This window comes from Methanobrevibacter sp., assembly GCF_045586545.1.
In the GTDB taxonomy this organism is placed as follows: Archaea; Methanobacteriota; Methanobacteria; order Methanobacteriales; family Methanobacteriaceae; genus Methanocatella.
In genome coordinates, this window is the sequence record NZ_JAZNAN010000002.1 from 1 (window position 1) to 40,685 (window position 40,685).

General features: G+C 32.8%; 44 protein-coding genes. 12 read left to right on the forward strand and 32 right to left on the reverse strand.

Translation table 11 applies throughout. The features are described 5' to 3' along the window. The first annotated feature begins 372 nt into the window (after positions 1 to 372). From ACKI3D_RS00095 to ACKI3D_RS00105, 3 genes are all read left to right on the forward strand, one after another. Positions 373 to 912, forward strand: coding sequence for a hypothetical protein (locus ACKI3D_RS00095; protein ID WP_407391152.1), 540 nt, complete (start codon positions 373 to 375; stop codon positions 910 to 912). Between the two features lie 206 nt (positions 913 to 1,118). Continuing rightward, a complete protein-coding gene (locus ACKI3D_RS00100) occupies positions 1,119 to 2,135 on the forward strand; it encodes a phosphorylating glyceraldehyde-3-phosphate dehydrogenase (protein ID WP_407391154.1) in 1,017 nt (338 codons plus the stop codon). Between the two features lie 35 nt (positions 2,136 to 2,170). Beyond that, the gene (locus ACKI3D_RS00105) at positions 2,171 to 3,007 is read left to right on the forward strand and encodes a TIM barrel protein (RefSeq protein WP_407391156.1); all 837 of its coding nucleotides are present in this window, start codon (positions 2,171 to 2,173) and stop codon (positions 3,005 to 3,007) included. Here ACKI3D_RS00105 and ACKI3D_RS00110 read toward each other — a convergent pair. From ACKI3D_RS00110 to ACKI3D_RS00120, 3 genes are all read right to left on the reverse strand, one after another. Beyond that, entirely contained in the window at positions 3,004 to 3,537 is a 534-nt protein-coding gene (locus ACKI3D_RS00110) for a zinc-ribbon domain-containing protein (protein WP_407391158.1), read from the reverse strand. The two genes, ACKI3D_RS00105 and ACKI3D_RS00110, sit on opposite strands and share 4 nt — an antisense overlap. Positions 3,538 to 3,926: 389 nt before the next feature. Further along, a complete protein-coding gene (locus tag ACKI3D_RS00115) occupies positions 3,927 to 4,193 on the reverse strand; it encodes a hypothetical protein (RefSeq protein WP_407391160.1) in 267 nt (88 codons plus the stop codon). 4 nt (positions 4,194 to 4,197) lie between these two features. After that, positions 4,198 to 5,115, reverse strand: coding sequence for a metallophosphoesterase (locus tag ACKI3D_RS00120; protein WP_407391162.1), 918 nt, complete (start codon positions 5,113 to 5,115; stop codon positions 4,198 to 4,200). A 247-nt stretch (positions 5,116 to 5,362) separates the two neighbouring features. On the opposite strand from ACKI3D_RS00120, the gene ACKI3D_RS00125 reads away from it, so the two are divergent. Beyond that, positions 5,363 to 6,487 carry an AAA family ATPase gene (locus ACKI3D_RS00125; RefSeq protein ID WP_407391164.1) on the forward strand — a complete coding sequence of 375 codons (1,125 nt, stop codon included), beginning with the start codon at positions 5,363 to 5,365 and terminating at the stop codon, positions 6,485 to 6,487. A 6-nt stretch (positions 6,488 to 6,493) separates the two neighbouring features. Here the strand turns inward: ACKI3D_RS00125 and hemA are convergent, their stop codons facing one another. The 3 genes from hemA to ACKI3D_RS00140 are packed head-to-tail and all read right to left on the reverse strand — an operon-like array spanning position 6,494 to position 8,794. Then, complete coding sequence (gene hemA, locus ACKI3D_RS00130; protein ID WP_407391166.1) at positions 6,494 to 7,693, reverse strand: glutamyl-tRNA reductase; 1,200 nt, start codon at positions 7,691 to 7,693, stop codon at positions 6,494 to 6,496. Continuing rightward, a complete protein-coding gene (locus tag ACKI3D_RS00135) occupies positions 7,690 to 8,310 on the reverse strand; it encodes a bifunctional precorrin-2 dehydrogenase/sirohydrochlorin ferrochelatase (protein WP_407391168.1) in 621 nt (206 codons plus the stop codon). The genes hemA and ACKI3D_RS00135 overlap by 4 nt, the downstream gene beginning before the upstream one ends. Before the next feature lies 1 nt (position 8,311). Then, on the reverse strand, positions 8,312 to 8,794 hold the full coding sequence (locus ACKI3D_RS00140) for a methanogenesis marker 9 domain-containing protein (RefSeq protein ID WP_407391170.1): 483 nt from the start codon (positions 8,792 to 8,794) through the stop codon (positions 8,312 to 8,314). A 158-nt stretch (positions 8,795 to 8,952) separates the two neighbouring features. Here ACKI3D_RS00140 and ACKI3D_RS00145 point away from each other — a divergent pair, with 158 nt between their 5' ends. Then, positions 8,953 to 9,642 (forward strand): M48 family metallopeptidase, encoded by a 690-nt coding sequence (locus ACKI3D_RS00145; protein ID WP_407391172.1) that lies wholly within the window; start codon positions 8,953 to 8,955, stop codon positions 9,640 to 9,642. Between the two features lie 6 nt (positions 9,643 to 9,648). Here ACKI3D_RS00145 and atwA read toward each other — a convergent pair whose 3' ends face one another. The 11 genes from atwA to ACKI3D_RS00200 all read right to left on the reverse strand — a co-directional run bounded on the left by atwA (position 9,649) and on the right by ACKI3D_RS00200 (position 18,922). Continuing rightward, a complete protein-coding gene (atwA, locus tag ACKI3D_RS00150; RefSeq protein WP_407391174.1) occupies positions 9,649 to 11,247 on the reverse strand; it encodes a methyl coenzyme M reductase system, component A2 in 1,599 nt (532 codons plus the stop codon). A 74-nt stretch (positions 11,248 to 11,321) separates the two neighbouring features. Next, on the reverse strand, positions 11,322 to 12,032 hold the full coding sequence (locus tag ACKI3D_RS00155) for an MJ0144 family RNA dihydrouridine synthase-like protein (protein WP_407391229.1): 711 nt from the start codon (positions 12,030 to 12,032) through the stop codon (positions 11,322 to 11,324). Between the two features lie 29 nt (positions 12,033 to 12,061). Continuing rightward, complete coding sequence (locus ACKI3D_RS00160) at positions 12,062 to 12,823, reverse strand: GTP cyclohydrolase III (protein WP_407391176.1); 762 nt, start codon at positions 12,821 to 12,823, stop codon at positions 12,062 to 12,064. Between the two features lie 21 nt (positions 12,824 to 12,844). Next, positions 12,845 to 13,750, reverse strand: a complete 906-nt coding sequence (gene cofD, locus ACKI3D_RS00165) for a 2-phospho-L-lactate transferase (protein WP_407391178.1) — start codon at positions 13,748 to 13,750, stop codon at positions 12,845 to 12,847. 8 nt (positions 13,751 to 13,758) lie between these two features. Beyond that, positions 13,759 to 14,523, reverse strand: a complete 765-nt coding sequence (locus ACKI3D_RS00170; protein ID WP_407391180.1) for a coenzyme F420-0:L-glutamate ligase — start codon at positions 14,521 to 14,523, stop codon at positions 13,759 to 13,761. 33 nt (positions 14,524 to 14,556) lie between these two features. After that, positions 14,557 to 15,183, reverse strand: coding sequence for an IMP cyclohydrolase (locus ACKI3D_RS00175; RefSeq protein ID WP_407391182.1), 627 nt, complete (start codon positions 15,181 to 15,183; stop codon positions 14,557 to 14,559). A 14-nt stretch (positions 15,184 to 15,197) separates the two neighbouring features. Further along, the gene (locus tag ACKI3D_RS00180; protein WP_407391184.1) at positions 15,198 to 15,611 is read right to left on the reverse strand and encodes an ExbD/TolR family protein; all 414 of its coding nucleotides are present in this window, start codon (positions 15,609 to 15,611) and stop codon (positions 15,198 to 15,200) included. 8 nt (positions 15,612 to 15,619) lie between these two features. Then, the gene (locus ACKI3D_RS00185; RefSeq protein ID WP_407391186.1) at positions 15,620 to 16,459 is read right to left on the reverse strand and encodes a MotA/TolQ/ExbB proton channel family protein; all 840 of its coding nucleotides are present in this window, start codon (positions 16,457 to 16,459) and stop codon (positions 15,620 to 15,622) included. Positions 16,460 to 16,546: 87 nt separating this feature from the next. Continuing rightward, positions 16,547 to 17,161, reverse strand: coding sequence for a ribonuclease HII (gene rnhB, locus ACKI3D_RS00190; RefSeq protein ID WP_407391188.1), 615 nt, complete (start codon positions 17,159 to 17,161; stop codon positions 16,547 to 16,549). 46 nt (positions 17,162 to 17,207) lie between these two features. Further along, positions 17,208 to 18,281, reverse strand: coding sequence for a rod shape-determining protein (locus ACKI3D_RS00195; protein WP_407391190.1), 1,074 nt, complete (start codon positions 18,279 to 18,281; stop codon positions 17,208 to 17,210). Positions 18,282 to 18,283: 2 nt separating this feature from the next. After that, positions 18,284 to 18,922, reverse strand: coding sequence for a hypothetical protein (locus ACKI3D_RS00200; RefSeq protein WP_407391192.1), 639 nt, complete (start codon positions 18,920 to 18,922; stop codon positions 18,284 to 18,286). A 417-nt stretch (positions 18,923 to 19,339) separates the two neighbouring features. On the opposite strand from ACKI3D_RS00200, the gene ACKI3D_RS00205 reads away from it, so the two are divergent. From ACKI3D_RS00205 to ACKI3D_RS00220, 4 genes are all read left to right on the forward strand, one after another. Then, positions 19,340 to 20,032, forward strand: coding sequence for an archaetidylserine synthase (locus tag ACKI3D_RS00205; protein WP_407391194.1), 693 nt, complete (start codon positions 19,340 to 19,342; stop codon positions 20,030 to 20,032). A 65-nt stretch (positions 20,033 to 20,097) separates the two neighbouring features. Next, a complete protein-coding gene (locus ACKI3D_RS00210; protein WP_407391196.1) occupies positions 20,098 to 21,261 on the forward strand; it encodes a DUF515 domain-containing protein in 1,164 nt (387 codons plus the stop codon). A 36-nt stretch (positions 21,262 to 21,297) separates the two neighbouring features. Further along, the gene (locus tag ACKI3D_RS00215) at positions 21,298 to 22,017 is read left to right on the forward strand and encodes a sortase (protein ID WP_407391198.1); all 720 of its coding nucleotides are present in this window, start codon (positions 21,298 to 21,300) and stop codon (positions 22,015 to 22,017) included. Then, entirely contained in the window at positions 22,018 to 22,389 is a 372-nt protein-coding gene (locus tag ACKI3D_RS00220) for a dihydroneopterin aldolase family protein (RefSeq protein WP_407391200.1), read from the forward strand. 3 nt (positions 22,390 to 22,392) lie between these two features. On the opposite strand, the gene mfnA is transcribed toward ACKI3D_RS00220, so the two are convergent. The 3 genes from mfnA to rplJ all read right to left on the reverse strand — a co-directional run bounded on the left by mfnA (position 22,393) and on the right by rplJ (position 26,553). Then, a complete protein-coding gene (gene mfnA, locus ACKI3D_RS00225) occupies positions 22,393 to 23,550 on the reverse strand; it encodes a tyrosine decarboxylase MfnA (RefSeq protein WP_407391201.1) in 1,158 nt (385 codons plus the stop codon). Between the two features lie 59 nt (positions 23,551 to 23,609). After that, positions 23,610 to 25,886: a phosphoenolpyruvate synthase gene (gene ppsA / locus ACKI3D_RS00230; protein ID WP_407391203.1), complete on the reverse strand. Its 2,277-nt coding sequence runs from the start codon at positions 25,884 to 25,886 to the stop codon at positions 23,610 to 23,612. A gap of 184 nt (positions 25,887 to 26,070) precedes the next feature. Further along, entirely contained in the window at positions 26,071 to 26,553 is a 483-nt protein-coding gene (rplJ, locus tag ACKI3D_RS00235; protein ID WP_405269846.1) for a 50S ribosomal protein L16, read from the reverse strand. Between the two features lie 242 nt (positions 26,554 to 26,795). Between rplJ and ACKI3D_RS00240 the strand changes: the two genes are divergently transcribed. Together ACKI3D_RS00240 and ACKI3D_RS00245 are read left to right on the forward strand one after the other, a co-directional pair. Continuing rightward, positions 26,796 to 27,032 carry a KEOPS complex subunit Pcc1 gene (locus ACKI3D_RS00240; RefSeq protein ID WP_407391231.1) on the forward strand — a complete coding sequence of 79 codons (237 nt, stop codon included), beginning with the start codon at positions 26,796 to 26,798 and terminating at the stop codon, positions 27,030 to 27,032. A gap of 75 nt (positions 27,033 to 27,107) precedes the next feature. Beyond that, positions 27,108 to 28,097 carry an ATPase gene (locus ACKI3D_RS00245; protein WP_407391206.1) on the forward strand — a complete coding sequence of 330 codons (990 nt, stop codon included), beginning with the start codon at positions 27,108 to 27,110 and terminating at the stop codon, positions 28,095 to 28,097. On the opposite strand, the gene ACKI3D_RS00250 is transcribed toward ACKI3D_RS00245, so the two are convergent. Next, positions 28,075 to 29,175 carry a nucleotidyltransferase family protein gene (locus ACKI3D_RS00250; RefSeq protein ID WP_407391208.1) on the reverse strand — a complete coding sequence of 367 codons (1,101 nt, stop codon included), beginning with the start codon at positions 29,173 to 29,175 and terminating at the stop codon, positions 28,075 to 28,077. The two genes, ACKI3D_RS00245 and ACKI3D_RS00250, sit on opposite strands and share 23 nt — an antisense overlap. A gap of 90 nt (positions 29,176 to 29,265) precedes the next feature. On the opposite strand from ACKI3D_RS00250, the gene ACKI3D_RS00255 reads away from it, so the two are divergent. Next, positions 29,266 to 30,522 (forward strand): dihydroorotase, encoded by a 1,257-nt coding sequence (locus tag ACKI3D_RS00255; protein ID WP_407391210.1) that lies wholly within the window; start codon positions 29,266 to 29,268, stop codon positions 30,520 to 30,522. A 43-nt stretch (positions 30,523 to 30,565) separates the two neighbouring features. Here ACKI3D_RS00255 and ACKI3D_RS00260 read toward each other — a convergent pair whose 3' ends face one another. From ACKI3D_RS00260 to mtrG, 11 genes are all read right to left on the reverse strand, one after another. Further along, positions 30,566 to 31,801, reverse strand: coding sequence for a 4Fe-4S binding protein (locus ACKI3D_RS00260; protein WP_407391212.1), 1,236 nt, complete (start codon positions 31,799 to 31,801; stop codon positions 30,566 to 30,568). Positions 31,802 to 31,820: 19 nt separating this feature from the next. Continuing rightward, a complete protein-coding gene (locus tag ACKI3D_RS00265; protein WP_407391214.1) occupies positions 31,821 to 33,248 on the reverse strand; it encodes a Ni/Fe hydrogenase subunit alpha in 1,428 nt (475 codons plus the stop codon). Between the two features lies 1 nt (position 33,249). After that, positions 33,250 to 34,176 carry a F420-nonreducing hydrogenase gene (locus ACKI3D_RS00270; protein ID WP_407391216.1) on the reverse strand — a complete coding sequence of 309 codons (927 nt, stop codon included), beginning with the start codon at positions 34,174 to 34,176 and terminating at the stop codon, positions 33,250 to 33,252. A 15-nt stretch (positions 34,177 to 34,191) separates the two neighbouring features. After that, a complete protein-coding gene (locus ACKI3D_RS00275) occupies positions 34,192 to 34,617 on the reverse strand; it encodes a hydrogenase iron-sulfur subunit (protein WP_407391217.1) in 426 nt (141 codons plus the stop codon). Positions 34,618 to 34,933: 316 nt separating this feature from the next. Next, positions 34,934 to 36,184 (reverse strand): SufB/SufD family protein, encoded by a 1,251-nt coding sequence (locus tag ACKI3D_RS00280; protein WP_407391219.1) that lies wholly within the window; start codon positions 36,182 to 36,184, stop codon positions 34,934 to 34,936. Next, complete coding sequence (locus ACKI3D_RS00285) at positions 36,153 to 36,908, reverse strand: ABC transporter ATP-binding protein (RefSeq protein ID WP_407391221.1); 756 nt, start codon at positions 36,906 to 36,908, stop codon at positions 36,153 to 36,155. The genes ACKI3D_RS00280 and ACKI3D_RS00285 overlap by 32 nt, the downstream gene beginning before the upstream one ends. Positions 36,909 to 37,034: 126 nt before the next feature. Further along, positions 37,035 to 37,301, reverse strand: coding sequence for a PRC-barrel domain-containing protein (locus ACKI3D_RS00290; protein WP_292606090.1), 267 nt, complete (start codon positions 37,299 to 37,301; stop codon positions 37,035 to 37,037). Between the two features lie 55 nt (positions 37,302 to 37,356). Further along, positions 37,357 to 37,965 carry an NTP transferase domain-containing protein gene (locus tag ACKI3D_RS00295; protein WP_407391223.1) on the reverse strand — a complete coding sequence of 203 codons (609 nt, stop codon included), beginning with the start codon at positions 37,963 to 37,965 and terminating at the stop codon, positions 37,357 to 37,359. Positions 37,966 to 37,983: 18 nt separating this feature from the next. Continuing rightward, on the reverse strand, positions 37,984 to 39,453 hold the full coding sequence (locus ACKI3D_RS00300; protein WP_407391225.1) for a methanogenesis marker 14 protein: 1,470 nt from the start codon (positions 39,451 to 39,453) through the stop codon (positions 37,984 to 37,986). A 160-nt stretch (positions 39,454 to 39,613) separates the two neighbouring features. Further along, positions 39,614 to 40,546, reverse strand: a complete 933-nt coding sequence (mtrH, locus tag ACKI3D_RS00305; RefSeq protein WP_407391227.1) for a tetrahydromethanopterin S-methyltransferase subunit H — start codon at positions 40,544 to 40,546, stop codon at positions 39,614 to 39,616. Positions 40,547 to 40,559: 13 nt separating this feature from the next. Continuing rightward, positions 40,560 to 40,685 (reverse strand): tetrahydromethanopterin S-methyltransferase subunit G (gene mtrG / locus ACKI3D_RS00310; RefSeq protein WP_407391233.1); only part of this gene is annotated, 126 nt, incomplete at its 5' end.

Sequence of the window (40,685 nt, forward strand, 5' to 3'; positions counted from 1 at the left end):
AGATATTTCAATTTAAGAATGCCAATTATTTTTTTGAATAAGGTTCAATTTTAAAAAAAAATTCTAAATGAACCTAATTTATTAATTCTAATAATGATTATATAATAAAATAAAAAACATCTGAAAAATGAAATTTTTTTAGTAAAATATATAAATTGAAAGTAATAAATAAAAAATTATGTGTTTGTGAGGTTTTGTTACTGAACAAAAAATTTTTTAGTAAGAATAACACTAATAACGACTTTTTTCATAAAAATGTTTAATGTGTTAAAAATCCTTATAGGAATATGAAACCCCTACAAATACGCCTTAATGAAACACATTATCTAAATTAAATTTTTAATTTAAATATGATGGAAAAACGGTGATTCAATGAACTATAAAAAAATATTGGCAATAACTCTACTACTTATAGCTGTATTAAGTTGTTTAAATGTAGCTAGTGCTGGACTTTTTGATGACTTATTTGGTGGAAGTGAAGTAACTAATGCAACATACGAATTTGACGGTTTCACTTTAGATTTACCAAGTAATGCAAATATTACAAACAATACCACTAAAGAAGATGGTTATACAATTAAGTCTTCTGAAATAGAATGGCAAAATGGCGATGATGAGGACAATGTAACCTACATTTCAGTTGGGGTAATGAAAGGAAGTAGAGTTGTAGATTCCGTAGAAGAATATGTAGCCAACTGGCTTGATGATGGTGCTAAATCTGAAGGAACTCACGGTAAATGGGCAATTATTGATATTAATGGTGTTCCAATTGATTTCTTCAAAGATTATGACATCAACGTTACCTACTCTGGATACATTTTAGCTCATCACGACGGAAAAAGACTTATTTCAATTCAAGGAGATAACTTAACTGAATTAGAAAACGTTGTTGATACATACAAAAAAATATAAGAACTATGAAGACTGTTAATTACTTTTAACAGTCTATTTTTTTAATTTTGTTTAATTCTTAATAATCTTAATTTTAACCTAATCCCCAAAACTAATTTTTTTAATTTAACTTAATACACCTAAAAGCCAACCATCAAATTTTAAATAACTTAACTAACAAATCTTAAAGTATATAATAAATCAATTATTATAAAAAAGGGATTAAAATGAAAACTGTTGCAATTAATGGTTATGGAACCATCGGTAAAAGAGTGGCTGATGCTGTAGCCGCTCAAGATGATATGAAAGTAATTGGTGTAAGTAAAACTAGACCAAACTACGAAGCAAGAACTGCAGTTGAAGAAAAAGGTTATCCTTTATACATTGGAATTCCAGAAAGAGAACAATTATTCAAAGATGCTGGAATCGAAATAGCCGGTACTGTTGAAGACATGATACAAGAAGCAGACGTTGTTGTTGACTGTACTCCTGGAAGTATTGGACCTCAAAACCTTGAAATGTATAAAAAAGCTGGCGTAAAAGCAATTTACCAAGGTGGAGAAGACCACGAGCTAACAGGTCTTTCTTTTAACTCATTTGGTAATTATGATGACTCCTATGGTGCAGACTACACTAGAGTAGTGTCCTGTAACACCACTGGATTAACCCGTACCTTATCAACAATTGATCCAATTGCAGACATCAAAAAGGTGAGGGCAGTTATGGTTAGAAGAGGATCAGACCCATCTGAAATCAAAAAAGGACCAATTAATGCTATTGTTCCAAATCCTCCAAAAGTACCATCTCACCATGGTCCTGATGTAAAAACTGTAATGAAGGGCATTGATGTTACCACTATGGCATTGCTTGTACCTACTACCTTGATGCACCAACACAACATTATGGTTGAAATCAATAATGATGTAGAAACCGAAGAAATAATTGAAGCCCTAGAAAAACGTTCTAGAGTAATTATTGTATCCGCTGAAGAAGGTTTAGGCTCAACTGCTGAGTTAATGGAATATGCAAAAGAACTTGGAAGAAACAGAAATGACTTATACGAAATTCCAGTTTGGAAAGAATCCATTAACGTTGTAGATAATGAATTATTCTACATGCAAGCAGTGCATCAAGAATCTGATGTAATACCTGAAAACATTGATGCAATTCGTGCACTTTTAGAAATGGAAAGTGACAGCGAAAAATCAATTGCAAAAACTAACAAAGCTATGGGAATATTCTAAATTCCCTCTTTTTTTACTATTTTTTTATGATTTAAATGAAAAACAGAGTACTTTTTGGACCAGCGGGAAGTCCAGTAAACTATAAAGGTGCGGCCTATAAAGCTCCTAAATATATTTCCGAAGAAGGATTGGACTCATATGAATATCAATCCCCTTATGGAGTTAGAATTGGAGAATCCTCTGCTGCAACATTAAAAAAAGAATCTGAAAAGCACGATATTCTAATATCCATGCATGGCCCGTATTATATCAATTTATGTGCAAAAGAGGAAGATAAAATTGAAAAAAGTCTTGGACATTTAATTTCTATGGCACGTGCAGGAGAATGGATGGGCGCTTATAGACTGGTATTCCACCCAGGAGCTTATTTGAATAGAAAACCCGATAAAGCAATGGAAATTTCAAAAACAACCGTCAATAAGTTATTTGAAGAACTTGAAGCGGAAGGAATTGAAAATTTTACATTTGCCCCTGAAACTACTGGTAAAAGAACACAGCAAGGAAATATTTCAGAAATTGTTGAGTTATGCTCTTCATTTGATCATTTTGAACCAACAGTAGATTTTGCACATATTCATGCAAGAGGAAGAGGATTTTTAACAAAAAAAGATGACTATAACTGCATTTTCTCAACACTTGAAGATAAATTAGACATTGACATTCTACATTGCCATTTCACAACCATCGAATATGCCAATCATGGTGAAGTAAAACATCATACATTAGATGAAAGTGATGAATACGGACCAAATATTAAAGATTTGCTGGTTAATCTAATTGATAACGGCTGGAAGGCAAATATAATTTGTGAAACTCCGCTTCGTGATGTGGATTCACTTAAAATGAAAGAATTATATGAAGAAATGATTTAGTAATCTTTAACTGAATGGATTAAATCATCCATGTCATTAAATAGATTATTTATATCTTCCTCATCTTTTTTATTTGAGCTTAACTGAATGACCAACTCATTAATCAAATCATCCATTTTGTCAACAAATGTTTGTAAAGTATTAATTTTAGATTCAATCTCCTGTTTTATCACAGGACTGTCATCATTATCCAACTCGACCATTTTTCTTGCTATCAGCAATTGGTTGTGAAACAACTCATTGGATTTTTCAATTGAAGATGAAAACTTATTATATGCCATATGATTTGGATCAAAAAGCTTATTGACTAAAGTTGTGGCCCGAGATTGTTTCAAATCGTATTCCCGATTTATCCTATCAATTTCACTGCTATATTTTGATACGGGAACATTAATTGGCTTTTCTTCATGAACCACAGGTTTTTCTTCATGAACAACAGCCTTTCCACATTGTGAACAAAAATTTTGACCTTCTCCTAATTTTGCTCCACAATAAATGCAAAAATGATTATGAGTTTCTTCTATAGTCATACAATTATTATTTAAGTATTTATGTTTTATAAACTTTAATTCACGTACAAATGATTGATGAAATGTAATGAATTTATTAAAGTTTATCGACAAATTATTTTTCGCATCCTCAAAATTTTGATTTTGATTGTCAATATTAAATGATTCAAAAATTAATTTCGTGTTTTTAGCTTCAGAAATTACCTTAATTAAAGATTCTATCCATTTATCATAGGATTTTTCATATGCTTTGGTTAATTCTATTGAGTTCACAAAGTCTTTCCAAAAAATATCTGAAAAATGCAAATACCTTAAAGCAAAATCATTTAAATCAACTATACAATTACTAAATAACTTGCTTAAACCATCAAATATCTCAATAATATTGTTTACATGCTTCTCATAACTAATCAAGGATTTTGTGAATTTTTCAGTTGAATCCTCCATTTTTCAGAATACAAATCAATTGAATAATTGAAATCGGACATTAGATTTTCATATCCATAAACCGCATCTTGAAATTTAAAACCGATTTGATTTAAAAAATCATCTCCAGTTAAACTATAATCGATATCCAGAAATCTAACATCTTCATAATTTTTTAATAGATTACCACAATTCAGACAAAAAACATCACTATCCCCAGCAAAGTTATAGCAAGAGTTACAAACTACCATCCAATTACCTCATTTTCCTTTTCAATTTCAAAATTACAATCTCTGAATTAGTCCCCCATCTCATTGGAGTGTCCATTGAACCAACTCCAGTTGTGACATGAAGATATTTTCCATGTTTATTTTTAAATAATCCCCTATTATATCCGAACAACATCTCGGCAAACCAAATAACAGGATAGAACTGCCCTCCGTGAGTATGGCCCGAAAGTTGAATATCAAAGCCCAATCCGGAAAACTCTTCCCAATAATAAGGAACATGATAATTAATAATATTAACTAAATTTGGATTTAAAACACTATTATCCAATTTCGGAACACTTCTATCTTCAAAACTAAAAGTTAGGCCAAAAATACTTAAATCTCCAAATTCCTTTCTTTCATTATCTAAAACAATGACGCCTGCATTTTCACAGGCCTTGACTACACTATCAATTCCAGGATAGAAATCATGATTTCCCGGCGTGAATACAATTGGCATGTTCACATCTTTTAAGGGCAGGAAATCATCTTCTTCAACAACACAAGACCCATCGGCCAAATCTCCGGAAATAACTGCTAACTCACAGGAATTCTCAAGTTCTTTTAATTTAGATGATATTGACTCAATAATCTCCTTATGGCGAACAGACCCAAAGTGAACATCCGACAAATGTGCAATCTTAATGTCACGGGGCAAATTAGCTAATGTTAATGTTCTCTCAGTAACAACCAATTTATGAGCTTTATAATAATTGTAGATGCCTAAAACCGGTACAATTAAAACTAAACCCACTATTGCTTCAAATGGCAATTTTATAAACATTCCAAGCAAATAGATTACAATGATATCGATTAAAAACATCACTGAGGCCCACATCCAAACACCATTAATAGTTGTCAAAAGCCTTCCAACAACTGTTGATTTTCTTGCCTCAAAAAACATTGGTAAACAATGTAATAATCCTATAAAAAGTGTAATGACAATCAAATAAACATCATTAACTCCGCCAAATAATAAAAATAGATATTTTAGCAAAAAGAACTGAAATATCATATAAAATGGTGTAATAAATATTACACGTCGTGTTCTAAAACTCATGAAATTGCTCCTTGAAATAATTATATTCCACCAACTATTTAAATAATTAAAACTAATGTTAGTGTGTAACAAAAAAATCGGAGGTGATGATTTGAAAAATGATAATAAAAAACAAGAAATTAAAACAACTAATCAAAAACAAAGTATAAAAGATACAGAAAACAAAGAATATGCGGAATTTGTCGTTTTAAAACCTGTCGGTTACCCATTTGAGTTCACACTAATTGATGAAGATATAGAAATCACCAACGAAGAATTATTTGAAGAATATGCACGTGAACAATGGTTAGGATTAGTCGTAAAAGAATCATCACATCTGTTTGACCAAAAAATCATTCCGGATTATGGTTTTGAAATTGTAACTGCAAAACCGAATAACTCAATAATTTCAGAAACAACAAAAATTAAACTTATCCATGATGAATTAAACAAAAAGAAAGACATTAACAAAATAAAATCAGATATTCGTCTTGCAAACATCGTTGGACAAGTTAATGCTAAAAACAAAGTCAAAGTTATTATAAAATATCTGGAAAATCCTGAAAAATTTGGGCCATGGGCTCCTAAAAATGTTTTGTTTTACGGGCTTCCAGGCACTGGTAAAACCATGCTTGTTAAAGCACTTGCAAACGAACTTGAAGTCCCATTGTATTTGATTAAAGCCACATCATTAATTGGCGACCATGTCGGAGATGGTGCATCTAAAATTCATGATCTATTTAAAAAAGCAAGTGAAAATTCCCCATCAATCATTTTTATTGATGAAATTGATGCTATTGCCCTACATAGGTCATTTCAATCCTTAAGAGGAGATGTTTCAGAAATTGTAAACTCCCTTTTAACTGAAATGGATGGAATTATCGAAAATAAATCTGTAATAACAATAGGGGCAACAAATAATCCGACTAGCCTAGATTATGCTGTGAGAAGCAGGTTTGAAGAAGAAATTGAATTTAAATTGCCAGATGATAATGAAAGATTAGCTATTTTAGAAAATAATTTGGAAAGCATGCCATTAGATTACGAACTAGATTTGGAAAAAATAGTTAAACAAACCAAAGGATTATCTGGAAGAGACATTAAAGAAAAGATACTTAAAACTGCACTTCACAATGCAATTGCAAATGATAATGACATAATCACAATGGAAAATATTGATTATGCTTTAAATGCGACAAAAATTAAAAATAGAGATGTAAAAGGAATGTTTGAATAAAATTCCTTAATCTTTTTTGAAAATATATTCTGCTGAATTAATAATATCTGAGTTTCCTTCTTTTGCGGCATTCTTAATATTTTTAGAAATATCAAAAAATATTTTATTAACTATGGAATTTGTTAAATTATCTAAAATTTTCGCACTGCCATCTACATCATCCAACTTAACTGCTGCTTTTTTAGTTTCACGTTGCCTTATCTCTTCCATAGATGCTCTTAAACTACCAAGTAATTCGTCAACTTCCATTATTCTGAAGGATTCTTTGAGTAAATTGAACTCTTCGTCGATGATAGTTTCAGCCTCACCAAATTCTTTAATTCTGAGGTTAGTATTTTCATCAGCGATTTCTCTTAAGTCATCAATATTGAATAATTTAACACCAATATCCAATACATCTTCTGAAATATCTCTAGGATTTGCAATATCCACCATCATCACATCTTCATAAGACATATCAATGCCTAAAAGACGTTTTTTTGTAATGATTGCATGAGGAGCACTAGTTGCACTAATAACCAAATCTGCAGTAGTCAAATATTCCTCCAAATCATTGAAAAGAATAGCTTCTCCACCTAAATCTTTTGCAAGCTCGACTGCAACATAATAAGTTCTATTTGCAACAAAAATAGCATTTAAATCTTTTTCAGCAAGGGCTTTTGCAACTAATTTACCCATTTTTCCAGCACCAATTACCAAAACAGACTTATCATCTAGACTGCCCATATGTTTTTCAGCCAAATCAATTGCAGCAGACCCAATAGAAACCGCACCCTTATTAATGTTGGTTTTATTTCTAACAACCTGGCCCACATGAATAGCTTTTGTAAAAACAGCATCCAGAACACGGCCGCAGTGATGATTCTTAACTGCCTTATGTTTAGCATCTTTAACTTGACCAAGAATCTGATCTTCACCAACAATCATAGATTCTAAACCTGAAGTCATCCTTAACAAATGCATTACGGCAGATTGGCCATATTCAATAAGAATACTCTGATTTTCATGAGACAATAGCTCATCATCTTCCAAAATGTTTTCATTGTGAATATAATATTCCTTTCTATTACAAGTAGAAATTTCAATATACTCATTAATAGCATATTTTTCTTGCAATTTCCAGAATAATTCATCCATATCTTTAGAAATATTTTCCATAGACTGGATATCCGCCATTTTATGGTCTACTCTTAAATTAAGTATCACTGCAATCCCCTTATTAAATTATCAATATAACTTTTTGCCTCATCAATCTTTTTATCTCGGATGAATTCATCAATATTTTCATCTTCAAAAATTTCATAAAGATATTTTCTGCGCTCCTTTTGGTCGGGAACGACATCCTTCAGATTAGACCTTGCATAATCCTGAAGTTCAATTTCTAAAATATCTTCATCCGTAATAATTGATTGAATTTTTTTCCTCAATTGACGAGCCATTAATGGACTTTTACCATTTGTAAAAATAGATATTTCAATTTCTCCAATATTGAAACTTGTTGGAACAATAACATCCCCCTTTTGCGGAAAATCTGCACGATTTACTAATTTATTTTCAGAAATCCCACAAACATAATCACACATCTCTTCATCACCGCTTGCCACAACAACAAAATCCGCCCATTCGACCAATTCATCAACCTCAGAAATAGAACATAATACAGCTCCTTTAGATTCTAATTCAGAAGAAAGGTTATTTCCTGCTAATTTCACATTAGCTCCATGGTCCAGGAATTTATTTGCTCTTCTTGTGGCAACTTCACCGGTACCTAAAATAAACACGTTTAAGTTTGAGGTATTTAAATAAAGAGAAGTCCAATTCATTTTAATCAGAATTTTCAAGAGACCTTGCATGTAATACTTTTACAGCAGCTCTTAAATCATTATTGCAATCAGTTAAAACATTCATCGCTTCAAGTTTAGTTACATGGAATGTTTCAGCCAATACTTCAGCTCTTTCATCAGGATCAGGTTTATTTACACCAACTAACCTTTCAGACAATTCTTTTTTCAAATCCAGATAATCATCATGAGTCATGTCCATGTTCCTTAAAGTCATGTCTCTTAATGGGCAAGGCTTTGATGGTTTACAACACCAAACAAGTGAACCAAAACAGGTCCCAGCTCCTTCACCTAATCTAGTTTCTTTTGCAAATTGAGTTTTAATTTCAATATATTCACGAGGAGTTAAATTTACCTCTTGTAATGCGTTTAAAACTGGGCATGGTTTTACTGGAGGACAACAAAAAGCAAGTCCCCTTACATCTCCCCCTCTACAAATGTGAGATGGTGCATCTTCCCAAGTCATGATAAACCTCCAAATATAATTTTCATTTTAAATGAAATAATAATCTTAATAAATTTAAAATAATAATATAATTTATTTAAACTAGGAATATATAATCTTTTTTGTAAAAATAAGACAAATCTTTTTAAAGAATATCAACTTATTTTAAATTAGAGAAAATGACAATAGAAAACATTATTATCGAAGGAATGGCCATCACATTAGAGCGGAAAAATATAAAAAATATGTATCTTCGAGTTTTGCCCCCAAATGGAGATATTAAAGTATCTGCACCCCTATTTGCATCAGATGATGATATTATTACATTTATTAAATCCCGTAAGGATTGGATTTTAAAAAAACAAAAATTAATTTTAGAAAAAGACATTAAAGCCCCATTGAAGTACCGCAATGGAGAAGCACATTATCTTTGGGGAAAAGAATATATCTTGCAGTTAATCAAAAATGACACTGTCAAACATGTTTTAATAGATGCTGACAAATCGATGATGTATCTGCCAGTTCCAAAAAGAAGTACAATTCAGAAAAGAGAAAAAACATTGAATGAATTTTACAGAGCCGAATTAAAAAAAGCAATCCCTCAAGTTTTGGATAAATGCACAAAAATTGTTGGAAGAACTCCTAAAGAAGTTACTGTTAGAAATATGAAAAATTGGGGAAACTGCAAAAAGGATGGGAGAATCACACTTAATTTAAATCTTGCAAAAAAAGATCCAATTTGTTTAGAATATGTGATGATTCATGAATTATGTCATTTAATTGAGTTTAACCACTCTAAAAATTTTAAAAAATTAATGGACGAATTTTGTCCTGATTGGAAAAAAATTAAAAAAAAATTAAATGAATAAGAAGAACTATCCGTCTTTCAACATGTCTTCTTTTTCATCTGGAGTTAATTGTTGAACAATTTCTTCAGGAGTACCTATATCTAGGAGTTTACCTCCTCTCATTAAAGCTGCCCTATCACAAACATCCAATACAAAGTCCATATCGTGAGAAATGATAATGAATGTTTGTTCTAATTCAGTACGTGCTTTTAAGATTGAATCTGTTACAATAACTCTGGTAACAGGATCCATAGTACCTGTTGGTTCATCCAATACAATGATATTTGGTTCTTTGATTAATACTTGTGCAAGAGCAACCCTGTGCTTTTCTCCTACACTTAATTGGTCAGGATATTTATCAAGGATATTTACCGCAACATCATCAGTAAAACCAACAGTAGTTAATGCATGAATAGCTTTAATTTTACCAAATTCTGCAGGCAAGTTTAAACTAATAGCATCAGTTAAGTTACCTAAAATTGTTCTGTGAGGATATAAGGAATATTCTTGGTGTAATAAACCAATATATGGTGTAACACGTCCACGATTAAGAGGACCTACTTTAGTCATGTCAATCCATTCATCCCCGAGTTTGATTTGGATATCACCACTACTTGGTTCAGTTAATCCCATTAACATTCTTGTGGTTGTTGTTTTACCGGAACCGCTTAATCCTACAATACCGAAAATTTCTTCTTTATTGATTGTTAAGCTAATGCCGTCAACAGCTTTTACAACACCCCGTTCAATTGAGTAGTAATGTTTTTTAACATTTTCAAGAGTTACTTCTGGTTCACCAAATTCAGGGATTTCTGGTTTTTTAGGAACTGGAACAGTTTCCATGAAATGTTCTACAACTTCATGAGGATCTCCTTCTTCTTTAATTTGACCATTTTCTAACCAGATTACATTGTCCGCAAGTTCAGTCATGACTTCTGGCCAGTGAGAAGTGATTAACATGGTGATTCCTTCATCTTTTACACCCTCTTTCAAGGTATTGTGAAGTTTTACTGCAGTTTGAGGGTCTAATGTACCTGTAGGTTCATCAGCTAAAAACATCATTGGACTTTTAGCTAATTGTCTTGCAAGTACAACTCTTTGTTTTTCCCCACCACTCAAGTCACGAGCAATATGAGTAATCCTATGGTTCATTTGTACCATATCTAATAATTCCAAAGCAGTATAAATACTTTCTTCATAGTCTTTACCTTCAGGCATTGCTCTCATAACATTTTCAATTACAGTTTCTTCATCATAAAGTGCGAAGTTACGTTGTAACATGATAGAAATTCTTCTTTTAATACTTGCGAATAATTTACGCTCAGCATTAAAGAAATCAACTTCTTTAGCTTCAAATGTAGCTCCACAACTACATTTATCGCCAACATGAGATGGAGAATCTACAGACAAACAGTCAGGGCAAACAGCCACATTAACGAATATATTTCCTGCATCAGGTTTATAATCTAATGTACCTCTAAGCATGTTAATTAAAACGGATTTTCCACTCCCACTACGTCCTAAAATACCTAAAGTTTCACCTTCACTAATCTTCAAATTAATATCTTTAAGAACATCAACACCATCAAAAGTTTTAGTAATATTCTTTAGTGTTATAAAATCCATGAAATCACCTATATAAAATTATTTTTATATTAAACTATTAATAATACTTTCTAATAACAATTGTTTTAAAAAAATTAAAAATTAGCAATATTAAAATCTAATTTACCAGAAATAACTGAACGAGCTATTGAAAATCCATCAACACCAGTAGCAATCATTTTTTCAAGATTTTCTTTAGAGTTAACAGAATTATTTCCAATAACCTTAATATTAACCATATTACAAATTGATTCTAAAAGTTCCCAGTCAGCTTCGAAAACTCCTTTTTTCATAGCATCAATATGCAAATAATTTGCACCTGCTTGTTCAATTAAACTGGCTACTTTAAAAGTATCAATTCCATCAACATTAGCTCTAATTTTAACTGAAACTTCTGATTCAGTATTATCAACAACTTGGGAGATGAAATTCCCTAGATTATCCCTTTTTAACATTTCTTGGCCACAACCAATATTTAAAATTTCATCTTGGCGGCAATGACAATTAATTTCAACAATATCTAAATTTTTTATATTTCCAACTTCAATAATAGGTTGTGGAGTTGTTGCTCTTACATTAGCAGAAACTTTTACATCTTTATGAATATTTTTTATTGAAGCCACTTCATTTTCAATATGGATAAAAATTTCATCAAGAGGAAAATCAAACTCTTTTCTTCCTCTTTGAATGATTTTTTGACTGGCTTCAATTGTAGGGGCATCTAAACTGTAACCGCCTAAAGTAGCAACATCAAAACCATACGGAATAACTTTATTTAAAAAATCAGCGTTTGTTATTCCAGCCATCGGTGCAACTACTTTAATCATTATTCTCCTCAGTATTCCTTTTCAATGACCCAAGTCCACATTTCATTGTTGTGAGCACGGATTTCTTCAAGACCAATATCTGCCATGTATGCTGCATCTTCAGCATTTTTTCCACGGCCGATTCCGGCTTTGAGTTTAATGCCTATTTCTTCATCAATTTCGACCATGATGTCTTCGATTTCCTTTTCAGATAAGCCATTGCATGGAGACATGAAGTTATCTCCACCTATGAAGAATAATAATGCTCCTTTTTTAATTAATTTAGTCATCAAATAATGTTGAGCTTTATTGACCATGAAACTTGTATCAAAAGCAGATTCTATATCAGTTAAAGTTTCGGTTACGCTGTTAATATCAATATGAGCTGCTTGAACAAAACTATCTTCTTCTGAAACTAAACTATCGATAGCTAAAATCTCTTTTCTTTCACCAGATTGAGCACTACCGGCTTTTTGTAAAGCAATAGTTGCTAATTTTTGAGCTTCATGAGGAGTTTCCGCAGCGCCAACACCCATACTAATAGTAATAGGATATCTGTTTCTGATTGACCTTTGTATTCTTAAATGATCTTCTTCATTAAGACCATTTGAAATTGCAAGCAAATTATCGAATCTAGTAAAGAATACTAAACCTTTTTTATTCCCAAAATGGTTGTTCAAATCAGCAAATAAGCTTGCTTGTAACATTTGTAAGTCGGATTCAGTTCTAGGTCTTGGAGTAACAGTCCATGGCCCATAATTGTCAATTTGTATTAATGTCATCTGTATCATTTATTAACCGCCCCTTAATAATTAAGGAATACTATTAATAATTATTTCAGCCAAATTTTTTTTAGCATCTAAATTATTCATAATTGTATTTGTAATTATTACTTTATTAATTATTTGGTTTACCTTAACTTTTTTGTCTTCATCCTGTATGTCAATTACAAAAGCATCTAAAAAATCTTCATATAATGATGCGACACCCACAGATGAGACTTCAATTCCCAATGCTTTCATGAATTTGCTAGCAGGACCACTCACGCTGTCATTTCCAATAATTGGAGACACAGCAATAACATAAGTTTCTTTTAAAGCTTCACGAACACCATCTAAAGATAGTATCGGTGAAATGGAGGTAATCGGATTTGATGGTCCAATAATCACGGCATCAGAATTTTTAATCGCATCAATGATGCCTTCAGAAGGTTTAACTTGAGAAAATTTAACATCAATAACTTCAGGTTCAGATTGGTACTTGATTAAAAAATCGTGGAATTCAAGTTCACCCATATCAGTGATAATCTTAATGTCGGAATTTTCATTGCTCATTGGAATTATTCTTGATTTGATTCCCATATTTTTAGCTTGAATTTCACAAGCTTTGCTTAAACCGTATTTTTCCATTAGTTGAGTTTTTTGTATCTTTGTTGCCCTATCAACATCTCCAATCCTAAGTAATTCAGGACAACCAATCTCCTCAAGCCTTTCATGAGTTATAAATGTATCATCCTTTACACCATACCATAACTCATCATTAATCATGTCAGACATTGTATACAATACAGTGTCAATATCTGCAGAAACATAAACTCCAGAAAAATAATCATTTTCTAAAGTATTGACGATGATTGTTAATTCACTAGGATCAACAATTTCTTTTAAACCTTGCAATAATTTTGGAGTGCCTGTGCCCCCAGATAAAACAGTAATCATATAACCACTTAATTCCTAAACACATCAAATTCCTTCGGCATCAATAAAGACTTAATGTTAGAATCGGCATCCCTTATTGTATCAAAATTACTAAAACCTCTGATGAGCACTACCGGAAGACCTTCATCAGCCTGCCCCATGATTAATGATGCGGCTGCAGACAATTCATCTGCAGTTGCAATTTCAGTAGTTTCCAATTCTCGACCATATAAATCTTTTTCACCAACTCTTCTCCAAAGAGGGGTGATTCCTGAACAACCTATTGCAGTTCCAATTGCGCCAAATCTAAATGCTCTTCCTTGAGTGTCAGTGATAATAACTGCAATTTCTTCTTTAAATTCCTCTTCTAAAAATTCACGGATTTCACGAGCAGATTTGTCTGCATCAACAGGCATTGGAGTTGCAAGCCCGTCACCAACATTAGACTCATCTATTCCAGCATTGGCACAAATAAATCCATGTTTAGTTTCAGTGATAATGAATTTAGGTCCAACTCTCACTACTTCAACAGATTCATCTAGGATAGCCTGAACAAGTTTTGGATCTTTTTTGGATCTTTCTGCAAGCTCAATAGCTTCACTTGATGGAGTCAAATCATCTAATTTAATAAAATTATCTTCGGCTTTTGAAATTAAAGTCTCAGCTATTAATATAATGTCTCCATGATTAAGTCCACAACCTTGTTTGATTATAGCTTCCTTAATAATCTGTGAAATATCACTAGATTTATCAACAATGGGAATACCCTCTAAACCAATTAATTCAATTGTCATAATATCATCATTATAAACTTAAAAAAAATAAAATTATGGATTATAGACATCTATAGTCCATTCTCCATCAAAAATAGCGGCACATGAAGTTACTGGTTTTTCATATTCAGCAAAAGTGCCTTCATCAAAAATAAATTTAGCGGCTTCAGTTGAGGTTTTAGCATCAAAATCAACTAAATCTGGTTTTTGACTGCCATATGTTGAAATGAATGCTGCTTTACCATATGGAACTGACTCAACTAACAATTTATTATCATTGACTATACCAATGTAACATTCATATTCTTCTTCATCAGTATTTGATTTAATAGCAGCGGCAATTCTTGGAGTATTATAATCATCCTTTTCATAGTCCATAGTAAGTAATGAATAAGCAAGCGCATCTCTGATATTCATTCCTAAACCGATCTTATCTGCTATTACGTCTGTTTGAGAACCATTAGATACAATAGCAGTATCCCCTACAATACGGATACTATTGTATGCAATATAGGTATTCACAAAAATATCTTTTTCAAAACCTTCTATTGGAACAACAGCCGCACGATTTTCATATTTTAAACATTTCCTATTTGGAAAAGATCTACTTGAAACACGGTAAGCTATAAAAGGTTTACCATCACAATTCATTCCTGTTGATAAAATTCTCCCAGTATACATTTTCATTCCTCATTTTAAAGTTCAGGACGATGAACAGCTGTTTCAGGTGTTACTCCTGGAGGAGTAGTAATTTCAATTTCACCAGGTTTAATGATTACCTGACCTTCATCAATTACCCTTGCCTGAACACCTACGGCGCTTCCCGCTATCGCATCCGACCGATCTTGACCATCGACAGTAACCTTATGTAAATTAGCTACCGGCACTACATAATATTCCTGGTCCCCAGAAACATCAGTAACATTAGGTTTTCCACTTGCATCATCTGCAACACTTGAATCATCCGTTTGAACATCAGTCGCTGAAAAATTACTTGTAACAACTAAAAAAATCATTATAGTGAATAAAATATCAATGAAAGGTACGAGATTGATACTTGGTTTTTGATCTAAAACTTTCTTTTTATGTTTTCTTACATCAATAGCCATTCAATCACCTATTGTTTTAGTTTACTTTCAGTAATTTCAGCATTAACATTACATTTTTCTAATATGATATTTGAAATACTTTTATCCAACATACTTGGTTTAAAAGAAACTTTAATATTAGCGTAAGGATCAGAAATTAATCTTGTATTAACAACACCCTCAGCCTCTTGCAAGGCTTCAAGTGCACATTCTACATTAGAATCGACTCTAACTTTAACTACTGCATATCCCCAATTAGTCATTTTTGTAGCGAGTTCAATTTTATCCATTTCTGCTTCAATGAGATCCTGAATATAAGTGTGCAAAGGCAATAAAACAATAGTCACAAAAAGTCCCATGATAGTTGTTGTTAAAGCTACATAGATACCTTCTGCCATAGCTGCAGAATCTGGGTGAACCCCTAAAGATTTAAATGTCATCCAAATACCGATTACTGTACCGATTAAACCTAAAAACGGTGCAAGCTCAGTAAGAGTTTTAATAGTGCTTAAACCTTTAGTCATTTTACCTACTTCAACGATGAAAATCTGTTCCATACTTTCTTCAACTTCTGTTTTATTTTTATAACCAATTTTTAAAGTTTCAGAAATAATTCTAGAAATAGGATTTTTAAAACCATTAATTTGTTTTAACGCTTCAACAGCTCCGCCTCTTTCCATAGAGGCAGTAACAACACCAAAAATCTCTGTCGTGTCAACTTTACTAATTTTTTTAAGATATGCAATCTTTCTTAACGAAATAATTAAACCATAAACACCAATGAAAAGAATTACATATGTAATAATTCCCCCTTGAGTGAAAATATCGATTATTCCATCAATAAAAGGCATGATATACTCAATTATCATTTTTATCATCCAATATATATTGAAATTTTTTTATAAAGTTAAATATATTACTCAATGTACTTAAATATTATATAAAAATACGGCAAATTATTTCATTTTAGCAACAGTCGCCCAAGACCTCCTTACAAAATCGGGCATTTCATCATATGTATAATTTGTTAGGAATTTTTTGGTAGTTGGGTCTGAAGGATAACCTGAACCAATTCCTCCTGACTTGATAAATTCCTTATTAATCTCAGCAATTTGAGCATCTCTTTCAGCTTTTGCAATTATGGATGCTGCACTTACTTCAATATACTTATCATCAGCTTTATGCTCTGCAATAACATTGCAACCTGTATCATTGCATAGATTCTCCTGAAATCTTTCAGCTTTCACATCAACAGCATCAACAATAGCCTTTTCAGGTTTTAATTTAACAATGATGCTTTCCATAGCATTTTTTTCGATTTCATTAAGGTTAACACCTTCGGCTCTTAGCCCATCAATTTCTCGAGCGGAAATAACTACAATCTCATAATCAAACATCTTTTTTAGTTTTCTGGATAAAATTGTACGCCTATTTGCTGTGAGCCTTTTTGAATCTTTAACGCCCATCCTCTCAAGGATTTTTTCCATTTTTTCAGGGACAACTACTCCTGCAATGACCATAGGGCCTAAAACAGAACCTCGTCCTGCTTCATCAATTCCTAAAATATCCATAAAAATCAGTGAAAAAAAGTAAAAAAAAGAAATAAATAAAAAATATTTATTTCATAGCTCTAAGACGAACTTCAGGTTCTAAAGCAAGCGGTTCAGCAGCAACAATAGCTGTACCTTTTGCTACAACAGTCATTGGATCATCAGAAATTTCGATTGGAATAGAAATTTCATCGAAAATTCTTTCTTTTACTCCACGAAGTCTAGAACTTCCACCAACTGCAACAGAATTGTTATAAACACCCATCATTAATTCCGGAGATAATCTTTCTAAAATTAAGTTTAAGCCTCCAACAATTTGTTGCATGTATGGTTCAACAGCATCTGCAACAAGCATTGAATCAATGACAACTTTTTTAGGCCTATTAGTTTCTAAAGATTTACCAATAACTTCAACACTTAAGTTTTCAAGTTGTTCGGAACAATGAACCATTCCAACTTCAATTTTTGCGGATTCTGCATCATGAATACCAATAGCTACATCATATTTTTCTGCAACAAGATCAACGATTTTATTATCAATATCGTCTCCACCACATCTAACAGTTTCAATGTCATTAATTCCACCAAGAGAAATGATTACAATATCAGTTGATCCAGCACCAATATCTATAACCATGGTTCCGTTTGGTTCTGCAATAGGCAAACCTGCACCAATAGCTGCGGCCAATCCTTCACTAATAACTAAAATATTTTGTGCACCAGCTTTTCTACCGATTTCTTCAGCTGCGTTTTTCTCTACTTCAGAAGCATCCCCTGGAATACCAATAACTATTCTTCCAACACTTTCACCTTCATTAATTCCAATTTGCATTGCCTTAATGAGTAAAGCTTGTGCTTGTACAACATTTTCAATAACACCTTTTTTCAAAGGCCTTACGGCAAGAATGTCTTCAGGAGTTCTTCCAAGCATTCTTTTAGCTTCTTCACCAACAGCTAAAACTTCTGAAGGGTCATCTTTTTTTACAGCAACGACAGATGGAATTTGGTATAAATCAAATTTGTCGCCTGAAGGCTTTGCAATTACTGTGTTTAAAGTTCCTAAATCAATACCTAAACTATTACTAATAACTTTAGTATCCTCAGTTTGTGGTTCTTCTTCATCTTTTCCAAAAATATTCATGATTAATCCTCCGTTACAATATCTTTAAAGTCTATAACGAAAATTCTGTTAGATGTAGCTATACTTTGAACTTTACCAATATCTCCTTCATTTTCTACAGAAAGTAGAATTGTTGATAGAACAACTTCATTTGCATTATAAAATGGTTTTAAAGCAGATTTGATAAAATTTGGTAGTTTGACTTCATTATTCAAATCAATGTCAATGAAACTAGTTGTTTGAGAATCTTTTAGAATGGCAAATGGGATTTTTGATTTTTCAATAGTCTTTATATTTGCTTTGATAACATCTTCAGGAGCAACAAGAACCATTATGTTCTTTTCTTCATTCAGATATTCACGTGAAATAGGTATGAAGGCTCCACCTTGTTTTTTAGCAGTTCTTCCAAAATCATTGATGATAATCGGATTTCCATAAAGCATGATAAAATCAAATTTTTTATCTAATTTACCATCTTTTAATATAACATGTTCTCTAAAAAGGATTCTTACAGTGTGATTTGATGCAATGGCCTTGTAAGCCATGTCATCCACCAACTCTGCATTGCCTGCAATAACACCCCAACCTTTTTCGATTTTATTTTTCCCGTCAGGTGTAACCATTGCAGCCTGCCTTAGTACACGTATATGATCCTCAATCATTTAACTACTCACATCAATATTAATCTAAATTAATTTACTTAAACAAACAAGACCTAAATCTAAAAATATTTAACATTAACTAATAATTAAATATTGAATTTAGATTTTATGACTGTTTATTAAAGCCTAACATGTTATATTTATTAAAAATATTATTATATATATGTTATCTTTTATTGTGGCTTTTTAAAAAAATCATGGCAATATCAATATTTTATGTCTTTTGAAAAGTATACATTAATCAAAAAATAAAAAATAAATCAACAAGAAAGTAAATATTAAAAAACTAAAACAAAATTACATACCAAATAAAAATAACACTTATAAATAATTAAAAAGAAATATAAATAAAAATAAAGCAAAAAACAAGCAAAAATTAATAATAAATGAGTTGAAAAGTATTACTAGGGTTTGAACATGAAAATTGAAAATACAAAGATTCAAAGTTTTATTGCACTATCAGATATAATTTCATTGTTGAATATGAGTTCCGGATTTTTATCCATTATTCTCTCAATTAACCATGAATATACAATAGCGGCAATTCTTATGATTATAGCAATCATGTTTGACTCAGCAGATGGTTGGGTAGCACGTAAAATAAACAGACAAGATGACCTTGGATTCGGTAAGAATATTGATTCACTCTCAGATGCTGTTTCATTTGGAGTTGCACCAGCAATATTCCTTTACAGTTGCATTAACACCACCCCAGGCATTTTCCAAATAATAGTAATATTAGTTAGCTTATTTATAGTTGTTTGTGGAGTTTTGAGATTGACCAGATACAATGTAATTGCAGGTAAAATTGATACAAGCGATTTTATAGGATTTCCAATCCCGGCAATATCATTTATACTTGCTACATTATATTTAAGCGGCTTATTTAACCCATATATTGGATTATTATTAAGCATTATTGTCTCAATACTTATGATAAGCAATGTTAGATATCCTAAATTTGATAATATTCCATTAATTGCAATATCTGTCGTGTTAATTTTAATATTGATACTTCCAATAAACATTATTCTATTTAACATTAACATTCCAGCATTGATTTTACTATTGTTCTGTCTATACTACCTCATAATCAATTTAATTAAATAATGAGCCGATATTACTCCTATTAATTAAATTAACCATCTCATTACCAACTTTTAGGAGTATGAACAATGAATGATAAAGAACCTAAAGACCCATTATTTCCAAGAGGTTTTAAGGAAGCTCGAGAACTGAAAGATCAAATTCAAAAAGATTATCCTAAGCCTCACAAGAAAGATGACGAGTTAACACCATTGAAAAAACTAAATCATAAGCTTGGAATATACTTAAGTCCAAGCACAACTGAAATAGCCGATGATGAAAAAAAGAGAAAAATTGGAGTGATTATTACTACATTCATCCTTTTAACATTGATTATTTCAGCTTATTATTTTGTAATCTATGAACCCGCACAAGAAGAGCTATCCTTTGCAAAGACAACAAAACTAAATGAACTCCATGATTTATATTGTGGAGCATTAACTACTTCTCCCAATGCATTCGCTTTAGAAAGCCAAATTGAAGATGCAAAAACAACAAATGATGTTGAAAATATAAATATCATAACCCCCGCAACAAAAGACTGGAAATCATACCATAAAAAGTCAATAGCAATAAATCAGGACAAATTTAATAGGACAATGGCAGTTTATTCGAATGAAAGCAAGAATGTAATCATGCATAGCGATGAAGCGACTAAAATTCTTAATGAAAATGATGCGACAGTATTGTCACAAATTAAATTTGAAAAACCAAATACCGTTTCCGTTCCTGTTTTAATATCAAGGCTTCAAGCAGGTGCAGGCCTTGTAAATGTGGGAAGCATTGTAGATATTTATACAAATAACAATTACACTGATGAGAATTATACTTTAAATACCACTACTCCGGACATTAGCGGCTGTACAGTATTGTCGATAATGAGATATGAAGATAACGGAGAAATTGACTCTGAATATTCAAAATCACATACAATCGTTAAAGGAAACAATACCTATCCTAAAGAAAATACCAAAGGCTTTTCATCGGATGTTTTGGAACTGATTAAAGGATCTATCATTGACGGATATAATGAAAAAGAAACATACAAACTACTTAAAAATTATGGGGTTAAACTATCTAATTACGAACGACAAATAAATTTAGGGGATTTGGATGCTCAATATATGCTTTTGATTGAAGTTCCGCAGGATAAAGTCAACTATGTAATAGATAATATGGATAATATCGTTCTTACAATCCCAACTTCACAGGCTCCGGATTGGATGGTATCAGAAATTAGTCGAACATATTAAGAAAAGTATTATACTAGATTTGACAAAATTGATATTATGAAAAAACCAAGTATTTCAACTATAATCATAATAATTTGTATTTTAATCATTGGATTATATGCGATGGGTGAAGTAAATTATTTTTCTTCAAAAATAGTAGTTGAGAAAAATATCGAATCCCCCGCTGTTGTAATCCCATCAATCGGAGTTCAGGAAAAGATTAATAATGAATCATTAAATCTAGGTGTTTTAAGTGACCCTGGAGAAAATATCCCAACAAAAGATCCTGTGGTTTTATATGGACATAGAACACTGCAAGGGTCTCCTTTTTTAAGATTAAATGAACTGTCAATTGGAGATTCATTCCTGTTAGAATGGCCGGGAATTGGAGAAATAAACTATACTGTCATAAATACAACTATTGTTCCTGCAACATATAACTTAAATGCAGAAGGGGCAGACCATGCTTATTTAATAACCTGTGACCCTATTGGTTCAACAGCTAATAGATTAATTATTGAGGGAGAATTAAGCAAACAAAATCCAATAAACAATGAAATTATCAAGGATAATCCTCAAGAGTCATATGCATACATAATCTCAGCAATATTCTTAGTTGCGGGACTCATATTTAGTTTCCTCTACCCTAAAGACAATAGAATTTACATTTTAGCTATAGTGCTAATTATCTCAGCAGTATTATTCTACTGTTGCATAAATCCAATCCCATCAGAACTGATATATGATAAAATAATATTTTTAAATGGAGGGCTTTAATTGGACGTCGACAAAGAATACTTTTCAAATATTACTGCTAGAGAACGGGCCATATTTGAAGGCGCCATTAGTATGGGAGCTTTATTTCATCAATTTGTAGGAACTCCAGTTAACAAAAACACTAAAAAAAGTTTAGAAACTAGTATGGAAGAATCTTTGAAACTACAACCTGCCATCGAAGATGTGGAAGTTGACATCAGATTCGACAAACTAGAAGAATCAATGACTGAATTTGACTATACCTCTTTAACCGGAGACATGCTGGATGTTAAAATCCATACAAAAGTAGATGATGTTAAAGCAACAATAAGAATAGAATTCATTGAAGAGCTTAATTATCCTTTAATGTATGTTGAAAATATAGAAGATTGAAAGTTAATATATATCTTTTAAATCTTCTAATAATTCTTTTAAATGATTTAATTTAATATGGTTCATCAATACTACCCTAATTGCCACTGGACATTTGGCCACTGAAACTTTCCATCCCAATTCTTCTAATTTTTCCGCCAGTACACTAGTATCCATTTTAGGATGGTTAAATGCTACAATATTCAGTTCAGGTTCACAAATAACTTCGTAACCTATTTCTTCAAGACCTTCTTTAAAAAACATAGTATTTGCCATCAGATTGCATGCAATTTTAGTATAACCTTCTTTTCCAAAGTATTTCATGACTGCATAAGTAGCGGCAGAAGAGGCTCCCAGACGAGTTCCAACAATAGTGGACTGGGTTTTTACAGTTAAATAAGGGGAATCAACCGCCATGACTTGCAAATATTCTTCCTCTCTAAAAAGAATTCCACCAGCAGGAATCGGGGCCAAACCCATTTTATGAGGATCAACAGTTATTGAACAAACCCCTTCAAGTGAAAAATCAAAAACAGGCAAATCATATCCGCATCTTCTTAGAAACGGTATGGAAAAGCCACCAAAAGCAGCATCTACATGGAAATAGATATTATTTTCCAAAGCTATTTTAGAGATTTCTTCAATAGGATCAATTAAACCCAATTCAGTAGTTCCGGCGATAGCAACAATAGCTACTGTACTATCAGAGATTACCTCTTTTAGAGATTCGACATCAATCTTATAATTGTCATCAAGGGCAGCTTCAACGATTTTTAAGTTTAACATGTCTGCCGCTTTTTTAAATGAAAAATGAGCAGATTCAGGAATAATAATTTCTCCGTTAACTATCCCCTTATATTTCCTTGCATGATTTCTTGCAGCCCTAATTGCCATAAGATTGGCTTCAGTACCCCCAGTAACAATATGTCCATAAGGATTTTCAATTGATAATAACTCCCCAATAGACTTTATAACTTCATTTTCAATTAATTGCGTGCCTTTAAAAAGACCAGGATCCCCTAAATTGGTATCCAAAAATTTACAATAGACCTCTTTAGCAAATGGATGTGCTTCTGTACACATGGACCCTAAAATCCTACCATCTGCATAATCATAATCCAGTTTGTGGAACTCAGATAATTCATTTAAAATTTCTTCTTTGTCAATTGGCTTATCATCCATAAAATAACCTGATTTTCAAATAATTAATAAAATAAAAATAAAAAAAGAAAATAAAAAGATTATTCTAAACGTTGACGGGCAGCGTCAAGAATAATTTTTTGTTCCGCTCTAGCGACAGTTTTTCTAACATCTGCTATAGCATCAGTATTTGAAGACACACTTGTAATTCCAAATTCAACAAGTTTTTCAACAATGTGCGGTACACTACCAGCTTGACCACAAATACTACATTTAACACCTGCTTCAGCACATTTTCTAATTGTTCTTTCAATTAATTTCATGACTGCTGGGTGCTCTTCAGAATAGTGTTTTGCTACAAACTCGTTGTTTCTGTCAACTGCTAAAGTATATTGAGTTAAATCGTTGGTTCCTAAACTTACAAAGTCTATTCCAACCTTAATATACTCATCAATCATTATTGCAGCTGCTGGAATTTCAACCATCATTCCAAATTCAACATCTTTGTGAGGTTCAAAACCGACTTCAGAACAAAGCTCTTTAGCTTTTTTAAGCTCTTCAGGACTTTGTGATAATGGAATCATGATTCCAATGTTTGTGTATCCTTTTTCATGTAATTTTTTAATAGCTTTAAATTCACATTTAAGGATTTCAGGTTGGTCAAGCTCTCTTCTTATACCTCTCCAACCAAGCATTGGATTGTGTTCTCTAGGTTCGTTTTCTCCACCTTCTAAAGTAATAAATTCATCGGTTGGTGCATCTAAAGTTCTGTACCATACTGGTTTTGGATAGAATGCGTCAGCTACAATTTGAACATTGTCAGCAATTGTATCAATCAATTCATCTTCCCTTCCATCAGCAATGAATTTGCCAGGGTGAACACCGGATGTCAACATTAAATGTTCAGTTCTTAAAAGTCCAACACCATCAGCACCAGTGGCTGCTGCTTTTTCTGCCGCTTCAGGCATACTTACATTAGCTTTTACTTCAGTTACTGTGATAATTGGAGCTGCACCAACTGTTGCTGCAACAGCAGTTGCTTCTTCTTTAGTTTCTGAAATTCCATCAAATACTAATCCTTTTTTACCGTCTAAGGTAACACCGGAATTTTCTTTTAATGTTGTTGTAGCATCACCAGTTCCTACAACACAAGGAATTCCAAGTTCACGTGAGATGATGGATGCATGACAGGTTACTCCACCTTCATCAGTGACAATACCACTTGCTCTTCTCATAGCAGGAACCATGTCAGGAGTGGTCATGGTGGTAACCATAATGTCGCCATCTTTAATTTTATCTAACTCATCAATATCTAAAACGATTTTAACTTTACCTGCTGCCATTCCAGGACTTGCTCCAAGACCTCTTACTAAAACTTCACCTAAATCAGAAGAAGCATCTTCACTTTCTTCTTCAACATCACCTAAAGTAGTAATAGGTCTGGCTTGTAATAAGAATAAGTGTTCTCTTTCAAAAGCCCATTCGGTATCCATTGGTTCTCCATAATGAGCTTGAACTCTTTTACCCATTTCGGTTAATTCAATGAGTTCTTCATCAGATAAAACTCTTTCTTTTCTTTTTTCTTCAGGAACATCAACTTTAATACTAGTACCCGCTTCATCATTAGTGTACATTACTTTTTTATCACTAATAGTTACATTAATTATTTCATTGTTCTTTTTATCAACTTGGTAATTATCCGGAGTTACATCACCAGACACTACTGCTTCTCCAAGTCCCCAGGATCCTTCAATCAAAGCAATTTCTTCACCAGTGGATGGGTTTACAGTAAACATTACTCCAGCTTTATCAGCATTTGCCATTTTTTGAACAACTACTGCAATATAAACTTTTGAGTGTTCGAAATTATTTTCTTCTCTGTAGAAAATAGCTCTTGCTTCAAATAATGAAGCCCAACATCTTCTAATATATTCAATAACTTCATCATCACCTGCAACATGTAAAAAAGTATCTTGTTGACCGGCAAAGGAAGCTTCAGGCAAATCTTCTGCAGTAGCTGAAGAACGAATAGCTACGTCAGTATCTTCTTCTCCAACTCTTTGACAAAGTTGATTATAAGCTTCAAGAATTAATAAAATCATATCTTCTGGGATAGGAGATTCATTAATCATTTTTTTAATCTCTTCAGAAGCAGCTTGAAGAGCTTTAGTATCATTAATGTCAATTTGATCAAGAATGCTCATGACCTTATCATTAATGCCAGCCTCATCCATGAATTTCTCATAAGCTTGTGCAGTTACTACAAAACCTGGCGGTACTGGAATGCCCGCTTGAGTTAATTCACCCAAATTAGCACCCTTTCCACCTGCAATACCAATATCGGATTTACTTAAATCCTCAAATTTTATAACATACATGAAATACAACCTCTTGGTTTGAAAATATTATTAAAATTGACAATATTTAAGCTATAAAACATAGTCAATATTATATTTTAATATGAATTTTAAAGTTTAAATATTTAATTATAAAAAAGAAAGATTTGAAAATAAAAATAAAAAATGTATAAAAAAAAGAGTAAAAAGAAAATTAATTAAAAATCTATTTAATTAATTCTGCACCTTTGTCAACAACTATTTTACATGGAACTGGCATTTTCATACCTGCTCTTTTTAATGCAACCTTAGCTTGTTCAAAGTGTCTTTCTTGACAATCAATAGTGATTATTCTTTGATCTTTTTTAACAACAGCTTCAACACTGATAGGTTTACCAAAAGCGTTTCTCATACCACTTTGTACCCTATCCGCACCTGCACCGGTTGCCATTGGGTTTTCTCTTACGATTTGGTGAGGGTAAACTCTTAATTTTAAGTGGTAACCCATTCTACCTGCAGCTCTTTGCATTAATCTGTTAGAAGCAATCCTTGCAGCTTCTAAAGAATTGTGTCTGATTTGAGTTGGTTTTTTAACAGCTAAACTTACAGATACTGGGAATTCATCTCTTAAGTTACCCATATCATATTGTACGATTCTTGAATTTGGGTTTTTTCTAATATACTCTTTTCTTGTATAAGCACGAACCATTATTATTCCTCCGAAATAAATATAACATGAAATGACATGTTTAATTAAAAAAAATAGCTATAATAAACTTGAAATCTTACATTTCCATCATTAGAATCTAATAGCTATATAAAAATTATTCGTAATATATAGAATACTTAAATATATTAACTTAGTTATTTATAAAGTTTACCATATTTTCAATAATAATGACAAAAATATTTTAGGAACAAATAAGATAAAAGTATATTAGCGTGAAATTTATGAAAATTAAAGGAAATATAAAATTTAACTATGATAATGAAGATAATGCGAAACTCGCTTACGAATCATTGGAAGTGGATAATGAAAATTACTTAAAATCTGAATTAAACGAAAATAGCGTAGAATATAGTTTAGATTATGATAACATTGGTAGTTTTTTAAGAACCGCTGATGATTTAATTGCTTCAGAGATTGTAGTTGAAAAAATTATTACAAATACCAATTTCAAATATTAACAAAAAATTATATATAAATAAAAAAAAGATATATAATTATTTATAATATATTCAAATTCGTAGAGAGTGTAATTTATGGAATGCTATTATCATCCTGAAAGAGACGGCACCGATCAATGTGCAATATGTGGAAAATCCATTTGTAAAGAATGTGGTTTAGAAATTGCAGGTAAAATTTACTGCAAAGAATGTTTAGAAAAAATTGTAGGACTTGGAATAGATAATAATCAACAAGAAAACGAACCTGTTGTTGAAGAAGAACCTGCTGTTGCTGAACCTACAATATCCGAGGCAATTGATGAATCAATTTATCAAACTCAAGAACAACTAGATGAAATTGAAATACCTTATGCTCCTCAACAAGAAGTTTCACAAAGTCAAGGAATAAGTGAAGATTCTCCATATAATATTAAAAGCAATATTGAGTATGATGGAGGATTGGAATCATCCTATCCTAATGATACTGAAAGCATTTATCAAAAACCACAATCTGCTCAAAACGAATATGATGTGGAAAAGCCTACCTTAAAACCTCAAGGGGATGATGACTTTATTTACCCTGACCACTCTTACGAACCACAAACCACAAGTGCAAGACTCGATTTAGAAGACAAATATGAAAAATATCTTGATGACTTGTACTTTGATGAAAATGAAGTTCCATTAAATGAACAATTAGCTAAAGATGAAGCTCAATATGGATCTCTAACTAGAAAAGAGTATGTTCCAAAAGAAGAAGAACCTCCACGTGCTCAAAGAAAAGATCCTCTTCAAGAAACTCCTGAAGAAATGGAAGCTAGAATTAGAGCTGAAATCTTAAAAGAACAAGGAGTAATGACTGATAAGGAAGAAAAGAATATCCACAACCTAAATTATCAAGAAGAAAAAGAACCAATGGGTATTATTGATATCCTATTAACCATTATTCTAATCATTGTGATTTTAATTGTTATTTACTACTTGATATACTTGTTCTTATTGAATTCAAGTTACCCAACATTTATGGATGCTGTATTTGCACTTAAAAATCCACAAAATGTTATTAACAATCTTTTAACCCATTAAATAATGAAATATTTTCATTATTTACTTTTTTTTCAAATTTTTCCAAACATTCCTTATTTTTATAACCTAAAATTCGAATATTTGATGGATATTTATCAATATAATCTGAAATTGTCTTTTTAGGAATCGGATTTTCCAAAATGCTTAAGACCCTCTGGTGAAAATGTGAAGAAAATCCATGTAAAATCGCTTTTTCCAATTCTTCTAAAGAAGAATAAGGTCTGTTTTTAATAATATTTTCGGCTAATTTATCATTGAATAGATTTAAACCTGCCAATTCATTAAAATTAAAATTATTTGCAGTATTTAAAATGGATTCAACATCTCTAATCCCATAGATTATAGAATCGTTTTTTATTTCCCTTTTCAACACTTCAATAGTTTTTGAAGGCATCATGTCAACTACATCATCAAAATTATCCCTTTGGATGCTTTCACGAATTAAAGTTCCGCTAACCCCTTCAATCCTTTCAACAAAAATAAATTTGTTTGTATAGTCAAATCCGATTTTACTTAATGAATTTGAAAATGAGGTAATTACATAGTTATCCTCTTCAAGTTTGTCCTTTAAAATTATTTCTCCGGTAGTTTTATCAATGATTTTATATGGTCTTGGAGCTATATGATGGCCCATATTAATTCTTTTTAAAATCTCATCAAAACCATCTAAAGGTTTGTATCCGCGAGGTATATAATCTGTGTTTAAATTTTTAAACATCTTGCATAGGCATAAGGAATACTGGCCGGATCCCATTATTCCCATAGGAGGCCCTTCGACAACAATGTCTGCACCAACAGAAATTGCAATTTCTGCCCTAATTTCACGTGGCAATATATATGGAATACCCCTACCACTTCTCTCAAATAAGCCAGGTACAATAGCTACAAATAATGATTCAGGAAACATATGTTTTGCAGTTTTCATGCAATGAAAATGACCATTATGTAAAGGATTATATTCAGTGAAATCAGCTATCAAATTAACATCTGATTTTATATCAGAATTTTTTGATTCCATATTCAAATCATCGAAAAATAATTTTTTATCCCTTCCTAATATATCGCAAACCTGAGACATAAATTTAAATATAAATCTTAAATTTTAAAAAACTTATGATTTAAAAATATGAACTGACAAATATCTAATTATAGACTTAGGAGATTAATCATGGATCTAGTTATAAAAAATTGTAAATTTGTTGATAAACCTGGAGAGTTCTTCATTAAGGTTGAAGACGGGAAAATTGCTGATATCTCAAAAACACCTATAAATGCAGATACCGTTATAGATATTAAAAACAATTATATTCTTCCAGGTTTCATTGACCCCCACATTCATTTTAGAGATCCAGGATTAACTCAAAAAGAAGACTTCAAAACAGGAAGTGAAAGTGCTGCTGCGGGAGGCTTTGCAACAGTCATAGACATGCCCAATACACTTCCCAAAACAAATACATACAAAGCGCTTAAAGAAAAAATTGAAATTGCAAAAAATAAATCCGTGGTCAATTTTGAACTTCAAGCAGGACATAACAGTCTTGAGGAAATGGAAAAGATGATCAAATTAAAACCAATTTCATTTAAAGTGTTTATGGATTTGGAAAGTGATGAAAGTTTAGAAGAAATATTCAGCAATTTATCTGCTTTAAAAAATAAAACTGACTATAATGGACTTGTCGCCACCCATTGTGAGAAAAAATCAATTGTCGAATCACAAACAGAATTACTAAAACAAAAAGATGAAAATGAAGCAATCGACTACACCTATGCAAGACCAACAGTTAGTGAAGACGAATCAGTGAAACAAGCAATTGAACTTGCAAGAGCAAATGATTTAAGATTGCATATATGTCATTTAAGTTCCGCCAAATCATTGCATATGGCTAAAAATGCAAGTAAAACCCTGCCTGTGAGCTGGGAATTTACACCTCACCATTTGCTTATGGACAATTCAGCATATAATATATATGGCACATTCATAAAAACCAATCCCCCTTTAAGGCCAAAAGAGGAAAGGGTAACAATAAATGATTTGGATGAAACCTCCATAATTGGAACCGATCATGCACCACATACACTTGAAGATAAAACAAAAGGGGTGTGGGATTCATCTCCTGGAATACCTAATCTGGAAACCGTGGTTCCCCTCATATTAACTGAAGTGAATAAGGGAAATATAGATTTGAAAATAATTCCAAAAATCTTTTCTGAAAATGCTGCTAAAGTATATGGACTTGAAAATAAAGGCCAGATAGCAATTGGAAAAGACGCCGACTTTACTGTAATTGACTTGAAACAAGAAGGAAAATTCAATATTGAAGAATTTAAAACAAAAGCGGAATACTCTCCATTTGACGGATGGGAATATATTGGAAAACCAATTATGACAATAGTCAATGGAAAAATAGTAATGAATAATATATAACTAATTTTTTAAAAAAAGAAAAAATAAAGGTGTGTAAACACACCTATTTGTAACATAAAGCGTCTTCTGGACATGCTTCAATACATTGACCACATAAGGTACAGAATCCTGCAATTGGTAATTTAGGATTGTCTGTTTTATGTAACATGTCGTAAGGACAAGCTTCGATACAGTCACCACATTGGTCACATTTAGATGGGTTAAATGCAATTCTGTCTCTAACAACAGGTTCGCCGTCAATAGTTAATTCATATTGTTCGACTTTTAATGCGTCGTTAGAACACATAGAAGCACATGCTCCACATCTAATACAGCTTGCGAATGATGGTTCACCATCAGTTTCTTCTAAAGCTGGGCATAACATACCAGTTTTGGTAACTACACGAATAGCTTGAGTAGGACATTTGTTAGCACATGCACCAATGAAGTCACATTTTTCTGCATCTCTTCCAATACCTTCTGCATCTACAGGTGCACCTTCACCCCATTCTACATCAATATCTAATGCATCAACAGGACAAAGTTTTACACATAAACCACATGCAGCACAGACACTAGGAATTGCAACAGTTAAGCTTGCAGCGTTTGCAGAAATGAAGTCTCCAGGACAAGCTTCTACACAAGTGTTACAACCGATACATTTAGCTGAATCGAAAGTGAAAGATTTAATTTCTTTTGAACGTTTGATAGGTTTTTTCTCAGCAATGAAAATTGCATTCCAAGGACAGGTTTGTGAACATAAACCACATCTAATACAATCATCATTTACAGTAACAGGGCTTCCTACTTCTTCAAGAGTAATTGCATTTACTGGACAAGGATCAACACAAGTTCCACATCCAACACAATCAGCGATGTAAACAGGACCTTTTCCAGTGAGGTCTAACTCACATACAGCAGGTTCTTTAACACCAGGAATTCCAATTACATCAACTGGGCAAATGTCAACACATTTTTGACACATTACACAGAACCCTTCAACTTCTTTTAATTTTTCACCAGTGACTTTTAAAGTTTCTTGTGGACATACTTCTTCACATTTGCCACAGGAGTCACATAATACAGAGTTGAATACTAATCTTGCTTGGAATACACCTTCAGCAATTTCGAATTCTTCTACTTTTAATGCTCCATTAGGACATGCGTCAGCACATTTTGGTTCTTCACCACAAGTGTCACAGTGAACAATAGCAGTAGGTGTTATTTCAATAGCTGATGTAGGACAAGTTCCTTCACAAGCACCACATTTTATACAGCCATCTTCGTTAAATACAATCATTTATAAAACCCCCTTAAATTTAGAATTTTTTAATGAGGTTTCCTTCACTGTCTACAATATCTACTTCAGCTAATCTCATTTGACTATCCATTGAGTGGGTAGCACAAGATAAACATGGGTCGTATGCTCTGATAACCATTTCCATTAAGTTGAAGATACTATCATCTACTTCTACACCAGGTTTGATGTAGTCTTTAGCAACTTGGTGAATACCCATTTCCATAGCTGGGTTGTTTTGGATTGTAGCTACAACAATGTTAGCGTAAGTACATAATCCATTGTCATCAGATTCGTAGTGGTGGATTAAAGTACCACGAGGAGCTTCTACAATACCTACACCTTTACCTTCAGTTCTTTCTAATTCATCAGGGAATTTTTTACCGGATAAATCTTCTTCTAAAGCTGCTGCAGCACATTCAGCTGATGCTAATAATTCGATAAGTCTAGCATAGTTGAATAATAATGGTGCTTGAGCGTATCCGAATGCATCACGGAATGCATTAAGAGCTTCTTGAGCAAGAGGTGCTTCTTTAGGCATTTGATCACAGACGTTAATTCTTGATAATGGTGCAACTCTGTAAATACCTTCTGGGTATCCCATTTCTTTAATGTAAGGGAATTTTAACCAGGAGTAAGGTTTTACGTGTTCAGCAACATAATCAGTATATTCTTCGTTTCTGTATTCAAACATTTCGCTTCCGTCTTTGTCTCTGAATCTAATGTTACCATTATATACATCCCAAGTTCCGTCAGGTTTTACGGTACCACAGTGTCTGGTGTCACCGAAGTTACCTAATGAAGCAATTAAGTCGATGTTTTCTTCAAATACAGGAATAGCTAAGTCTAAAGTAGCTTGTGCTAATTCTACATTTTGTTTTGCTCTTTCAAGTAAATCTTTTTGAGTATCAGCGTCTAATTCGGTTGAGATACCACCAGGAGTGGATGAGGTAGGGTGAATAGGACGACCACCGATTTTTCTAACCATTTCTAAACCGTTTCTTCTGATGTTAATTGCTTGAAGTGCAATTTCAGGCATATCTTTAATAACTTGGAAAACATTTCTAGTTTTTCTGGTTCCGTTAGGAATGATTAAATCTGGTGCTGCTAAGAAGTAGAAATGAAGTGCGTGGGAGTGCATGTATGAACCCCAGTTCATGATTTCTCTCATTCTGTATGCAGTAGGTAAGATTTCATAATCATCGAAACCGAAAATTTGGTCAACTGCTTTAGCAGCTGCTAAGTGGTGTTGTACATCACAAATACCACAGATCCTAGGTACGAGTCTAGGTAATTCTTCAACAGGACGACCAGTTAAGAATTTTTCGAAACCTCTGAATTCCATAACATGTAATCTTGTTTCTTCTACATTTCCAGCATCGTCAAGATGTACTGTAATTTTAGCGTGTCCTTCAATACGAGTGACAGGCTCCATAGTAAGTTTAACCATTTTATTCTCCTCCTTTCTGCATTTTCATTGGTACTAAAGCAGCAGGTAATGTGTAAGTATAGAAAGTACCTACAATATCATCTAATTGCTCTGCAACAGTTTCAGGATCAACTGTTTTATCTTCTTGAACACCGTAGTCAGATGCAATCGCACTGATCATTTTTGCTCCTTGGTCTAATACTTTTGCAGTAGGACCGTAACATCCTCTACATTGGATACCAATGGAAGGACATTCTGCACCACATAATGATACGGTTGCAGGACCCATACATACTAAACCTTGGCTAATTAAACATAAATCAGGTTCTGGAAGACCTAATTCAAATTGTCTTTTAATGAAGTCCATAGCTAAACCTGCAGGTGGTTTTTCTCTAGGACATACTTCACAAAGGTTGGTGGAAGGTAATTCAATTGTGTCTCCTCTTAATAATGCTAAAACAGCTTCTGCTACTACATCAGAACGAGGTGGACAACCTGGAATCATTAAATCAATGTCCATACCTTCACTGATAGGTCTTACTCTACTTTCGAGATGAGGTACATCTTCGTGAGGAATAATACCTTCAGGGTTGACAGTGGATACTGAGTTAATGTATCCTTCTTCTTCTAATTCTTCTACAGTCCATAAGTTTCCAAGACCTGGAATACCTCCGTAACATGCACAAGTACCATAAGAAATAACCATACTAGCTTTTTCGTTTAACATTTCAGCTAATTCTCTGTTTTCGTCATTTCTTATTCCACCTTCAACAATAATAATGTCTAATTCAGGTACTTCATCATATTTAGTATCCATGAGTACAGGGGAAAATTCGAAATCGGCGAATTCCATAACATCAATTAAGGATTCGTGGAAATCCGCAATGGATAAGTGGCATCCGGAACAACCACTAAACCACATAGTTCCTATTTTAACTTTATCTGCCATATTCATTCCTCCAATCTATTCTTCAGCATCTAATTGTTGTTTTAATGGAGCTGGACCTAAATCTTTAATTCTGTTAACCATCATTTTAACAGATTGAGAGAATTTTTCACCTTCGGATGCGGAAATCCAATCGTGGTAAACTCTTTCTTTTCCAATTCCCATATCTTCAACTAATTTATAAATTAATCTCATTCTACGATCTAATTTGTAGTTACCTGCATCATAGTGGCAGTCACCCATATGACATCCAGCTACAAATACCCCATCAGCACCTTCTTTAAATGCTTTTAAAATAAATTGTGGGTCAATTCTTCCAGAACACATTACACGAATAACTCTAATATTCGGTGGGTATTGCATACGTGCAGTACCAGCTGTGTCTGCTCCTCCATAGGAACACCAGTTGCAACAAAACATTACAATTTTTACATCATCAGCCATAGAGTTTCTCCTCCTCTATATATTTTTTCCGTTTTTAGAAAAACTTGCGTCTTTCTAAACCCAATTTTAAAGTTTTTTAAAAAATTTTAAAATTTTCTTTTTAAGGAATAACCTTTAGGTATGCCTTAAAAACACAATTTCTGTACTTAATGAGCTAGCTCAGCATTACATTATGTACTGATTAATATATTTCATTTATAATTAATATAAAGGTTACTTAGAAACTAAATCCAAAAAGTTTATATACTATGAAACAAGCCATTTGAAAAATAAATTTTACAAGAAAAAACAAGAAAAAAAGAAAGAATAGATGGAATTACATTCCATCAAGACTCATATCAATCATATTTTGAGTTTGTTGAGCCAATTCATCAGGAAGACCAGTAATATCCATGTTTAAGAATCCTCTGACAATCATGGATTCAGCATCTTCCTCTTCAATACCTCTAGAGGTCAGATAATTGATTTCGTCTTCAGAAATTTTACCTACAGCCGCTTCGTGAGACATCTCTAAATTCGCAGAACTGGCTTCAAGTTCAGGTACGGCATAAATAAAACTATCATCAGACAATACTAAACCATGACATTCCAAATGACCTTTAACATCAGGAACTGTACCTGCTAAATGCCCTCTTGCATAAATTTTAGATTCATCCTGTGCAACAGCTCTTGAGATAACTTCTCCCCTAGCGCCTTTAGCATTTAACAAAACTCTAGATCCAACGTCGATAATGGAATCTTTCTTACCGCCCTGAATACTTTGGAAAATAGCCCTTGAATTTTCCCCATCGCAGTATGCAGTTGGAAAAGATTGAATGGTACTTACAGGACTAGTTAAAATATAATTATTAATATAAGTTGAATTATCCATTAATTTAACACCAGTTCTTGGACGTACTTCAACTTGTTCTGCCCAGTTGTGAACCATTGTAAAGGTTATTTTGGAACCTGGTTTTAAATACATTTCAGAAACTCCAACATGCATTGCAGAACCTACATCATCACCGGTTGCACAACCTGTAATCAAATGTAATTCGGAGTTTTCCTCAGCAATAATTACATTGTGAGCAGTTTGCATAATGTCTTCATCACTAATAAACATGCATGCTTGAACAGGCATTACCTCTTTAGTTCCCGGTAGAGACCTTACAAAATACCCGCTTAGAACACCATTTTCTTTCTCATTTAAAGCAGTTTTTGCAGTGTATTTATCTGCATCAGGTTTTACAACATTCCAAAGATAATCTTCCAGCCAACTATACTTTTCCAATGCAATGGCCATATTCATGACTTCAATTGAATCAGACATTGAGTTATTTGTGAAAATATTACTTTGATCCACCTGTAAAAAGGAACCTGACCTGTTCTTTTCTTCAGTATCCACTCCAACTTTTAAAAGATCTTTTTTAGTTTGATTACTTAAATCATCTAAATCATCAATCATGTCTAAAGCATTAACAGTCTCATCGGTAAAGTTTTCAATAGTTACATCTGCACCAATTGCAGCTTTTTTATCTTTAGCTCTTAAAGCATCTTCATAAACATTGCGCACACTCAACACATCCATTAAAACCGTTTTTTCTAATATCTTCTAAAATTTCAGTAGGATTTCCAGAACAAGAAATTACACCATCAATCAAAACATGCGCTTTATCAGCACTGACAAAGTTTAAAATATAACCTAAATGAGTAATTAAAAGTCCGCTTCTTTTTCTAGCACCCTGTGGCTTATCTTTATCTAATAAAGTACCAATTTCTGAAGCTAACAATTCTACATTTTCTATATCCACACCGGAATCAGGTTCATCAAACATTGTGAAATCCGGCATTTGAGCAAGCAACTGTAAAATTTCAGAACGCTTTACTTCACCACCAGAAAATCCAAGATTTACATCTCTATCTAAGAATTCATCACTGAATTTAAGTTGTTGAGCTAATCCTTTCATTCTAGGGTTTAATTCTTCATTTACATCTTGGTGAGATATAATTTTTAATAAATCTCCAACAGAAACTCCTCTAATGGAAGGAGGAGTTTGGAAACTAACACCAATGCCTAGTTTAACTCTTTCAGCTGTAGTCAAACCAGTAATATCTTGACCTTTAAATTTAATAGAACCTTGAACTACATCATAATTTGGAAAACCTAATATGGTTAAAAATAAAGTACTTTTACCTGCACCATTAGGTCCTAAAAGAACATGAGTCTCCCCCTCTTCAATAGACAAGTTAATGTCCTTTAAAACTCTTTTTCCGGCCACTTCGACAGCCAAATTTTCTATTTCAAGCAACATATAATCACCTTTCGAATAAATATGAATTTGTTTTATACTACTATAACTATAATTTACAAAATATAAATAGTTAACACAAAAAAATAAAATAAGAATTGAAAAAGAAAAAAAAAGAAATAACTGAAATTATTCAGTTACAATAATGAATTCGCCAACTTTTTCCACTTTAGCGAAAGGAACTAATAACAAGTCACCGTTTCTTTTAGCCCCTTTAACATGAATGTTACGGTCACTTTCTACTCTAATAGCGATATCAACGATTTTACCGGTTTTTTCGTTAATGATTAATTCATCTAAAACACCAAGAATACGTGCATTATTGGTAGCAACTTGGTAGTTTTTAATTTCGCTCCATAATTTTTCTTCTCTTTTAGGAATTTGTTTATTTTCCATTAAATCACCTAATAAAAATTAAATTTAATTATATAAATATTTAACTTCATCATATTTAAATATAATACTCATTGTACAACTTTTCAGCTACTTTACTATCCGGAATGGTATTAATATTTAATGCTAACTCGACTTTTGGAATAACCAGTTGTTCTTCCTCTTGAACAATATTTTCACTTCTCAAAACATTTAACCCCGATGGAACATTGCCATCAAATTCATAAGAATATTCAAGACCCAAGTTTTCAAAAATTTTGACAGGAACCAATATGGACAATGCATCTTTAGATGATTTAGAATAATAGTCTAGGACATAATCAACTGTTTCAGTCGAAATAAATGGCAAATCAGCATTGATAAAAAGTAAAGTATCATCTTTTGATTTCTTTTCAAAATAATCTAAAATATAGGATAAATCTGTCAGATAATCTTTACCTGAAGTGTCTAAAATTTTAAAATTAGAATCTAATGTTCTTAAATATTGGGTTGTTTCACGGGTGTGGGGACTAACGGCAATTATTATTTCATCGATTAATTTAGAAGCAGTTAAGTTATCAATTACAAATTTAATTAAAGGTTTATCATGTAATTTGAAAAGAGGTTTTTCTTCGGGAACTTTAAGTCGAGTTCCCATACCTCCGGCCATCAAAATAGCATAAATCATGATAAACCACAAAAAGGCTTAAGCGAATTTACCGCCCATCATTTTCATACGATCTTTAAGGATACATCTTCCTCCTTGTTTACCTCCAATAGGCACTTTAGGAGTTCCCATTGAATTCATACAACGAGCCATGATTGCAGAACCTAATGCAAGACCATCTTCTACGAAAACAACATTTTCAAACTTATCCTGAACAGCTTCCAATATAAGTTGAGGTTTGCGTCCAGTAATTCCTGCCCTACCGGTAATACCTAATGCAGAACCTGGAACTATGACGTTTTCGGCAAATGCAACATCCAATACTCTAGTAACAATATTGGTACTTACATAGTCGAGAGTTGAAAGTAAAGTTGGAAGACCATTAGCATCATAGAATTGTGCACCCAATTCCATTAATTCATCCAATTTATCTCCATTAAATCCAACATCACATCCGATTAATGTAGTTCCGGCTTTTTCAGCAGCTTCAGGATTGACCGGTACAGTACCGAATCTGTCAACATCCATTGGAACTTTTGTAATATTGACCAATTTATGTGCTTCCAATGCGTTTGCTTGAGCTTGTTTATGGTCTGCCTTTTTCATTGCTTTATCGGAATAGATATCTAAAGCAGCACCGTTTTTCTTATCAATCATGCCGGAACCTCTAGCTATAGAGTCGCTTACAACACCTGCCAAACCTAAAAAGTTACCAACAGTATTAGCATAAGGTTCATTATCATTAACAATACGTCCAGCTAATGTTGATCCGAAGTCAAGAGAAACACAAGGGTTTCTGTAATCCACATCAGTCCATTTAGCACCTAATTTAATACCTGCAGTTACAAGCTCCCCTTCCATCTCATTTGCAACTGTTTCTTTACCTTGAGGAGGAACTACACTCACAACAGCACCATCAAACATGATGTTTTCTAAAAGAGAATGTTTTTGCAATCTTTCTGGAAGTTGGGAAATAGTCATTGCAGGAGACATTTTCCTTGGAGGAATATCTGCTTCAAGACAACCGTCAGCAAGTGCAATAATAAGTTGACCTGCCTCCTCAGCAGTTGCAAAACCTGCGGTTACCCCAGTAGACCTTACAACAAAATCCAAATCTTCATCTTTATCAACATTACATTTTCTTAAAGATTCTAAAACAGTATCCTTAATAAGTTCTGTAACAGATTCCTTAGAAAGTTCAATACCCCAAACAGTTTTACCAAAAACCTCTTCATTAGGTTTAGGCGGACGTATATCACGAGTCATTTTAACTGTTTTATTTAATAAATAAGATTCACTAGTGTTTAAATTGGTAGCCATTACAATAGACTTTGTAGTAGTGTTACCTAATTCAACAGAAGCAGTTACATAAAAAGTATCTGGCTTTTGAACAGCACCAGGACTTGCAGGACCTGCTTTTTGAGCTCTTAAAGTACCTAAATTACCTGTTTTAGAATGAGCAATGATAGGTTTAGGACCTTTATTAAAAATTTTACTTAGAAAAGACATTTTATAACCTCAATTAAAACTTGATTATAAATATCTTTTTATAATAATATAAATTTTGTTAAAAAACCTTGAAAAAAAGTACAAAAAAGTTAGTTAAAAAAAAGTAAAAAATAGAAAAAAATGATTAGATGAAAAATTCATCTAATCGGGACCCTTTTATCTATAATAAGTTGTTAATAGGGTGGTCTTCAACAGGTTCGGTACCGATATCTTTTGCTGCTTCAGCAATCATGATATCTGCCATACCACATGCAGGGAATGCAAGTTTGGAGTTTTCGATAGGTCCGAAAAGAACGAAGTCCCCACCAGCCATTTGTTGTACGATGTTTGAACCGATATCACAAACAGGCCATGCTTCTTTGTGTTCTTTTTTGTATTGTCTTAACCAGTCCCATGCAGAAGGTACGTTGTGAATACCGGATCCTACTGGGTATCCCCATTTAGCTTTTACAGCGTAAGCGGTTCTTACAGCAGGTCCTGCACCTTGACCTAATGGAGTAACTGCTACGTCCATCCATGGTTTGGTGATTCCACATTCGTCAGCCATTTCAAGAATACCTTGGTCGATTACAGCTCCACCAGTTTCCCAGATTTCGATTTTTCCTTCTACACCAGGAGTCATTGGGTTGAAACCTAAGAGAATGGATGCATCGATGTCAGAGTTTTTGAGAGCTTCAATTTCACCAGGTTCTGCTGCCATACTTATAGAGTTGTAAACAGCTCTTTCAGCTAATCCTACTTCTTGAACATATTCTACACCTGCAATTTTTGCTGCAGCTGCGGTTGAATCTATAAGGAAAGGTTTGTCACAGACGTCACCTACAAATTCTAGGTATTTTACCATAGCATCTGCAGTAGCACCGAAAGTTTGTACAACACAAGGGTTTCCGGTTACGTCAGACATTTCTTCCATAGTTTTAATTAATCCATCAGCAGCATCTTTATCAAAGTCACCTGCTTTTTCATCACTAATAATTTTGTGTCCACCGTAAAAGATTGTTCCTGCTAAAACGGTTGGGTATTCACCAGGTTGCCCACCCATTTTAACTCCAGCAATATCAATTACGAGTTGTTCTTTATCAAATCTAAACATAAGTATAAACCTCCTATAATAAGGTAGATAACATTGAAGCTACTCCAAATTTCATAGCTACAACTAAAATAATTAATCCAAGTATAATACCATACAATATACCAACATCTCTACCAGTTTGTTGGCCTAAACGTTGATA

Coding starts and splice junctions, on each gene's coding strand:
- ACKI3D_RS00095 (WP_407391152.1), top strand. CDS start 373: ATGAACTATAAAAAAATATTGGCAATAACTCTACTACTTATAGCTGTA.
- ACKI3D_RS00100 (WP_407391154.1), top strand. CDS start 1,119: ATGAAAACTGTTGCAATTAATGGTTATGGAACCATCGGTAAAAGAGTG.
- ACKI3D_RS00105 (WP_407391156.1), top strand. CDS start 2,171: ATGAAAAACAGAGTACTTTTTGGACCAGCGGGAAGTCCAGTAAACTAT.
- ACKI3D_RS00110 (WP_407391158.1), bottom strand. CDS start 3,537: ATGACTATAGAAGAAACTCATAATCATTTTTGCATTTATTGTGGAGCA.
- ACKI3D_RS00115 (WP_407391160.1), bottom strand. CDS start 4,193: ATGGTAGTTTGTAACTCTTGCTATAACTTTGCTGGGGATAGTGATGTT.
- ACKI3D_RS00120 (WP_407391162.1), bottom strand. CDS start 5,115: ATGTTTTTTGAGGCAAGAAAATCAACAGTTGTTGGAAGGCTTTTGACA.
- ACKI3D_RS00135 (WP_407391168.1), bottom strand. CDS start 8,310: ATGAATTGGACTTCTCTTTATTTAAATACCTCAAACTTAAACGTGTTT.
- ACKI3D_RS00140 (WP_407391170.1), bottom strand. CDS start 8,794: ATGACTTGGGAAGATGCACCATCTCACATTTGTAGAGGGGGAGATGTA.
- ACKI3D_RS00145 (WP_407391172.1), top strand. CDS start 8,953: ATGACAATAGAAAACATTATTATCGAAGGAATGGCCATCACATTAGAG.
- atwA (WP_407391174.1), bottom strand. CDS start 11,247: ATGGATTTTATAACACTAAAGAATATTACTAAAACTTTTGATGGTGTT.
- ACKI3D_RS00155 (WP_407391229.1), bottom strand. CDS start 12,032: ATGGCTGGAATAACAAACGCTGATTTTTTAAATAAAGTTATTCCGTAT.
- ACKI3D_RS00160 (WP_407391176.1), bottom strand. CDS start 12,823: ATGATACAGATGACATTAATACAAATTGACAATTATGGGCCATGGACT.
- cofD (WP_407391178.1), bottom strand. CDS start 13,750: ATGATTACTGTTTTATCTGGGGGCACAGGCACTCCAAAATTATTGCAA.
- ACKI3D_RS00170 (WP_407391180.1), bottom strand. CDS start 14,523: ATGACAATTGAATTAATTGGTTTAGAGGGTATTCCCATTGTTGATAAA.
- ACKI3D_RS00175 (WP_407391182.1), bottom strand. CDS start 15,183: ATGTATACTGGGAGAATTTTATCAACAGGAATGAATTGTGATGGTAAA.
- ACKI3D_RS00180 (WP_407391184.1), bottom strand. CDS start 15,611: ATGGCTATTGATGTAAGAAAACATAAAAAGAAAGTTTTAGATCAAAAA.
- ACKI3D_RS00185 (WP_407391186.1), bottom strand. CDS start 16,459: ATGATAATTGAGTATATCATGCCTTTTATTGATGGAATAATCGATATT.
- rnhB (WP_407391188.1), bottom strand. CDS start 17,161: ATGGATATTTTAGGAATTGATGAAGCAGGACGAGGTTCTGTTTTAGGC.
- ACKI3D_RS00195 (WP_407391190.1), bottom strand. CDS start 18,281: ATGAATATTTTTGGAAAAGATGAAGAAGAACCACAAACTGAGGATACT.
- ACKI3D_RS00200 (WP_407391192.1), bottom strand. CDS start 18,922: ATGATTGAGGATCATATACGTGTACTAAGGCAGGCTGCAATGGTTACA.
- ACKI3D_RS00205 (WP_407391194.1), top strand. CDS start 19,340: ATGAAAATTGAAAATACAAAGATTCAAAGTTTTATTGCACTATCAGAT.
- ACKI3D_RS00210 (WP_407391196.1), top strand. CDS start 20,098: ATGAATGATAAAGAACCTAAAGACCCATTATTTCCAAGAGGTTTTAAG.
- ACKI3D_RS00215 (WP_407391198.1), top strand. CDS start 21,298: ATGAAAAAACCAAGTATTTCAACTATAATCATAATAATTTGTATTTTA.
- mfnA (WP_407391201.1), bottom strand. CDS start 23,550: ATGGATGATAAGCCAATTGACAAAGAAGAAATTTTAAATGAATTATCT.
- ppsA (WP_407391203.1), bottom strand. CDS start 25,886: ATGTATGTTATAAAATTTGAGGATTTAAGTAAATCCGATATTGGTATT.
- rplJ (WP_405269846.1), bottom strand. CDS start 26,553: ATGGTTCGTGCTTATACAAGAAAAGAGTATATTAGAAAAAACCCAAAT.
- ACKI3D_RS00240 (WP_407391231.1), top strand. CDS start 26,796: ATGAAAATTAAAGGAAATATAAAATTTAACTATGATAATGAAGATAAT.
- ACKI3D_RS00245 (WP_407391206.1), top strand. CDS start 27,108: ATGGAATGCTATTATCATCCTGAAAGAGACGGCACCGATCAATGTGCA.
- ACKI3D_RS00250 (WP_407391208.1), bottom strand. CDS start 29,175: ATGTCTCAGGTTTGCGATATATTAGGAAGGGATAAAAAATTATTTTTC.
- ACKI3D_RS00255 (WP_407391210.1), top strand. CDS start 29,266: ATGGATCTAGTTATAAAAAATTGTAAATTTGTTGATAAACCTGGAGAG.
- ACKI3D_RS00260 (WP_407391212.1), bottom strand. CDS start 31,801: ATGATTGTATTTAACGAAGATGGCTGTATAAAATGTGGTGCTTGTGAA.
- ACKI3D_RS00265 (WP_407391214.1), bottom strand. CDS start 33,248: ATGGTTAAACTTACTATGGAGCCTGTCACTCGTATTGAAGGACACGCT.
- ACKI3D_RS00270 (WP_407391216.1), bottom strand. CDS start 34,176: ATGGCAGATAAAGTTAAAATAGGAACTATGTGGTTTAGTGGTTGTTCC.
- ACKI3D_RS00275 (WP_407391217.1), bottom strand. CDS start 34,617: ATGGCTGATGATGTAAAAATTGTAATGTTTTGTTGCAACTGGTGTTCC.
- ACKI3D_RS00280 (WP_407391219.1), bottom strand. CDS start 36,184: ATGGATGTGTTGAGTGTGCGCAATGTTTATGAAGATGCTTTAAGAGCT.
- ACKI3D_RS00285 (WP_407391221.1), bottom strand. CDS start 36,908: ATGTTGCTTGAAATAGAAAATTTGGCTGTCGAAGTGGCCGGAAAAAGA.
- ACKI3D_RS00290 (WP_292606090.1), bottom strand. CDS start 37,301: ATGGAAAATAAACAAATTCCTAAAAGAGAAGAAAAATTATGGAGCGAA.
- ACKI3D_RS00295 (WP_407391223.1), bottom strand. CDS start 37,965: ATGATTTATGCTATTTTGATGGCCGGAGGTATGGGAACTCGACTTAAA.
- ACKI3D_RS00300 (WP_407391225.1), bottom strand. CDS start 39,453: ATGTCTTTTCTAAGTAAAATTTTTAATAAAGGTCCTAAACCTATCATT.
- mtrH (WP_407391227.1), bottom strand. CDS start 40,546: ATGTTTAGATTTGATAAAGAACAACTCGTAATTGATATTGCTGGAGTT.